The sequence below is a fragment of the Colwellia sp. E150_009 genome (genome assembly GCF_053543955.1).
The window spans coordinates 1-57671 of record NZ_JBHFOM010000004.1 but is presented as its reverse complement, the minus strand read 5'-3'; the positions used below and the strand labels follow the sequence as shown (position 1 = coordinate 57671).

Annotated in this window: 48 protein-coding genes and 1 pseudogene (1 of these 49 running past the window's edge); 28 read left to right on the top strand and 21 right to left on the bottom strand. The window is 37.9% G+C overall.

Features of this window, described 5'->3' with window-relative positions:
• On the bottom strand, nucleotides 1–370 hold the beginning of the coding sequence (locus tag ACE1OF_RS03075; RefSeq protein ID WP_448892696.1) for a D-2-hydroxyacid dehydrogenase. The gene continues 602 nt to the left of window position 1, outside the view; only the first 370 of its 972 coding nucleotides appear in the window; the start codon lies at nucleotides 368–370; its stop codon lies beyond the left edge, outside the window.
• A gap of 5 nt (nucleotides 371–375) precedes the next feature.
• The gene (locus ACE1OF_RS03070) at nucleotides 376–1581 is read right to left on the bottom strand and encodes an NnrS family protein (RefSeq protein ID WP_448892694.1); all 1206 of its coding nucleotides are present in this window, start codon (nucleotides 1579–1581) and stop codon (nucleotides 376–378) included.
• A 312-nt stretch (nucleotides 1582–1893) separates the two neighbouring features.
• On the opposite strand from ACE1OF_RS03070, the gene ACE1OF_RS03065 reads away from it, so the two are divergent.
• Nucleotides 1894–4080: a M3 family metallopeptidase gene (locus tag ACE1OF_RS03065; protein WP_448892692.1), complete on the top strand. Its 2187-nt coding sequence runs from the start codon at nucleotides 1894–1896 to the stop codon at nucleotides 4078–4080.
• A gap of 244 nt (nucleotides 4081–4324) precedes the next feature.
• Here ACE1OF_RS03065 and ACE1OF_RS03060 read toward each other — a convergent pair whose 3' ends face one another.
• From ACE1OF_RS03060 to ACE1OF_RS03045, 4 genes are all read right to left on the bottom strand, one after another.
• A complete protein-coding gene (locus tag ACE1OF_RS03060; RefSeq protein WP_448892690.1) occupies nucleotides 4325–5473 on the bottom strand; it encodes a lipase family protein in 1149 nt (382 codons plus the stop codon).
• Between the two features lie 12 nt (nucleotides 5474–5485).
• Nucleotides 5486–6118: a DUF6795 domain-containing protein gene (locus ACE1OF_RS03055; RefSeq protein ID WP_448892688.1), complete on the bottom strand. Its 633-nt coding sequence runs from the start codon at nucleotides 6116–6118 to the stop codon at nucleotides 5486–5488.
• A gap of 122 nt (nucleotides 6119–6240) precedes the next feature.
• Nucleotides 6241–6573, bottom strand: coding sequence for a hypothetical protein (locus tag ACE1OF_RS03050; RefSeq protein ID WP_448892686.1), 333 nt, complete (start codon nucleotides 6571–6573; stop codon nucleotides 6241–6243).
• Between the two features lie 289 nt (nucleotides 6574–6862).
• Entirely contained in the window at nucleotides 6863–7663 is an 801-nt protein-coding gene (locus ACE1OF_RS03045) for a hypothetical protein (protein WP_448892684.1), read from the bottom strand.
• Nucleotides 7664–7753: 90 nt separating this feature from the next.
• Between ACE1OF_RS03045 and ACE1OF_RS03040 the strand changes: the two genes are divergently transcribed.
• From ACE1OF_RS03040 to ACE1OF_RS03025, 4 genes are all read left to right on the top strand, one after another.
• Nucleotides 7754–8665: a bifunctional GNAT family N-acetyltransferase/hotdog fold thioesterase gene (locus ACE1OF_RS03040; protein WP_448892682.1), complete on the top strand. Its 912-nt coding sequence runs from the start codon at nucleotides 7754–7756 to the stop codon at nucleotides 8663–8665.
• 97 nt (nucleotides 8666–8762) lie between these two features.
• Nucleotides 8763–9635, top strand: coding sequence for an SDR family oxidoreductase (locus ACE1OF_RS03035; RefSeq protein WP_448892680.1), 873 nt, complete (start codon nucleotides 8763–8765; stop codon nucleotides 9633–9635).
• A gap of 109 nt (nucleotides 9636–9744) precedes the next feature.
• The gene (locus ACE1OF_RS03030) at nucleotides 9745–9936 is read left to right on the top strand and encodes a hypothetical protein (RefSeq protein WP_448892678.1); all 192 of its coding nucleotides are present in this window, start codon (nucleotides 9745–9747) and stop codon (nucleotides 9934–9936) included.
• Between the two features lie 2 nt (nucleotides 9937–9938).
• A complete protein-coding gene (locus tag ACE1OF_RS03025) occupies nucleotides 9939–10871 on the top strand; it encodes a tRNA-dihydrouridine synthase (protein ID WP_448892676.1) in 933 nt (310 codons plus the stop codon).
• A gap of 286 nt (nucleotides 10872–11157) precedes the next feature.
• Here the strand turns inward: ACE1OF_RS03025 and ACE1OF_RS03020 are convergent, their stop codons facing one another.
• The 5 genes from ACE1OF_RS03020 to hutC all read right to left on the bottom strand — a co-directional run bounded on the left by ACE1OF_RS03020 (nucleotide 11158) and on the right by hutC (nucleotide 17737).
• Entirely contained in the window at nucleotides 11158–12453 is a 1296-nt protein-coding gene (locus tag ACE1OF_RS03020; protein ID WP_448892674.1) for a GGDEF domain-containing protein, read from the bottom strand.
• 13 nt (nucleotides 12454–12466) lie between these two features.
• Nucleotides 12467–13393 carry an ABC transporter substrate-binding protein gene (locus tag ACE1OF_RS03015; RefSeq protein WP_448892672.1) on the bottom strand — a complete coding sequence of 309 codons (927 nt, stop codon included), beginning with the start codon at nucleotides 13391–13393 and terminating at the stop codon, nucleotides 12467–12469.
• Nucleotides 13394–13613: 220 nt separating this feature from the next.
• Nucleotides 13614–15158, bottom strand: coding sequence for a histidine ammonia-lyase (gene hutH / locus ACE1OF_RS03010; protein WP_448892670.1), 1545 nt, complete (start codon nucleotides 15156–15158; stop codon nucleotides 13614–13616).
• A gap of 45 nt (nucleotides 15159–15203) precedes the next feature.
• Nucleotides 15204–16874 carry a urocanate hydratase gene (gene hutU / locus ACE1OF_RS03005; protein ID WP_448892858.1) on the bottom strand — a complete coding sequence of 557 codons (1671 nt, stop codon included), beginning with the start codon at nucleotides 16872–16874 and terminating at the stop codon, nucleotides 15204–15206.
• A 128-nt stretch (nucleotides 16875–17002) separates the two neighbouring features.
• Nucleotides 17003–17737: a histidine utilization repressor gene (hutC, locus tag ACE1OF_RS03000; protein ID WP_448892668.1), complete on the bottom strand. Its 735-nt coding sequence runs from the start codon at nucleotides 17735–17737 to the stop codon at nucleotides 17003–17005.
• Between the two features lie 156 nt (nucleotides 17738–17893).
• On the opposite strand from hutC, the gene hutI reads away from it, so the two are divergent.
• The gene (hutI, locus tag ACE1OF_RS02995) at nucleotides 17894–19159 is read left to right on the top strand and encodes an imidazolonepropionase (RefSeq protein WP_448892667.1); all 1266 of its coding nucleotides are present in this window, start codon (nucleotides 17894–17896) and stop codon (nucleotides 19157–19159) included.
• Here the strand turns inward: hutI and ACE1OF_RS02990 are convergent.
• The gene (locus ACE1OF_RS02990; RefSeq protein ID WP_448892665.1) at nucleotides 19156–19887 is read right to left on the bottom strand and encodes a glycerophosphodiester phosphodiesterase; all 732 of its coding nucleotides are present in this window, start codon (nucleotides 19885–19887) and stop codon (nucleotides 19156–19158) included. The genes hutI and ACE1OF_RS02990 overlap by 4 nt on opposite strands.
• Nucleotides 19888–19966: 79 nt before the next feature.
• Here ACE1OF_RS02990 and rluF point away from each other — a divergent pair, with 79 nt between their 5' ends.
• Nucleotides 19967–20713 (top strand): 23S rRNA pseudouridine(2604) synthase RluF, encoded by a 747-nt coding sequence (rluF, locus tag ACE1OF_RS02985; RefSeq protein WP_448892664.1) that lies wholly within the window; start codon nucleotides 19967–19969, stop codon nucleotides 20711–20713.
• A 44-nt stretch (nucleotides 20714–20757) separates the two neighbouring features.
• On the opposite strand, the gene ACE1OF_RS02980 is transcribed toward rluF, so the two are convergent.
• From ACE1OF_RS02980 to uvrA, 5 genes are all read right to left on the bottom strand, one after another.
• Nucleotides 20758–22653 carry a propionyl-CoA synthetase gene (locus ACE1OF_RS02980; RefSeq protein ID WP_448892662.1) on the bottom strand — a complete coding sequence of 632 codons (1896 nt, stop codon included), beginning with the start codon at nucleotides 22651–22653 and terminating at the stop codon, nucleotides 20758–20760.
• 87 nt (nucleotides 22654–22740) lie between these two features.
• Nucleotides 22741–23637 (bottom strand): spermidine synthase, encoded by an 897-nt coding sequence (locus ACE1OF_RS02975; RefSeq protein WP_448892660.1) that lies wholly within the window; start codon nucleotides 23635–23637, stop codon nucleotides 22741–22743.
• Entirely contained in the window at nucleotides 23630–24241 is a 612-nt protein-coding gene (locus ACE1OF_RS02970; protein WP_448892659.1) for a fused MFS/spermidine synthase, read from the bottom strand. Before ACE1OF_RS02970 ends, ACE1OF_RS02975 begins: the two co-directional genes overlap by 8 nt.
• Before the next feature lie 83 nt (nucleotides 24242–24324).
• A complete protein-coding gene (locus tag ACE1OF_RS02965) occupies nucleotides 24325–24864 on the bottom strand; it encodes a GNAT family N-acetyltransferase (protein WP_448892657.1) in 540 nt (179 codons plus the stop codon).
• Between the two features lie 214 nt (nucleotides 24865–25078).
• Nucleotides 25079–27904, bottom strand: coding sequence for an excinuclease ABC subunit UvrA (uvrA, locus tag ACE1OF_RS02960; protein ID WP_448892656.1), 2826 nt, complete (start codon nucleotides 27902–27904; stop codon nucleotides 25079–25081).
• A gap of 161 nt (nucleotides 27905–28065) precedes the next feature.
• Here uvrA and ACE1OF_RS02955 point away from each other — a divergent pair, with 161 nt between their 5' ends.
• The 8 genes from ACE1OF_RS02955 to ACE1OF_RS02920 all read left to right on the top strand — a co-directional run bounded on the left by ACE1OF_RS02955 (nucleotide 28066) and on the right by ACE1OF_RS02920 (nucleotide 43119).
• A complete protein-coding gene (locus ACE1OF_RS02955) occupies nucleotides 28066–29403 on the top strand; it encodes an SLC13 family permease (RefSeq protein ID WP_448892654.1) in 1338 nt (445 codons plus the stop codon).
• A 116-nt stretch (nucleotides 29404–29519) separates the two neighbouring features.
• Nucleotides 29520–30914, top strand: coding sequence for an MFS transporter (locus tag ACE1OF_RS02950; RefSeq protein ID WP_448892652.1), 1395 nt, complete (start codon nucleotides 29520–29522; stop codon nucleotides 30912–30914).
• Nucleotides 30915–31197: 283 nt separating this feature from the next.
• Nucleotides 31198–32316, top strand: a complete 1119-nt coding sequence (locus ACE1OF_RS02945) for a sensor histidine kinase (protein WP_448892651.1) — start codon at nucleotides 31198–31200, stop codon at nucleotides 32314–32316.
• Nucleotides 32316–33152 carry a LytR/AlgR family response regulator transcription factor gene (locus ACE1OF_RS02940; protein ID WP_448892650.1) on the top strand — a complete coding sequence of 279 codons (837 nt, stop codon included), beginning with the start codon at nucleotides 32316–32318 and terminating at the stop codon, nucleotides 33150–33152. The genes ACE1OF_RS02945 and ACE1OF_RS02940 overlap by 1 nt, the downstream gene beginning before the upstream one ends.
• 308 nt (nucleotides 33153–33460) lie before the next feature.
• Nucleotides 33461–36115 carry a family 16 glycosylhydrolase gene (locus ACE1OF_RS02935; RefSeq protein ID WP_448892649.1) on the top strand — a complete coding sequence of 885 codons (2655 nt, stop codon included), beginning with the start codon at nucleotides 33461–33463 and terminating at the stop codon, nucleotides 36113–36115.
• Between the two features lie 87 nt (nucleotides 36116–36202).
• The gene (locus ACE1OF_RS02930; protein ID WP_448892648.1) at nucleotides 36203–39184 is read left to right on the top strand and encodes a TonB-dependent receptor; all 2982 of its coding nucleotides are present in this window, start codon (nucleotides 36203–36205) and stop codon (nucleotides 39182–39184) included.
• A gap of 85 nt (nucleotides 39185–39269) precedes the next feature.
• Entirely contained in the window at nucleotides 39270–40538 is a 1269-nt protein-coding gene (locus ACE1OF_RS02925) for a sugar MFS transporter (RefSeq protein ID WP_448892647.1), read from the top strand.
• 13 nt (nucleotides 40539–40551) lie between these two features.
• Nucleotides 40552–43119, top strand: a complete 2568-nt coding sequence (locus tag ACE1OF_RS02920) for a glycoside hydrolase family 3 protein (RefSeq protein WP_448892646.1) — start codon at nucleotides 40552–40554, stop codon at nucleotides 43117–43119.
• A gap of 132 nt (nucleotides 43120–43251) precedes the next feature.
• Here ACE1OF_RS02920 and ACE1OF_RS02915 read toward each other — a convergent pair whose 3' ends face one another.
• Complete coding sequence (locus ACE1OF_RS02915) at nucleotides 43252–44097, bottom strand: LysR family transcriptional regulator (RefSeq protein ID WP_448892645.1); 846 nt, start codon at nucleotides 44095–44097, stop codon at nucleotides 43252–43254.
• Nucleotides 44098–44210: 113 nt separating this feature from the next.
• On the opposite strand from ACE1OF_RS02915, the gene ACE1OF_RS02910 reads away from it, so the two are divergent.
• On the top strand, nucleotides 44211–44423 hold the full coding sequence (locus ACE1OF_RS02910) for a hypothetical protein (RefSeq protein ID WP_448892644.1): 213 nt from the start codon (nucleotides 44211–44213) through the stop codon (nucleotides 44421–44423).
• 37 nt (nucleotides 44424–44460) lie between these two features.
• On the opposite strand, the gene ACE1OF_RS02905 is transcribed toward ACE1OF_RS02910, so the two are convergent.
• Nucleotides 44461–44958: a hypothetical protein gene (locus ACE1OF_RS02905; RefSeq protein ID WP_448892642.1), complete on the bottom strand. Its 498-nt coding sequence runs from the start codon at nucleotides 44956–44958 to the stop codon at nucleotides 44461–44463.
• Nucleotides 44959–45170: 212 nt separating this feature from the next.
• On the opposite strand from ACE1OF_RS02905, the gene ACE1OF_RS02900 reads away from it, so the two are divergent.
• Nucleotides 45171–47237, top strand: a complete 2067-nt coding sequence (locus ACE1OF_RS02900; protein ID WP_448892640.1) for an oxidoreductase — start codon at nucleotides 45171–45173, stop codon at nucleotides 47235–47237.
• A 159-nt stretch (nucleotides 47238–47396) separates the two neighbouring features.
• Nucleotides 47397–48725 carry a CDP-diacylglycerol--serine O-phosphatidyltransferase gene (gene pssA, locus ACE1OF_RS02895; protein WP_448892638.1) on the top strand — a complete coding sequence of 443 codons (1329 nt, stop codon included), beginning with the start codon at nucleotides 47397–47399 and terminating at the stop codon, nucleotides 48723–48725.
• A 52-nt stretch (nucleotides 48726–48777) separates the two neighbouring features.
• Here pssA and ACE1OF_RS02890 read toward each other — a convergent pair whose 3' ends face one another.
• Nucleotides 48778–50424: a hypothetical protein gene (locus ACE1OF_RS02890; protein ID WP_448892636.1), complete on the bottom strand. Its 1647-nt coding sequence runs from the start codon at nucleotides 50422–50424 to the stop codon at nucleotides 48778–48780.
• A 361-nt stretch (nucleotides 50425–50785) separates the two neighbouring features.
• Here ACE1OF_RS02890 and ACE1OF_RS02885 point away from each other — a divergent pair, with 361 nt between their 5' ends.
• The 10 genes and pseudogenes from ACE1OF_RS02885 (at nucleotide 50786) to ACE1OF_RS02840 (ending at nucleotide 56761) form a co-directional block, all read left to right on the top strand.
• A complete protein-coding gene (locus ACE1OF_RS02885; RefSeq protein ID WP_448892634.1) occupies nucleotides 50786–51181 on the top strand; it encodes an acyl-CoA thioesterase in 396 nt (131 codons plus the stop codon).
• Nucleotides 51182–51313: 132 nt separating this feature from the next.
• Nucleotides 51314–52000 carry a single-stranded DNA-binding protein gene (gene ssb / locus ACE1OF_RS02880; protein ID WP_448892632.1) on the top strand — a complete coding sequence of 229 codons (687 nt, stop codon included), beginning with the start codon at nucleotides 51314–51316 and terminating at the stop codon, nucleotides 51998–52000.
• A 269-nt stretch (nucleotides 52001–52269) separates the two neighbouring features.
• Nucleotides 52270–52433: pseudogene (locus ACE1OF_RS02875) on the top strand (transposase); the annotation flags it as partial.
• Nucleotides 52434–52657: 224 nt separating this feature from the next.
• Entirely contained in the window at nucleotides 52658–53023 is a 366-nt protein-coding gene (locus ACE1OF_RS02870; RefSeq protein ID WP_448892630.1) for a cupin domain-containing protein, read from the top strand.
• Nucleotides 53024–53274: 251 nt separating this feature from the next.
• Nucleotides 53275–54201 (top strand): hypothetical protein, encoded by a 927-nt coding sequence (locus tag ACE1OF_RS02865; protein ID WP_448892628.1) that lies wholly within the window; start codon nucleotides 53275–53277, stop codon nucleotides 54199–54201.
• Nucleotides 54167–54406, top strand: a complete 240-nt coding sequence (locus ACE1OF_RS02860; protein WP_448892626.1) for a hypothetical protein — start codon at nucleotides 54167–54169, stop codon at nucleotides 54404–54406. Before ACE1OF_RS02865 ends, ACE1OF_RS02860 begins: the two co-directional genes overlap by 35 nt.
• Nucleotides 54407–54460: 54 nt before the next feature.
• On the top strand, nucleotides 54461–54679 hold the full coding sequence (locus ACE1OF_RS02855; protein ID WP_448892624.1) for a DUF6500 family protein: 219 nt from the start codon (nucleotides 54461–54463) through the stop codon (nucleotides 54677–54679).
• Between the two features lie 142 nt (nucleotides 54680–54821).
• A complete protein-coding gene (locus tag ACE1OF_RS02850; RefSeq protein ID WP_448892622.1) occupies nucleotides 54822–55259 on the top strand; it encodes a hypothetical protein in 438 nt (145 codons plus the stop codon).
• An 89-nt stretch (nucleotides 55260–55348) separates the two neighbouring features.
• The gene (locus tag ACE1OF_RS02845; protein WP_448892620.1) at nucleotides 55349–56179 is read left to right on the top strand and encodes a class I SAM-dependent methyltransferase; all 831 of its coding nucleotides are present in this window, start codon (nucleotides 55349–55351) and stop codon (nucleotides 56177–56179) included.
• Nucleotides 56180–56353: 174 nt separating this feature from the next.
• Nucleotides 56354–56761 (top strand): GFA family protein, encoded by a 408-nt coding sequence (locus tag ACE1OF_RS02840; RefSeq protein WP_448892618.1) that lies wholly within the window; start codon nucleotides 56354–56356, stop codon nucleotides 56759–56761.
• 72 nt (nucleotides 56762–56833) lie between these two features.
• On the opposite strand, the gene map is transcribed toward ACE1OF_RS02840, so the two are convergent.
• Nucleotides 56834–57586, bottom strand: coding sequence for a type I methionyl aminopeptidase (map, locus tag ACE1OF_RS02835; protein WP_448892616.1), 753 nt, complete (start codon nucleotides 57584–57586; stop codon nucleotides 56834–56836).
• Between the last annotated feature and the right edge of the window lie 85 nt (nucleotides 57587–57671).

Sequence of the window (57671 nt, the reverse complement as noted above, 5' to 3'; positions counted from 1 at the left end):
TATTGGTATTGTGATGACAAGTTTGTTGATAATATTCAAGTAGTTGTGCAAATACATACTGAGCAATAGCATTACCAGCATAGCCACTTACATTGGTTACAGCAATATTGTATTTTGAGGCAGCCTCAATATCTATATTATTGTAACCCGTTGCTGTGATAGCAATGAGCTTTAACTGAGGAAGTTGTGCCAATATTTCAGCGGTGATCACGACTTTATTGGTAATAATAACATCAGCCTTTTGGCAACGCTCAAGTATCTGTTCGGCAGAGGTGGTTGGGTAACAAGTTAGCATTGTAACTTGTTGCTCAATCGCCGAAAAAGAGATGTTCTCGCTAAATGTTTGGCTATCTAAAAAAACTGCTTTCATTATTGTTATCCTGGTCTGCCATCTTTTCGGGGACTCATTAGCATAGGGGCGTAAGTAACAGCAAAAATACCAAACGCTAATAACCAGAAAGCACCACTAATATCGATAAATATCATTGTTTTTTCAGGTAAAACCCACGGACCAAGGGCACGAATAAGTGCTGCTAATGTAATGCAGATGTAAGCTAAAGTCATGGCTTTTGGTGGTGACAATGGTCGACCAGTGTGACCAAGAGAAACCCTAGAAATCATCGCTAAAATTAATCCTCCCATACCGCCAACAGTTAATAAATGCCAGATATGATTACTGGGGATTTCGGCAATTAAATAGCTCAATCCCAAAACAATTAAACCATAGGCAATAAACTTAATAGACGCATGAATAGACCATAATAATGGTACCCCTAGCGTTATCCATGGTCGCCATCTTAACCAACGCATGGTTTGAAAAATACCTGCAACAATTAAAAGTATGCCAAAGAATGTTTCAGAAAACCCAACTACTGGCTCTAATAATAAATACAACATGGCTATACCTAAGCAGCCGTTTGTGACTTTGTCTAACCAAGGGAGCGGTGTTGCTTTTGGTGTTTGTGTACCATTAGCTGTAAACATTGGTACAACACGTCCTGCCATTACCGACATTAAAAAAGTGACTAACATTACTCCTGCGTATGCTGCGTATGTAATAGTAAAGGTATCAGAATTATAAATGGCAAGGTGCATTTCACTATTGGCAATGGTAAATAACAGCAGTAAAGGCACAAAAAATAAGTTACGGTATTGTTTTATTGCAATAATAGGCTTACCTAATACAAATGCTACCGCAGGTAAAAAACTTAAATCGATAATAGTTGTTAATTCTTCGCCTAACAAATCAGGAAAAAGAACAACAATTCGCCCTGCTAACCAAAGTATGAATAATACCAGTAATACAGAGCCCTGTGCACCACGAACCCCCGTCCAATTTTGGACAGCGGTAAGTAAAAAACCAGCAATGATGGCACAACCAAAACCAAAAATCATTTCATGTATATGCCACCAATAGCCACCACCTAAAGGCGAAAAGTTAACAGTTCCTTTGTACATTAATAACCAAAGTACGATGGCTACCACACTAAAAATAGCGCCGCTAAGAAAAAAAGGACGAAAGCCTAAACGCAGCAATGGCGTAATTTTTTGCTCTTTTTGCAAGTCAGTAATTTGCATCATGGGTGTACCTTGTAAAATGCTTGAGTAATTTGCTCGGGTATTATTGATATATTGTAATGAAATACTTTTCAATTTGCTTGTATTAGATCAATAAAATTCGACAGACAAAGGAATTTATTTGCAACGCGCAATATATGATGAGCTGATTACTATTTAGCTAGAATAAGCTTAACAGCTTACAATTTGCGTTGAATAGCCATACAAGGCATTTCTTTATCAATTGATTATTGTTAATGTAATGTTAACTCGATAGTGTTTTCTATTTTTGAGATAACGCATTGGAAAGATTTATACTTTAGATAGAGATTAATTATGACTAAAACATTATTACCTACCCTTTTATTATCAAGTATTTTAATGGCGTGTAGTGGTGGCAATAACACCGTTGAAAACTCAGCGATTGAAAAAAGTTCAGCCACAACTGACCAGTTAACAAATGAGGTTGAGCAATCTAAAGCCTTATTACTGGCTAAGTGGCAAGGCCCTTATCAAGGCGTACCAGCATTTGACAAAGTTTCTTTAGTCGGCTTAAGTGCTGCAATAGAAGAAGGTATGAAAATTAATTTGGCTGAAATTGAAGCGATTGCTAATAATGCAGAATCACCTACCTTTGAAAACACAATTGTTGCAATGGAAAAAACGGGTTATGCCTTAGATAGAGTGTTTACATATTATCGTATTTGGAGTTCAAACCAATCTTCGCCAGAATTTCGTGAAATTCAAGCAGAAATGGCACCAAAACTGTCGGCTTTTTTCTCAAAAATTAATCAAAACCAAGCATTGTTTGCTCGTGTGCAAGCGGTATATAACAGCGATGAAGTTAAAAGCTTAACCCCTGAACAGCAACGTTTAGTGTATTTAACTTATAATAGTTTTGCACGTAATGGCGCGACATTAAAGGGGGAGGCAAAAAAACGTTATGCTGATATTAACCAACGTTTGGCTCAGTTGCATACTAAGTTTGGTAACAATGTACTCGCTGACGAAGAAAGCTATGTTTTGTATTTAACAAAAGATCAACTAGGTGGGCTATCTGAGTCTATAATTAGTTCTGCTGCATCAGCCGCAGAATCACGCGGCCATCAAGGTGAATATGCTATTACTAATACCCGTTCATCAATGGATCCTTTTTTAACCTACTCAACCGAACGTGAACTGCGTAAGCAAGTATGGAATAGCTACTATAACCGTGGTAACAATGGAGATGAATTTGATAACAACGCCATTATTGCTGAAATTCTACAATTGCGTCATGAACGTGTTGGCTTGTTAGGTTATAAAAACTACGCCTCTTGGCGTTTAGAAGATCGTATGGCTAAATCACCAGAAAATGCCATTAACTTAATGGAAAGTGTATGGCCAGCAGCAATCGCACGTGTTGATGAAGAAGTAGCAGACATGCTAGCCATTGGCAAAGCACAAGACGGTATTGATAAAATTGAACCGTGGGATTACCGCTTTTACGCTGAAAAAGTTCGTCAAGATAAATACAATCTAGATTCAAATGAGGTTAAAGAATACCTGCAATTGAATAAATTACGAGAAGCTATGTTTTATGTAGCAGGCCGTTTATTTAATTTTGAATTTACTGAAGTGAAAGATGGTTCTGTTCCTGTATTTAATGAAGATGTTCGCGTGTGGGAAGTGACTGACAAAACCTCACATGAGCATATTGGTTTATGGTACCTAGACCCATTTGCTCGCAAAGGTAAACGTTCTGGCGCATGGGCCACCACTTACCGCAGTTACACAACGTTTGATGGCAAGAAGAATGTTTTGTCATCAAATAACTCTAATTTCAGCAAAGGTGTTGATGGCCAACCTACTTTAATTTCTTGGTCTGATGCAGAAACGTATTTTCATGAATTTGGTCATGCATTGCACTTTTTATCATCAAAAGTGGCATATCCTACGCTGAACGGTGGTGTTAGAGATTACACAGAATTTCAATCGCAGCTATTAGAACATTGGTTATCAACAGATGATGTTATCAATAATTACTTAGTGCATTATAAAACAGGTAAACCCATGCCAGCTGAATTAATTGCAAAAATTAAGCAAGCAGCTACCTTTAATCAAGGTTTTAAAACCACTGAATACTTAGCGTCTGCGTTAGTTGATATGAAGTTTCACACGGTAGATCCAACAGGTATTGATGTGCAAAAATTTGAACGTGATACCCTAGCTGACTTAAAAATGCCTGAAGCTATTGTGATGCGTCATCGTTCTACGCATTTTGGTCATGTGTTTAGTGGTGAAGGTTATTCAGCAAGTTACTACGGTTATATGTGGGCAGAAGTGTTAACAGCCGATGCGGCTGAGGCGTTTTCACAATCACCTGGCGGTTTTTACGATAAAGACCTTGCAGCTAAATTGGTTGAACATTTATTTAGTGTGCGTAATGCGGTAGACCCAGCCGATGCCTATCGCGCTTTTAGAGGGCGTGATGCAGATGTTAAAGCGTTAATGCGTGATCGTGGTTTCTCTGTTACTAAATAATCACCTTTTCACTGTATGAATTAATTTATACATTAAAAGTACTCATTGACTAGCGTCAACTCCGTGCTTTTTCTTTTAACTTGAACCATGCAGTTTTAAGGTAAATATTCACTAAAAGCTCGTTTCGACGAGCTTTTAGTTTTTACGAGGTTAAATGATAGTTAAGTAAAGGTATGAGATTAAGTAAAGGTATTAGATTTACTTAGGTATAAGGATAAAGGGCAGAAATCACCCTTTCTAACGTTTAAAAAATACGTTCAATTGCTTGTTTTGCGGTGGTATATAACGTTTTTATCATCAGGCCTAACACCCAACGAATAAACTTAACCGTCATTTCTTTAACCGCTTGTGTCCCTCTGCCTACAAATACTAGCATATGCCCTAATAGTCCCCTTAATGCTTCTTCTGCATCAGGAATTCTGACAATGGATTCATGTAAACAGCGCGCCAGTAAATCATAAAAGGACAAGCCAACACTCGCTGCGGCTTGCCCAGCAATAAGTGCATACTGACCGCTTTTCTTTAAGAGTGTGATTAACGCATCGGTAATAATTTGTTGCCAACGCTGAGAAAATGACGCGTTATGGCGCTGTTCGTATTTAAGCACCGTGTGTTTATAATGCAGTGTTTTAAGTGCGCTATCCATACTGCTGTAATCTTTATAGGCATTGACAGTGTTAACATAACCAGGTGCCGACTTCGCCATTGAGTGTGCAGAAAGAGCAAAAAAAGATCCTCCATTCATCGCGGTTTGATATTCACCTACGGTATGAGTAAACGGCCAAACAGGCACACAAGGCACAGGATCAGCGCCATGGGTTACCCGATAATGGTCAACATTAATCGCTGCACTGTGAATAGAATTTGAAAGCACCACGCGTGGTGCGCCAAAGGTATAAAGCTTAGTTTTAATACCACGTGCACTTGCCCAAATAGCAGTTAACTCAGCAATGGCGCCGCCTAAGCTATGACCTACTACATGCAAACAACTGGGGTTGTGCTTTGCTATATATTGATTAAATGCTGGGCGCATACTGCTGAAGGCTTTTTGAAAGCCTGAATGTACCTCAAGGTTTTTAGGGCCAAGGGTAACGGCTACATTGAGGTTAGTTAACCAATCAGCAAATGAAGAAAATTTAGTGCCACGAATACCGATAATATGGTGATTTAAAAATTGTGGGGAAACGCCCTCTGCCGTTAAAGCAAATCCCGTACTGCGGTTAAGTACTTGATTCACCAAACCGCCGCTGATTCCTTGTATTTGGCTATTGGTGATTTTAAAATTATCCCTAAATTCAGGGATAAAGCCTCTTGTGAAATTGTTTGATTTTCTAATATCATAGACTCTTTCTGCTACATTAGCCGCAGCGCTGGGTGATATGGTTCCTGTCATGTCTTTATTTCCTTATTTATTGCGTTCTTCTAACTTATTAAAATTTCCATTGTGTATACGGTATTCTTTTTCACCATCATAAAGCCAGAAAGGCATGTAATCGTCATCCCAACGGCAAATGCTAGAAGCCATATGCTCACGATTACTAGGGATATTATTTTTAAATTGAAAATCAGCTCGCTTATTGCTTAACTCACAATTTAAAAAAGCCAGTTTTTTAGTGAATTCAGGTATTTCCGTAATCCCCACATGAGTTGCTCCCCATAACAGAATAAGCGTGCCTTCGCGGTTAATAGTAATTTGTTGCGATACCCTATCTTCAGAAAACGGTTTACTGGGAATTGATGATCGAATGCTCTTTTGCGGGAAATGAAAATGACCAGTATCATCAGTAATGGCAACATCAATATGATCTTTTGCATCGATATACATTAATGAGCGCGTAATTTCTATATTGGCAACGGGTTTTCCATTTTCAGTTACCACGCCGTTGACTTCTGAACATAAAAATACGTCTTGTTTTTTAAACCAACCAAACATATCTACTCCTTGACTTATCATAGGGTAAGCAAGTAAGCACAAAATAAGAAATAACAATGTAAAATGAGGGCGAGAAAGTGACGAGATTTTTCTGCGTGTATTCATTGGCTATCCTTGCTGAATATTTTAAATGATTTTAGCTATTAGCACCTAAAAAGTAAATAATATCTAACTGCGATAGTATTTTATTTAGCTTAAAGTGGGTTATATATTTGTTTTTTCTAAAATTAAGGTTTATAAGGTTTAGGAGACTTTTTAATAAATTTAATATAGAACCCTACTAATATAGAGGTGGTAAAAACGACGGCAAAAGGAAAACCATGCCATAGTAGGTTATAAGTGTCTTTACTTGGAATGTAGGTGTTATAAATCATGTAAAAACCTATGAGCCAAGATAGTGGAAACGTAAAAATACCAACATTTAGAACAATATCGACAACAAAATATGATGTAAAATATTTACTTGTGAACATAATTATTAATACAAAAATAATAGCCGCACAAGGTGGCACTACTGCCAGTTGAATTATGAAACCTTGTACTAAATTATTGTATATCATAGTTTAACTTCCTTGTTTTTAAAACGATCCGTTAGTGTATTAAAATCCCCGTTTTCAACGATAAACCATTATATTCAATCAATGCCTAGCCTAAACTCGTTTCTAATTCCAGCTGAATCCCGCATCTTGAGCTGGTTTGGGTATAATATAGCCTCACTTATGCTGTTTTTACTGGCGGATAAAATTGTTTGGGTTATCGGTATTTTTGGGTTATCGGTATTTTAATGTGCACTGGCATGTTAATCAAGTATGTGGATTCAATGGGTTGGTTAGGCGTATAATGAATAATTTACCCTACTAGCGTTTTACCGTGCTGCCAAAACCTCTTCCACCTTGAAAAAGTATTATTGGGTAAATAACTGTGCTTATTTCGTTTTACTCGCTTATAAATTTGCCATTGCTTGGGAATTAAATGAATTACAATGTTTAAATAGTTTGGAATATGAAAATAAGTAATGTCGTGGTGTGGAGAGAGTTGTTTTAACAGTGTTAATAATAAATTCACTTCGTTGTCATCGGCATCAGGTAAATTAATAGATAAACATGTATTAGGGGTTAAGTTTGCGCCCAGGTGTTCTAGTTGGCTAACGGTGTTGTGATAGCTTTGAATATCATGCTGATAAATATCGCAAATATACCAATCGTAGCTTGTAGTATTTTGCTGTAACCACTGCATACTATTGTTAAATGTTATCTGAGTTTTATTATTCTGAGGATTAAAATAGTGGTTAAAACAATCAATAACCACACGACTATGTTCAATACTATGTATGGCGATTTTTTTAGAAACATAATGAATAAATCGTTGGATATTACCGCCACCTAAACCTAATTCAAGCATGTTATTTGGCTTAAAAAACAGCAAGGGTAGCATCATGGCCGTTTGATGAGGTAAAGTGAGCTTCCATGGCTTGCGCTTAAGCATTACACTTTGAATAACATGCTCGTTTGGGGTGTTTTTAGATGTGATTTCTTCAATACTACCAAAGGTTAGCCAACGGTAATGTTCGTTTTCACAAACTGATACTGATTCATCACCTTGACTTAAATAAGTTAATTTACCTTGTGCAACGTGCTTAGCTAATTGCATAATTCTCCAATTGATAAAATGTAATTGTAACTTTGCCTAACTAGCTACCAAGCTACCAAGCTACCAAGCTAGGCAATGAAAGGATAACCAATGAATACCTTAAAAGCACCTAAAACAGCTGAAGAATTTTCACAATACTATCAATTACGCTGGAAAATATTAAGACAACCTTGGCATCAACCACTTGGTAGTGAGCAAGACGATCAAGAGCAATACGCCATTCATCGTATGGTTGTTGATGAACATGACAATGTATTAGCGGTTGGTCGTATAGAAAAAGTTACTGAACAGCAAGGTCAAATTCGCTTTATGGCGGTAGATGATAACATGCAAGGACAGGGATTAGGTCAACAAATTGTTAATGCTTTAGAGCAACGAGCAAGTATTTTGGGAATCACTGAAATTTGTTTAAATGCACGCGAACAAGCCTTGGGGTTTTACCAAAAGCTTGGTTATAAAAAACAGGGCTATTCTCATACATTGTTTGGTGATGTAAAACACTACAGTATGACGAAAAATATACCAGTACATGCTCAGCATAAAGTATCAGAATCACAGGCATTGCAAAGTATTTGGCATAAAACTATTCCTTTAAGTAAGGCGATGAATTTACAAATTAGTTATTATGATACAACTCAATTAGTTACTCGATGTGATACTTATTTTAACCAAAACTTACACCACACCATGTTTGCAGGTAGTATTTATACTTTGGCAACATTAACGGGTTGGGGGTGGGTATATTTAATGTTACAAGAGCAACAAGCAAAGGGCGTTGAACTTGATGGAGATATTGTTCTAGCTGACGCTAACATTCGTTATCACTCACCTATTAAAGGTCTTGCCTATGCGCAGGTTGTGCAAGCAGGTGTTTCAGGAAATTTTGATAATTTATTACAAGGGAAAAATGCAAGAATAAAGTTAACCGCACACGTCTATTGTGGTGAAAATATTGCGGCGACCTTTAACGGAAGTTATTTTATTTTACCTAGCAGTCGGTAACAGATCTGTGGCTAAGTAAAGCGCTAATTTACGATATTTTATTTTCTCCTTCATCACGTTAAAGCGTAAGTTTATTTCACACTAAAGAGTTAAGACTATGAATAAAACACATCATCACGTTGAAAAGCCACTTTCCGTTGGTATTGTTGGATGTGGTTGGCTAGGTAAAGTGTTAGCGGCTAGTTTACAAGCGAAAAAAATACCTGTACTTGCCACAAGCAGTAAACCTGAGAATGTTGCCATATTGAATCAGCAGTCTATTATAGCCCAAAAATTAATGTTGCCAGCAGATATTGCTACGCTTGCTCAACACGATATTTTTACACAGCACAGTTTGGTGATTGCTATTACACCACAATTTAGGCAAGGCAGAACAGATTATGCAGATAAAATAGCGCAGCTTGTTTCTGCTGCACAGCAACGGGGTGTAGTAGAACGCATTATTTTATTATCAAGTACCGCTGTTTATGAAGGTTTGTCTGGCATTGTAGAAGAAAATAGTGAACTTGATTTTTCTACAGAAAAAGTAAAAGTATTACATGCCGCAGAACTGGCGGTAATAAATTTTTGTAAGCAAGGTATTGTGCTTAGACTGGCTGGTTTAGTCGGCCCTAATCGTCATCCAGGTAAATTTATACAAGCTAAGAAAACCCTCAGTAACTCATCTGCACCTGTTAATTTAATTCATCAGCAAGATGCTGTAGGGTTAATTGAGTCGCTGCTTCAGGTTAATTTATCGCAGCTTTCACTTGCTCAAGAAAATATGACAGGCACTATTTTTAATGGTGTAAGTGATACGCATGTTAGTAAGCGTGAATATTACCAAGCTGCGGCCAAGGCACTTAAAGTAGACGCACCTAATGTTGAAAAAGCGCGGACAAATGAGAATACAAGAGTTGTTAGTGGCGAAAAAGCGAAGCAACTATTAAGTTACAAGTTTGTTTACCCCGACTTGCTCACTTGGTTATAATGTTTGCCATTGCCCTATATTGGTCCATCGATTGAAGTTTTTTTCTAAAGCCTTTCTTAAACGTCATCAAATAAAATTATTTTTTTTAATAATTTGGTTGCATATTTCAATGCTGGATTTATTTTACATTACCTACCGAGGGCCTGTATTTATGTGGCATGAAAATGGTCAATGGCTTACCTTGCTTGTTCATTTTTGTATTGCATTGTTAACTACAGGCTTATATTGGTTAATGAATAAACGTGTAAAAGCCAAGCGTAAAAGCCAAGCCCAATCTAATGAAATGAATAAGGTTCAGTAATTATGCGAGTAGTGCTAGCGCCTATGGAAGGCGTACTAGACCATTTAATGCGCGATTTACTAACTAAAGTGGGCGGGTACGACTTGTGTGTAACTGAGTTTGTGCGAGTGGTGAATTTGCTCATTTCAGACAAAGCCTTTTTTCGTGCTTGCCCAGAATTAACAAACGCTGGCGCATACGGTTGTACCACGGAAGCTGGAACGCCAGTACGGGTGCAATTATTAGGTCAAAATCCAACATGTATGGCAGACAATGCTGCAAAAGCGATAGAGCTTGGTTCCCATGGTATTGATATCAATTTTGGTTGTCCTTCTAAAATGGTGAATAACAATCGTGGCGGTGCGATCTTATTGAAAGACCCGGAAGATCTTTATCAAATAGTGAGTGCTATAAAGCGGACGGTACCCAAAGAAACCATTGTAAGCGCTAAGATTCGCCTTGGTTATGAAGATAAAAGTCTTGCGATAGAAAATGCACAAGCCATTGAATCAGCAGGAGCAAATGAACTGACCGTGCATGCTCGCACAAAAATGGAAGGTTACAGACCACCAGCTCACTGGCAATGGATAGCTAAAATTAAACAGAATATAAGGATCCCAGTGATTGCCAATGGCGATATTTTTACGTTAGCTGACGCTAAAAACTGCCGAGAAGTTTCTACTTGTACAGATATTATGGTGGGGCGAGGCGCCTTAATGTTGCCAAATTTAGCACAAGTAATAAAACAACAATCACCTGTTATGCCGTGGCATGATGTGCAAGGTTTATTGCTCCAATATACGCGTTGTGAAACGTATGGCGATAAAAGTAAATATTATCCTAACCGTATTAAGCAATGGCTTAAATATTTAAAGCTTCACTATACAGAAGCCGATCAATTATTCCAAAAAATTCGTACACTAAAAACAGCAGAAGCGATCATTCAAGAACTTTAATTATTTTTTAAGTTTTTAGGTTAGGGTCTGTTGAACTTTGCTGATTATTTTTGCAGCAGTTTATTAGCCTTTTATACAAGGCAGAGCTTATGCTGTGTAGTTGTTCTACTCTAATAAGCGATAACGCAGTAGAAATAGCTAGTAAACGCTGTCCTACGGATTCGTTTAAATGCTTCTTGCTCTTTGTTGCAAGGAATTTACGTAGAAAAACTATGCTACATTCCTAGCGCCGCGATCAAAAAGCATTTAATTCGAACAAAATTTAAACATGAAAGGTCAACAGACCCTAAGCTTTTTTGATTATTGTGTTTGTTTCGTCTGCTATTTCAATTCTATTGCGGCCGTTAGTTTTGGCTTTGTACATGGCAATATCGGCATCTTTTATTAATTGTTCAAAATTTTCATGTTTACTAGTAACAGTGCTAATCCCCATACTTACTGTGAGAGGGACGTCTTTATCTTCAAATTTAAGACGCTGATCGGTTAACGATTGTTGAATACGTTTCGCGGTTTCTATTGCACCATTGAGATCACTGTCAGGCAAGATAATAATAAACTCTTCACCGCCATAACGCGCAAAAAAGTCAATATTTCGTATTTCTTTTGTGCATATTTCACTTAGGTGTTTTAGAACTTTATCACCAAAAACATGACCAAATTCATCATTGATGTCTTTAAATAAATCACAGTCGAGTAAAATAATCGTTAATTCATTTTTACTTCTTTGTATGCGAGAAAACTCAGCATTGCCTCGCTCAAAAAGAGCGCGACGATTAGCGACTTGGGTTAATGGGTCTGTATTTGAAAGTTGCTCTAACTTACATGTTCTTTCATGAACAATTTTTTTCATTGATTCTAAAGAGACCGTTGTAACACTTAATTTTTTGTTCATCGCATTGAATGCGTTGGCGATACTCTCAAATTCTTCTGTGTGATTAGAAAAGTGGATATTTTGGAAATTGCCACTGTGGTTATCTTTAAAGGCTTTTTTTACTTCGTTCAGAGATGTTTTAAATACTGTTGTTAACCTGAAAGCACCATAAACGAGTGCTAAAATGATTAGAATTAATACCAATAAAACAAAAATAATTTGGTTTTTAATCACGCTTTGGATGTCTTCATTTGCTATGGTTGACAGTTGAATTGAGTCAGTTCTTATAGCCTCTAGTTGTGTTATGAGCCTAATTTTTAAATGTTTTTTTATTGCTTGGTTGGCATTTTTTAATTTATTTTCATTAATAGCATTAAATAAACGTTGTACGCTTTTATTTTGGCTTACGATACTATTTTGAATGGTTTGTTGTTGGGGGGTTAAATTAGGTGCGAGTTGAAGCAGGTTATCAAATTTGTTTTCTAATGTAAGCCAATTATTAGTATTGTAGTTACTAGAGTAAATATCCTCACTGAGAATAAACTGTTTTAAAATATTAGTTCGATCTTCAACTTTATGTGCGTATTTTTCACGCTTTAAAGTAATATCTACAGCTTGAATTGACCATAAAATACTAAATACTAAAATAGTAAACAATAGGCAACTACCGAGCGTAAAAAAAAGAATTTGGTGTAGTAAGCTCAACTTCATAAAATATCCTAATTTAGTGCATTAGATTTACCGCACCGGGCTCTACTCGTAATAATGCCCTGGTATCAATAAATTTCTCTGATTTAGGTGGGGCACTGTACTCAGTTGTGTGTGTGTCAATGGCCCAAGAAGCTTGAGATTGAAGATTCAAAATTAACGACTGGTTTAAGCCTAATTTAAAAATATAATCAGGCCATACCCAGTCAATAAAAGAAGGATCTAAATTAAGTTGATTTATTACTATTTTTTTTGATTTCTGAGGGTGTGAAGCAATGTAATTAATGGCAATTTGCAGCCCCTTAATTATACAAACTGCTTTTTCAACCAGCAGGTTATTGGGCGTTAGAGAAATCAAATTAAAGCTTAAGGTACTTAAATTTTTCGTGTTATGGGTTGTAATTTTATTTCCGAGTAATTTTGATGCTTGAAAGGCGTAGGGCTCCCAAGGAATAATCGCATCAACTTCTAAATCACGCAAACTCTGTAGTAATAACTCTGGTGTATAATAATGAAGGTCAACATCTGCTATTGTTAACCCTTCAATTGCTAATAACGTACTTAATAAATATTCACTGGCAGATTTTTTAATAACACCAACCTTTTTTCCTTTTAGATCCCTTACTGATTTAATTTGATCTGAAGATCGAGTTATTAATTTGATATCATTGTCTGATTGACTAAACATTGTGTGAGTAACAAAATTATGATGAGTTAAACTTTGAAATGCAATTGCAGAATCAGAGCTTGTGCCAAAATCAACCTCACCACTCATCACTTTTTCAAAGGCAGCTATCCCACCATTTACCGCTATATATTCAACGTCAACGCAAGTTTTATCAAAAGCATTAATTGCTTTAGCAATATAGAAAGGACTAGACAAGGGGGTTTTTGAAACAGCAATGGTTACAGGGTAATGTTTTTGATGCCACAAACTTGGCATAACTAAGTAGAATAGTCCTATACTAATAATAACTATCGATATACAAGAAAAAAAAAGTGTTTTTTGTCTCAATGTAAGCGCTCATAACGTAAGAAGTATGGGTTTATTTGAGTATAGAAGTGATTGTTAGATTTGTCATAGTTTGCTTGTTTATAAACGTTAATAAAAAAGGGTGCGGTAGCGCACCCGTTATTATATTTGTAAAATTGTATGGTATTCTTTACATACTCGGTAAACACTGTTCTGGCATAAATTGGTTTAAATCACCATCACTTATTATGCCTGATGCTTCTACAATATCAGGAGCGAAGTATCTGTCTTTATCATAAAAACTGACGGTTTCGCGTAGCATTGCTCTGGCTTGTTCAATAATTGGTGAACCTTTTAGTGGTGCTCTAAAATCCAAGCCTTGAACCGCTGCTAAGTATTCTACGGCTAAAACACCATTAGTATTCTCGCTCATATCGGCTAATCTACGCCCTGCAAAACAGGCCATAGAAACATGATCTTCTTGATTAGCAGATGTTGGTAAACTGTCAACAGATGCAGGGTGTGCTAAGGTTTTATTCTCTGAAGCAAGTGCTGCAGAAGTGACTTGTGCAATCATAAAACCTGAATTAACGCCACCGTTATCTACTAAAAATGGAGGTAGTTTGCTTAAACTTGCATCAATAAGTAATGCCATTCTTCGTTCTGATAGTGAGCCAATTTCAGCAATAGCTAGCGCAAGATTGTCAGCTGCCATAGCAATAGGTTCAGCATGGAAGTTACCTGCAGAAATAAAATCACCTTCGTTAGCAAAAACTAGTGGGTTATCAGTAACGCCGTTGGCTTCTGCTAATAATACGACTGCGGCTTGGCGAATTTGTGTTAAACAAGCGCCCATTACTTGCGGTTGGCAACGTAGTGAGTAAGGGTCTTGCACTTTTTCACAGTTGGCATGTGATTTAGATATTTCTGAGCACTCAGTTAATACATGACGGTAAGCACTGGCAGCATCAATTTGACCTTGTTGACCACGTACAAAATGCACTCGGTGATCAAAGGGGGCACGAGAGCCCATGGCTGCTTCTACGGTAATAGAACCAATAACCGTGCCCGCAGCATATAAATCTTCAGCATAAAATAAGCCTTCTAAAGTGAAAGCCGTAGAAGCTTGCGTACCGTTAAGCAATGCTAAGCCTTCTTTTGCTGCGAACGTTATTGGTTCAAGTCCTGCTATTTTTAACCCTTCCATTGCAGGAATAACTTGGTCTTGATATGACATTTCGCCTTCACCTAACAATGGTAACACCATGTGTGAAAGTGGGGCTAAATCACCAGAAGCACCAACAGAGCCTTTTTTGGGTACACAAGGATACACTTGAGCGTTAAGTAGGGTGAGTAACGCTTGAATAACTTGTAAACGTATACCAGAAAAACCACGGGATAAAGAGTTAATTTTTAATACCATCATTAGGCGTACGGTTGCATCTTCCATGTACTCGCCAAAACCAGCAGAGTGTGACAATACAATAGAACGCTGCAAAAGCTCTAATTCATCATTTTTTATGCGTGTGCTAGCAAGTAAACCAAAACCAGTATTGATGCCGTAAACTACACGCCCATCTTTTATTACTTGTTGCACTGCTTCAGCACTTTTGTTTATGTTATCAAATGCACTTTCGTCTAAGCTGTATTTTATGCCGTCATAACGGTTAACATCTCGCAATTGTGCTAGGGTTAATTGCCCTGGTATAATGTTTAATTCTGTTATTTGATTCATTATAGTTTCTCTAATTTGTGTGAACTGATGTTAATAAATAGGGTGCTATTTAGTTATCATCGGTAAATCTAAATTTTGTTCTTTGGCACAGTTTATTGCTATGTCGTAGCCTGCATCGGCATGGCGCATTACACCTGTTGCGGGGTCATTCCATAATACTCGGCCCAAACGTGTGGCAGCTTCGTCAGTACCATCGGCTACTATTACCACGCCAGAATGCTGACTAAACCCCATACCAACGCCCCCGCCATGATGTAAGCTAACCCAAGTGGCGCCTCCAGACGTAGAAAGTAATGCGTTCAGTAATGGCCAGTCGGATACAGCATCAGAGCCATCTAGCATACTTTCAGTTTCACGATTAGGTGATGCAACTGAGCCTGAATCTAAATGATCGCGGCCGATAACTACAGGTGCTGAAAGTTCACCTGTTTTAACCATTTCGTTGAATGCTAAGGCTAAGCGAGCACGGTCTTTTAAACCAACCCAACAAATACGTGCAGGTAGACCTTGAAAGGCGATACGTTCACGCGCCATATCTAACCAATTATGTAGGTGCGGATTATCTGGTATAAGCTCTTTAACTTTTGCGTCGGTTTTATAAATATCTTCGGGGTCACCAGATAGGGCAACCCAACGAAATGGCCCAATACCTTCGCAGAATAAAGGGCGAACATATGCGGGTACAAAACCTGGAAAATCAAATGCGTTGCTTATTCCTTCATCTAAGGCCATTTGGCGTATGTTATTGCCATAATCTGTCGTTGCAGCGCCTGCAGCTTGTAAATCAAGCATGGCTTTAACTTGTACTGCCATTGATTTTTTAGCCGCTTTTACCACAGCAGCTTCATCTTTTAGACGCATTTTAGCGGCGTATTCCATACTCCAGCCCAGCGGTAAGTAACCATTTAAAGGGTCGTGAGCAGAGGTTTGGTCGGTAACAACATCTGGTGTAATACCGCGTTTAACTAATTCAGGAAAAACATCAGCAGCATTGCCTAATAGACCAACCGAAATCGCTTCACCTTTTTCATTAGCGGTGTTGATGATGGTTAATGCTTCGTCTAATGTTTTTGCTTTTTTATCAACATAGCGAGTGTTAATACGAAAATCTATTCGTGTTTCATCACATTCAACCACTAAAGCTGAGAAACCAGCCATGGTAGCTGCAAGTGGTTGTGCACCACCCATACCGCCTAACCCCCCCGTAAGCACCCATTTACCTTTTGCATCACCAGCAAAATGTTGCTTAGCCATGGCAACAAACGTTTCGTATGTGCCTTGTACAATACCTTGTGAACCTATGTAAATCCAAGAACCAGCTGTCATTTGGCCGTACATCATAAGGCCTTTTTTATCTAACTCATTAAAATGTTCCCAGTTAGCCCAGTTGGGTACTAGGTTTGAGTTAGCAATTAAGATACGAGGGGCGTTTTCGTGTGTTTTGAATACGCCAACGGGTTTACCTGATTGCACCATTAAGGTTTCATCATTTTCAAGGCGGTTAAGAACCTCAATAATTTTGTCGTAACAGGCCCAGTTTCGTGCTGCTCGACCAATACCACCATAAACAACTAGTGACTGCGGATGCTCGGCAACATCAGGATCTAGGTTGTTCATAAACATACGTTTTGCTGCTTCGGTTAACCAACTTTTTGTTGTTATTTTAGTACCCCGATCGGCACGAATAACTCTTGATGTATCAAGGCGAGGATCTATATTTTGGTTGGCATTTGTTACATGAGTTGTCATTGTGTTTCCTTTTTGTCGAACAATAGTTCAATCTACTTAGGATTGTTAGATATTGTAGTTTGAACTATTTGCAGTGTAATTTTGTAATACGAATATTATTTGTTAATTTTAAGATGAGTACCTAAACGGTATTTATTACCGGGGGCTGTTAAAATAGCTAAACTCACCACCCCCTTGCTTGACCACGTTCGGCGTTTAACTTGTAAACAAGGGGTATTGTGATTTATATCGAGCAATTGACAAACATCATCGGTAGCTAAAACTGCCTCAATTTCATGTGTCGCTTCGGTTAATGGTGCAACAGCAGATAAGTACTCGTGAGGGGTTATTTTAGTAAAATCTTGCAATAAATAGTCAGGAACCAAGGCTGCATTAACATATCGCTGTTCTAATTGAATAGGTTGATCATTTTCAAAATGCAGTACTTGTGAGTAAAAAGCATTTTTATGATTTTTTAAATTCAATAAAATGGCGACTTCTTCATTAACGACCATGGTTTCAAGGCTAATTTGCTGAGCATGATGTTTATGCCCACGTTCGTTAATCTCATCGCTAATATTACGAATTTCTAATAATGAAGATTGTGATTTAAATGTTGATACAAAAGTACCTGAGCCTTGTGCGCGTACAAGAATACCTTGTTCGGTTAATTCTTGTAGTGCCCGACGAGCCGTCATACGACTTACATCAAACTGTTGTGTTAGTTCATTTTCTGAAGGTACTTTATAATGTTGTGGCCATTGCCCCGATTCTATTTGTTGGCAAATATGCTTTTTAATAACACTATATTTAGCAGATTTCTTAGGAGGGGATAACATAGTCTCGGTCATGTTGTAGCCAATTTATTGTAAATAGAGATCAGATTGCATATACGTTCTCATAGTTTTATTCTGAATGCAATAGTTGTATATACAACTATTGATAAATCACCATTTCTCAGTTACAGTTATAGACAATCAATATTATAAAATTCTTGGTAAATGGTTATGATCTCCCAGCAAACTTTAGAACATCAGGCAGAACATTATTCACACCAATGGCAAACACTTTGGCTTAACGTCAATGTCGCCACCATGGGCAATAACAGTAAAAACTATGGTGAGATTTTGGATGCAGCATTAGCTATTTGTGATGGAAAAATTGCTTGGTTAGGCAAGGAAGTTGACTTGCCTAGCTATGATGAAAATGAAGTAGATATAATTGATGGACAGGGGAAATGGTTAACGCCTGGCTTGATTGATTGCCATACTCATCTTGTATACGGTGGCAATCGTGCTAATGAATTTGAAATGCGCTTACAAGGGAAAAGTTATCAAGAAATTGCCCTGGCTGGTGGTGGAATTGTATCTAGTGTCAATGCCACTAGATTAGCGACAGAAGAAGAATTGTTAGCTAGCGCCTTAACAAGATTAACGTCACTTCATCAACAGGGGGTAACTACGATTGAAATTAAATCAGGTTATGGTTTAGATCTTATTAACGAAGTGAAAATGCTGAAAGTAGCAGGTAAACTTGCTGATGAACTTCCTATAACGATAAAGCGAACTTTTCTTGGTGCTCATGCCTTACCAACAGAGTATAAAGACGACGCTGATGGTTATATAGATTTAGTGTGTAATGACATGATCCCCGTTATTGTTGAAGAGAATTTAGCAGATACGGTTGATGTGTTTTGTGAAAACGTGGGTTTTAATATTGAGCAAACTGAACGGGTATTTATTGCGGCTAAAAAACATGGCTTAGCAATAAAAGTACATGCAGAGCAGTTATCCGCTTTAGGAGGAACCGAGCTAGCAGCTAAATATCAAGCCTTATCGAGTGATCATATTGAGTTTTTAACCGAAGCTGGTGTTACAGCAATGAGTGATGCAGAGATGACAGCTGTATTGTTGCCAGGCGCTTTTTACTTTTTACGTGAAACGCAATTACCTCCTATAGAACAATTACGTAAAGCAGGCGTAGCAATGGCAATAGCAACAGATGTTAATCCGGGAACTTCGCCCATTTGTTCAATTCAACTCATGTTAAATATGGCGTGTACCTTGTTTAAATTAACCCCTAGTGAAGCCTTAGCAGGTGTCACGTGTAATGCTGCCAAAGCACTAGGTTTGTCTAAAACAAAAGGTCAACTAGCCGTTGGGTATGATGCTGATATGGCATTATGGAATATCAGCCAACCAGCAGAGCTTTGTTATCAGTTTGGTGTTAATCCGCTTAGTGCTTTAATACAAAAGGGTAAACAGGTGATCTAGTTTTCGCTATTGTTTGAAGATAAATGTGTTGGAGATAAATGCGCAATATGGCATTTAGCGGTGGTAGGGAAGTTAGTAAAAATACCATCTACCCCTAACGCTTTCATGGTTTTAATATCTTCTAGTTCATCCACAGTATAAACAAATACTTTTAGTCCGCGATGATGCGCATCTTCAACAAAATTCATACTGATAAAATTTACATCCAAATGAACAGAATAGGCATTGAGTTGTTCGGCAAATCTTGCATAATCTAAGGGGTAACATGAGGTGAGCGCACCAATGGCAAACTCGCTTCTTTGTTGTTTTATGTTATAAAGCAAACGATGATTAAATGAGGAAAGTAAAATGTCATTAACCGTTAATACTGATGTCTTGATAGCCTGATCAAGACAAGAAAATAATAAATCGAGATTGTTAATGCCTTTTAACTCTATATTGAGCATACATTTTCCTGCAATAAGCGCTAATACTTCATCAAGTGTTGGAATCGTTTCACCTAAGCCTGCATCTAGGCTACGCAAGTAGTCAACGTTATGCTGACTTATTTGGCCTATTCCTGAAGTAGTATGATGTAACCAGCGATCATGAATAACAAATAAGGTATTGTCGGCTTCATAAATATCTATCTCAATACCATCGACTTCGGTATTAATTGCTGATTGAATTGCGCGTAAAGTATTTTCTGGTTCAACACCACTGGCACCACGATGGGCAAAAATTAACATAATGTTCTACTATGGTTGATACATTAATCGTTGTTTTGAGTATAATGCTAAACAAACTAAATGCACTCATATTATTTTTATGACCAACAACCCAACTAGCACTAAACGTTTAAATAAATACATCAGTGAATCGGGCTTTTGCTCTCGCCGTGGCGCAGATAAATTAATTGAAGCGAATCGCGTAACGATTAATGATCAAGTGCCAGAATTAGGTACTAAGGTGCAAGCAGGCGATGTAGTTAAAGTGGACGGTAAAATAATAGCATCTATGCCAACCAATAAGTCTGATCGTATTTATATTGCATACAACAAACCGATAGGTATTACCTGTACTACTGAAAGCCATGTACGCGGTAATATTATTGATGCCATTGGTCATAAAGAACGCATATTTCCGATTGGGCGTTTAGATAAACCGTCTGAGGGGTTAATTTTTCTCACCAGTGATGGTGATATTGTGAATAAAATTTTGCGTGCAGAAAATTCACATGATAAAGAATATATTGTTACGGTAGATAAACCCATTAGTGAACGCTTTATTGAGCGTATGTCTCGCGGAGTTCCTATTTTGGGAACAATAACTAAGCCATGTATTGTTCGAGCAAAAAGCCGCTTTGTTTTTACCATTATTTTAACTCAAGGACTGAATCGACAAATTCGACGTATGTGTGAATACTTAGATTATGAGGTTAAAAAGCTTAAACGCTCACGTATCATGAATGTTGAGTTAGGTAATTTAAAACCAGGACAGTGGCGAGACCTAACACAAGCCGAAATGGATGAGATCAATGCCGCTGTGGCTGGTTCAAGCAAAACCGCGAGTTAAATCATTATCTCGCGGCTTACGCGGATTATTCTAGCTAAGACGTACTAGCTAGTGATACCCGTTAGTCTTGGGGTTAATTCCGCTAATACTTGTGGATCATCAATGGTTGATGGTATATCAATATGTTGACCATCGATCATTTGTCGTAACGTTTTACGTAATATTTTTCCTGAACGTGTTTTAGGTAAGCGTTCAACAATAATTAACCCTTTTAACGAAGCAATAGCGCCAATTTCTGCACGGACTTTACCTTTTAAATCTGCGATCAAACTTTCATCACTTTCAGTTATGCCATTTTTAATGACTACTAAACCAAAAGGCACTTGACCTTTTAATGTATCGTTAATACCAATAACAGCACATTCAGCAACAGCGCTATGGCCTGATAAGACTTCTTCCATCTCACCTGTGGATAAACGATGTCCTGCTACATTAATAACGTCATCAGTTCGACCCATAATGAATAAGTAACCAGCATCATCAATATAACCGCCATCACCTGTAACATAATAGCCAGGATGAGTTGATAAATAGCTAGATTTAAAACGCTCTTCATCTTGATAAATGGTTGCTAAACAACCTGGAGGCATTGGTAATTTAATAGCAACGGTTCCTTGATGGTTTGCTGGTAAAGCTTTACCGTAAGCATCTAATATTTCAACATTGAAACCGGGTACAGGGAAGCCAGCAGAGCCTGCTTTTGTCGGCATTAATTCAGTGCAATTTTCGTCAGTAAACGGTGTACTGGCAATTGCCCAACCCGTTTCTGTTTGCCACCAATGATCAATAACGGGTAGTTGTGATTTTTCGCTTAACCAATGGTAAGTTGCTGGGTCTAGACGCTCTCCAGCAAGGTATAAACGTTTCAAAGAAGATAAGTCATAATCTTTCATTAATAAGCCATCAGGATCTTCTTTGGCAATTGCACGAAATGCAGTAGGGGCACTAAACAGTGCGTTGACTTTGTACTCTTCACATGCTCGCCAAAATGCACCAGCATCAGGTGTTTTGATAGGTTTACCTTCATATAAAATAGTGCTACAACCTGCCATTAGTGGAGCATACACAATATAAGAGTGGCCTACTACCCAACCAACATCTGATGCTGCCCAGAATGTATCACCTGCTTTCATACCATAGATATTTTTCATACTGTAAAGCATGGCAACTGCATGACCGCCATTGTCTCTTACCACACCTTTGGGTTTACCTGTTGTGCCAGAAGTATATAGAATATAAAGTGGATCAGTACTTTTAAGTTTGACTGGTGCAATACCTTTGGCGCTATCCATTAATATTTGCCAATTATAGTCTCTATCACTATTCATTGGCGCACTTAATTGTTCTCTTTGGTAAATAATACAACTATTTGGTTTATGCTTTGCTAACTCGATTGCATCATCAAGTAAGGGTTTATAAGGAATAACTTTTTCAATTTCAATACCGCAACTTGCACTAACCACCACTTTGGGTTCAGCATCGTTGATACGAATAGCAAGCTCTTTTGCTGCAAAACCGCCGAAAACCACTGAGTGAATGGCGCCTATTCTTGCACATGCTAACATTGCTATTGCGGCTTGTGGGATCATGGGCATATAAATAAGTACACGATCGCCTTTTTCTACGTGTTGCTTTTGCAGCACATCGGCAAATTTTGCAACTAGCTCAGTTAATTCAATATAAGTGAATGTTTGTTTTGTATTAGTGACAGGAGAATCATAAATGAGTGCAACTTGTTCACCGCGCCCCTGCTCAATGTGATAATCAAGTGCAAGATAGCTAGTATTTAGTTCACCATCGGCAAACCAATCTGTCCAGCCATTATCATTTGTCGACAATGTTGTTTTGGGGTCTTTAAACCAAGAAACAAGCTTAGCTTGCTTGTTCCAGTAGGTTTTAGTTGAATTGACTGCCTCTTTTTGTTGGTCTGTAAAGCTCATGAGATGCCCTTAATAAGTTGTAATTCATACTGACACTATAAAAGTGTCGACAAAATAAACCAATTAGACCTTTGGCTAATTTTAGTGCTATTTTACATTTAATAAATTAGCGGGTGAAAATTGGTCGGTAAGTATACGTGTGCTTTCTGGCCAATCTTGTTTGTTTTTAGTGTTGACCATATTCTGATACAGCAATCTGATATCGACATTATAAAAAGAGAGTTTTTCATCAAGTTTGTCGACAATACTTTCAAAAATGGGGGCGTCGCTTAAACCATTTTTACTCGCTAGAATAATTCGATTTGAATTGGTTTTATTGGCAACTTGATAAAAATGACCAAATACCGACTTATAAGTAGCCGACTCATGAGCATATAATTTACTCAGTGAAAAAGTGTTTGCACTCAATATGCCGTTGTCTGTTAATAAGCCTTTTGCTTCGGTCAAAAATTCTTTGGTTATTAAATGCTCTGGAATATAATCACCATTAAAAGCGTCAAGAATTATCCAGTCATAGGTGTGTTTTTTCATTAAAGCGCGTTTGATAAAAATGCGACCATCTTGTGCATAGGTTTTTACCTTTTCATTTTCAAAAAATTCAAAATACTCTCGTGCGACTTTAATCACCGCAGGATCTATTTCAACATTATCTATTTCACTTTCTGGATAAAGTGAAGCTAACGTATTTGACATAGTGCCGCCGCCAAGACCAATAATTAAAATTCGTTGTGGTTCAGGGTTAACTAATAAGCTTGCCATGAGTAACTTAGTATAATTGAACACTAATTGCTGAGGTTGACTTTTAAGGTAACAACTTTGTTGAGTTTTATTACTTTTAACATTAAATTTTAGACAACGTAAATCGTCGTTATCTTCCACTAAAATATTGCGGTAAAGCGAACGTTCTTGATGGATAATATCAGCGTAAGCTAATGACATAGTTAGCAATATGCATGATAAAATGATAGCAAAAACTTTAAACATGGCTAGGCTCCAAGCTCGCTAATTGCTGTGACTTGTGAATAACAATAGCGCATATTCCTAAACAGGCAAGTAAACCGCTAAAGCTGAAAACAATAATATTAATATCAAACCATAAAATTAAATAGAAAGAAGTCATAATCGTACCTAATGCGCTGCCTAAGGTTGAGATAAAGTAAAGTTTACCTGCGACTTGTCCACTTTCTCTTGAGTTTTTAACCAATAAGCGAACAGAGTAGGGCGATAACATACCTAGAATGACGGTAGGAATAAAAAATAATATCATTGATGCGACTAAAGACCCATAACGAGAGTCTTCAATAGTGAGAAATACCGCTTCCATTAACCACTGACCAAACAAGGCTATAGGTAAAATAGTGATGGCGGCAAATAAGAAGATAAGTCCGTAAATTGCTAATGATGCTGAGCGCGTAGATAATTTTCCACCCAGTAAGTACCCTAAAGATAGGCTCAGCATGAAAACGGTAATAATACTGCCCCAGATATGCACAGAACTGCCAAAAAAAGGGGCGAGAATTCTACCACCTAATAACTCGATCCCCATAATACAAAAACCACTTGTAAAAGCGAGCAAGTATATAAACATATTGGGGTAGTTTTTTTGGGGGGTGTTATTTGTAGTCTTCAGAAGTTTAGTCCTTATTATTGTGTACCGGTCTGCAGAATAAGCTATTTAACCTTCATTTGGTAGTGTACGGCGACAAAGTCACCAATAGGGTCTTTATGATCGTATTTTTTAACAAACTGCATGCCCATTTTTTTCATGACAGCAATTGAACCAAGATTATCTTCTACTGCTAAAGCCGAAACATATTGGCTACCTGCTTGCGTAGCAATACCATCTTTTATCGCCATTGCTGCTTCCGTTGCATAACCTTTTCCCCAAGCTTTTTTGAAGAAGCGCCAACCTAGCTCTAAATCGTTAAAATCAGGTTCGTCGGTAAAAAAAGCCATTGGCCGAATTAATATCCAGCCAAGATATTCTGTTGTTTCTTTGTCAGAAACTTGCCAAATGCCAAAGCCTTTTACCGGATCTCTATAAGCTTGCATGCGCGGTAAAAAAACCTCATGAATACTTTCCATACTGCTGGGTGTTCCACCATTAAGAAAATGCATAACTTCAGGGTCTTGGTCTATAGACCATAACGCATGTGCATCTTCTTCGCCCATTAGGCGATAACTTAGTCGTTTTGAATTTTGAATCATCATTAGTAAACTCAGGTATTTTGATTTTTATTGTAATGCATTAAGATTCTAGTGATCAATGGCAAATGAGTTAACCGCTTATACATACCATAGAGGGTTTTTCAGTGAGTTACACGATAAAGCAATATAACAGCGTTGTATAAAATAAAAGAGAGGATAATTTCCTCTCTTTCATCGCTCTTAATATCAGTTTGTTTGTGTCTATTAGGCTGTTAGTTTACTTGAGTAAGGGTTTTAAAAAGCGGGCAGTATGTGAACTTTCATGTTGTGCCACTTGTTCAGGTGTGCCAGCGACCAGTATTTCTCCACCGCCTGAACCACCTTCTGGGCCTAAATCAATTATCCAATCAGCAGTTTTGATTACATCCAAGTTGTGCTCAATCACAACTAAGGTATTACCTTGATCACGTAAACGATGAATAACGTGTAATAATTGCTTAATATCATGAAAGTGTAACCCAGTGGTAGGTTCATCTAAAATATATAATGTTTTGCCCGTATCACGTTTTGACAGTTCTTTAGACAGTTTTACCCGTTGTGCTTCACCACCTGAAAGAGTTGTTGCTGACTGCCCTAGCTTTATATAACCTAAACCCACATCAAGTAACGTTTGCAGTTTGCGTTTTACCGCAGGAATGGCATTAAAGAATTCAAAAGCATCTTCTATTGTCATATCTAATGTTTCATGAATATTTTTGCCTTTGTATAATACTTCTAACGTTTCGCGGTTGTAGCGTTTACTTTTACATACATCGCAAGGTACATACACATCAGGTAAAAAGTGCATTTCTACTTTGATTAAGCCATCACCTTGACAGGCTTCACAACGACCGCCTTTTACATTAAAACTAAAACGTCCTGGTTTATAACCCCGTGACCGTGCTTCTTGTGTTGCTGCAAAAATATCGCGAATAGCAGTAAATATACCAGTATAAGTGGCAGGGTTAGAGCGCGGTGTTCTACCAATTGGGCTTTGATCAATATCGATTACTTTATCAAGATGCTCTAAACCTGAAATAGATTTATAAGGCGAAGGCTCATCAAGGGTCGCGCCATTAAGTTCGATGTGGGCGAGCTTATATAAGGTATCATTTATGAGCGTTGATTTACCTGAACCTGAAACACCCGTTATACAGGTCATTAAGCCGTTAGGAATAACTAAGTCTACATTTTTCAGATTATTACCGCTGGCACCAAGTAGCTCAACCACATTGTTTTTATCAAATGGATGACGTTTTTTGGGTATTTCGATAGACTCTACGCCAGACAGGTACTTTCCTGTAAGTGAGTCTTTACATGCTAGAATGTCATTTATGGTACCTTGAGCAATAATTTCACCACCATGCACCCCAGCACCAGGGCCAATATCAATAACAAAATCGGCTGCGCGAATAGCATCTTCATCGTGTTCAACCACAATAACTGTATTACCTAAATCACGTAAATGGATTAGCGTATTTAACAAACGTTCATTGTCGCGTTGATGTAAACCTATAGAGGGTTCATCTAATACGTACATTACACCAACTAAACCAGCACCAATTTGGCTTGCTAAACGAATACGCTGAGCTTCACCACCAGAGAGGGTATTTGCACCCCGAGATAAATTTAAATAATTCAAGCCAACATTGACCAAAAAGCCCAAACGTTCATTGATTTCTTTTAAAATCTTTTCGGCCACTTGGGCTTTTTGTCCCGTTAATTTTAATCCTTGGAAGAATTCAAGGGCATCTGCAATGGCAAGCTCAGCTACCGTTGTCAGTGGGGTGTCATCGATGAAAACATTACGTGCTTCTAAACGTAAACGGCTACCATTACAGTCAGGACAATGTTGACTATTTAAGTACTTGGCAAGCTCGTCTCGTACAGCATTTGATTCCGTTTCTTTGTAACGGCGCTGCATATTATTAATGATGCCTTCGAATGGGTGTTTACGTAGTACAACATCCCCTCGGTCATTCATGTATTTGAATTCAATTTCTTTTTTCCCACTGCCATAAAGTACGACTTTACGTGCTTCTTCACTTAAATCTTTAAATGGCATATCCACAGCAAATTTATAATGTTCAGCAAGGGCTTGTAGCATTTGGAAATAATAAAAGTTTCGTTTGTCCCAACCGCGAATTGCGCCGCCGGCAAGGCTAAGCTCGTCGTTAGCAATAATACGGTTACTATCAAAAAATTGTTCTATGCCTAAGCCATCACAGGTTTGACAAGCACCGGCAGGGTTGTTAAATGAAAAAAGTCGAGGCTCTAATTCTTGCATACTATAACCACAATGCGGGCAAGCAAAGTTAGCAGAAAAAATTAACTCTTCTCTATTGGGCTCATCCATAAAAGCAATTTTTGCTGTGCCAGCGGTTAATCCTAGCGTAGTTTCGAATGATTCAGATAAACGTAATTGAATATCAGGGCGTACTTTTAAACGATCAACAACAACCTCTATGGTATGTTTTTTATGCAATTCTAACGGTGGTGGATCAGATAAATCACATACTTCACCGTCAATACGAGCGCGAATAAAGCCTTGTGCGGCTAAGTTGTCGAGCAATTTCACGTGTTCGCCTTTACGATCTTGCAGTACTGGCGCTAACAACATGACTTTAGTGCCTTCTTCAAGGGCTAGTACGTTATCAACCATTTGAGAGATTGTTTGGGCGGCTAACGGTTGATGATGGGTAGGGCAACGAGGTTCGCCTACACGTGCATATAACAACCGTAAATAATCGTAAATTTCGGTAATAGTACCCACGGTTGAACGTGGATTATGAGACGTCGATTTTTGTTCAATAGAGATAGCTGGTGACAACCCTTCAATGTGGTCAACATCAGGTTTTTCCATTAATGATAAGAATTGGCGTGCGTAAGCAGATAACGATTCAACGTAGCGACGTTGCCCTTCTGCATATAAGGTATCAAAAGCCAGTGATGACTTTCCTGAGCCTGAAAGGCCAGTTATCACCACTAGTTTATCGCGAGGGATCGTTAAACTAATATTTTTTAAGTTATGGGTACGTGCCCCTCTGACGTCAATATTTTTCATTTTTTGTCTATTAATCCATTGGCAAAACCACAGCCGCGTATTATGCCATAAAGAAAAAATGATGTTCAGTTATTAAACTCTTTTATTTATAATATAATCAATTAACTTTTTATTTTTACTCAAATATTAATGAGTAAATTATTGTTTCTAAAGGCGTCAACTTGCTTACAAAAAATATAATTAACTTATTGTTGGCGGCTATATTTTTTGCTGCTGCTCTTTTATTTATTGATGCAGAGCCTCAAGTGCAGCAAGGTATGGCTATATTTGTGACAGTTGCCTGGTTATGGATATCTCAAGCACTACCTATTAGTACTACCGCTTTGTTAATTCCAGTCATGGCTTTAGGTAGTGGCTTATTACCTGCGTCAGAGGCTTTTGAGAATTTTGCTAGCCCTGTTATTTTTCTGTTTATGGGAGGTTTTGCACTGGCTGCAAGTTTACAAAAGTATGGCTTAGATCAGCTGTTTGCCTTGAAAATGTTATCGTTAGCAGGCGGGCGCCCCTTAATTGCTATTTTATTATTATTTTTAGCAACGGCCATACTTTCTATGTGGATCAGTAACACGGCTACCATTGCGTTAATGTTGCCAATTGCCTTGGGGTTGTTATCAAGGCAGAGCGTGACTGAAAATCCAAAATTATATATTTTTGTTTTATTAGGTTTAGCGTATTCAGGAAATTTAGGCGGTATGGTAACACTTATTGGAAGCCCGCCTAATGCCATAGCGGCTTCGGCAGTAGGGTTAAGTTTTTCTGATTGGTTACGTTGGGGTATCCCCATGTTTGCTATATTATTTCCATTAATGATTATTCTTTTATACTTTACCATTAGACCTACCTTTTCTCGTTCCATTACTTTTACACTCAATACTATTGATTACCACTGGCAACGAAATGCCGTGATTATTATTTTTGTTTTTACTGCTTTAGGCTGGATATTCAGCTCGCCTTTATCTGAGGCCTTCGGTATTAGCTCTGGGTTTGATTCAATGCTGGCTGTTTTAGCCATTGTCATGTTAACAGGCTCAAAATGTTTACCCTTTGATGATTTTGTTGAAAAAACGAATTGGGGAATTTTACTATTATTTGGTGGCGGCTTAACTTTAAGTGCTGTGCTAAAAGCCTCTGGTGCCAGTATGTGGTTGGCTAATCTCATTAGTAGTAATTTGCCTGTTAATCATACGTGGTTGTTATTAATAATTGTTTGCTTATTTGTGATATTTTTAACTGAGCTTGTCAGTAATACTGCTAGTGCCGCATTACTGGTACCGTTATTTATGTCTGTAGCGGTTGATTTAAACTTACCACCCGTAGTTATTGTGGTTGTCATTGCGTTTTGTGCATCTTGTGCTTTTATGTTGCCAGTAGCAACACCGCCTAATGCTATTGTTTTCTCTTCTGGTTTTATTCCACAAAAAGAGATGATGCGTGCAGGTTTCTTGCTTAATATCATATTCTCTGTCGTTATTGCGAGTATTGCTGCCATATTAATTTAGCTTGTTTGAGCTTTGATGTTTCGGGATGTTTTTTTTGTTGATAATAGCGTGCTAAACTACACCCGAATTCTACCCGTTTTCAATTTCTCCATTATTTCTATTAGGTAAATGTTTTCATGAGTGTTTCAGGTTTAAATCGTATTGAGAAAAAAGCGGCATTCTCACTGGCCAGTGTTTTTGGTGTGCGTATGTTAGGGTTATTTATGATTTTGCCTGTGTTTGCTCTTTATGGTGAACAATTAGCGGGTTATAGCCCTTTATGGTTGGGTCTTGCCATTGGTGCGTACGGTTTAACACAAGCATTATTACAAATACCAATGGGAATATTATCTGATAGATATGGACGAAAACCTGTGATATTAGCAGGGTTAGTGGTTTTTCTTATTGGTAGTGTGGTTGCTGCCCTTTCTACCAGTATTTATGGTGTTGTTATTGGTCGAGCTATTCAAGGTATGGGCGCTATTGCCAGTGCTATTTTAGCATTAGCAGCCGATTTAAGCCGCGAAGAGCAAAGGCCAAAAGTAATGGCAACCATAGGAATGTTCATTGGTTTATCTTTTACCTTGGCTATGATTTTAGGACCGATTGTTGCCGATGCATTTGGTTTAAGTGGACTCTTTTGGTTTACTGCTTTATTAACCATTATTGCAATGCTGTTAATTCAATTCGTTGTTCCTTATTCAGTTAGTAAAGCGCCTCGTGGTGATAACGTGGCTTTGCCAAAGCAAGTCGTTAAGCTTATTCGTCATCCGCAATTAGCGCGCTTAAACGCGGGTGTATTTGTTTTACATATGGCATTAACGGCTTGTTTTATTACCTTGCCAAAACAGTTTGTTGCCAGTGGGTTAGCGTTAGAAAACCATTGGCAGTTGTACTTACCTACTTTATTGGGATCATTCTTTTTGATGGTACCTTTTATGATCATTGCCATGAAAAAACAGCAAGAAAAGCCGATGTTTAGTGGTGCTGTGGCATTATTGAGTTTAGCTTTGTTTTTTTTATGGTTATTGCCGACAGGCTTGGGCAGTTTGATATTTTCGGTGGTGTTGTTTTTTACAGCATTTAACTATTTAGAAGCAACAATGCCGTCTATTTTATCACGCATTGCGCCTGCTGGGGTAAAAGGAAGTGTGATGGGGATTTATTCAACGAGTCAATTCTTAGGTGCGTTTGCTGGTGGTATTATTGGTGGCTTTGTTGCTAGTCGTTTGGGTGAGCACAGTATCTTTTTAGTGATGGCATTCATAAGCTTAATGTGGCTGATACTAAGTTTTGGCATGCAAAAGTTAAAAAAATCGAAAAGTTTTAGTTTTAGCACTAATATCCATACAGCAGAACGAGTTGAAGAAGTGTCTGAACTGCTGATTAATATGCCTGGTATTATAGAAGCAACTCTGGTTCAAGAAGATACAAGTAATAACGAGTTAGAAAATAACCATGTTGTTGCTTATCTAAAAGTTGATGAAAAAAATGTAGATTTACAGTCTATTAAAGCTTTATTACATACTTGATGGAGTAATGGTTTTGTAAACTATCATATTGATAATATCTTTTGAAAAGGCTTGGTGAATTTGGGTTGACGTTATTTATCAGACTAATTGCCTTAGAGATTTTTCTACCTTTTCAAAAAATACTCTTCACTTAATACTCATCCCATACTGTTGTATGAGTTATCTCAAAATAGGCACGCTTTGGCGCAAAATCAGCCGTGATTTAATCATTTAATATATAGTCAATAGATTTGAATTTACTCAAGGTTATGGCAATATTACTAACCTATGTGGGATTAATACGATGAATGGTATGGATGGCGCTAACGTAGAAAGCTCTCTTTTAATAGAATCACACGCGTTTTCAAAACAAAGTCATCAATTTTGGACCTTGCAAATAGCTGGTTGGCTTGGTTATGCTTTTATTGTTTTCTTAGCCATTATCCAGCCGCAATTCGATGATCCAAATTTTAATCTTTCTGGACAAATAATAAACCTTATTGTAGAAACAATGAGTGGTTTCTTCTTATCTTATTTACAGTGGCGACTTATTCAACGCATTGTTCATTTACCTTTGAATAAAACGCTTTTCTTCAGTTTTTTTTCAGCCGCGATACTTGGCTTACTATATAACACGATCAAAATGAGCTCGTTTAAAGTCATTGTGCATCATCAACATTGGAATGAGTCATGGAATATGTTGGAGTTTGGCGGCTGGTTGTTATTTTCACTCACTACTATGTTTGTTTGGACAGCAATTTTTTTCATCATGTTGTACAACATGAAACTACAAAAAGAACATGAAATGTTATTGAGAGCGCAAACGTTGGCGAAAGATGCTCAGTTGCAAATGCTCAGATATCAATTAAATCCACATTTTATGTTTAATACCATGAACGCTATTTCAACGCTGATTTATAAAAATGAGAATGATAAAGCCAATGAAATGCTAGATAAACTATGTGAGTTCTTTCGTTATTCCTTAGACAATAATGCTAAAAGTAAAACAAGTTTTAAGAAAGAACTTGAGTTACTTGAGCTTTATCTTTCCATTGAAAAAGTGAGATTTGCTAATAGGCTAAACGTACAGATGAACATTAATGATGAAGTCCTCAATTGTCAGGTGCCGAGCATGTTGTTGCAACCTTTAGTGGAAAACTCGATTAAATATGCCATAGAACCCAGAAAAGAGGCTGGCAATATTACTATCACTGCGCAAAAAAAATTAAATCGACTCATTTTACATGTTATTGACAATGGTGACGGGCAAAGTAATACCGTTAGCACTGGTTTTGGTATTGGCATGAGCAATACTAAAGCCCGATTAGATGCTATGTTTAATGGAGATTATGAAATTAGTATTAGCGATAACGAACAACAAGGAACCACTGTGACCATCTCTGTACCTTTTGAGAATTTATAATGAGTGAACAAATTTTAACTGCCATTATTGTTGATGATGAGCCCCTTGCGCTTGAAGGTTTACGATTACGCCTTGAAAAAATACCTGAAATTAATGTGATTGCAGAGGCCAGTGATGGTGATCAAGCCATCGCGTTATGCCACGAGTTGTGTCCTGATGTTTTGTTTCTTGATCTACGTTTGCCCGGATTAAATGGTATTGAAGTTGTACAAGCGCTGCAGTCAGACATTCTGCCTATGATCGTTTTTGTTAGTGCTTATGGAGAGTATGCGCTTGATGCGTTTGAATTAAATGCCATTGATTACGTATTGAAACCCGCTAATTTAGGGCGTTTAAAAAAAACGGTTGAACGACTTTTAGAAAAACATACTCCTGAAAACCCAATGAATGACAAAGAAAAATGTAAACTGCTGCAAGCATTGGGAGAATCGTCAGGTATTGCCATTTCAGAATTAGAAAATTGGCTTGAAACTGATTCTCCATTACCTATGTCTTATTGCCAAGAACTGGTTATTAAAAACAGTGATAATGAAAAGGTATTTTTACCTGTTAACAATATCCGCTGGATTGATGCTGCCGGTGATTACATGTGTGTTCATACCGACAAAGAAACCCACATCGTACGTATAACCATGAAAAAGCTAGCTACTCAGTTAGATGAACGTGTGTTTATTCGTATTCACAAATCGACCTTAGTCAATATCAACTGTATTAACAGTATTCGCGCCCTTCGAAATAGTGAAAGTATTTTAACGTTGGGCGATGATATTCAGTTAAAAGTGAGCCGTAATTTTAGTTCTGCCATTCAAAAGTTAATCGAATCAAAACAGTTATAGTAACAATTAATTTTATTACTAAATTGTGACTTAAAACACTGATAATTCGGGTTGGCGCGTTTTTGTCTCGCTTTGTCGTGTTATCTGGGTAAAAAACACCCATGCCGCGTTAATGACACCTGATGCCGCATTTGCGTTGTAACGCTTTCATCCTTGTCACAAGATGATACTAGGGGATAGCTTATACAGTTTGCAAACAGCTAACGTATATCTATTTAACTATCGTTCGAATCATTGATTGTTATAACAATTACAAAGTAACAATGAATCGAAATACCGATAATAGTTAGAGACTTGGAAATCAAATTATGATGAAAGTTGCAAAAAATATTACACAGTTTTGTGTGTTAGTTTCAGCGGTGTCATTGCTAGGGTGTGGGGGAGGTGCTGAAACAAACACTGACCCAAGTAAAATAGATCCACAACTACCCGTTAGTGATTGGCAGTTGATCTGGAGTGATGAATTTGATGGGACGGTAATTGATGCCAGAAAATGGGCTCATGAAGTCAATTGTGACGGTGGTGGTAATCAAGAGAAGCAATGTTATACCGACAGTACTGAAAACTCTTATGTACAAGACGGTATGTTAAATATTGTTGCTTTACCTGCCGAAGAAGGCGCTGCACTACCTTACACATCAGCCCGAATGGTAACTCGATATAAAGCTGATTTTAAATACGGTCGTATAGAAATGCGAGCGAAAGTTCCCTCTGGACAAGGCAGTTGGCCAGCATTTTGGATGATGCCAACAGATGAAGAATATGGAGAATGGCCACGTTCTGGTGAAATAGATATTTTTGAATCGGTAAACTTAGGTGCTGCTAGGGAAGATGGTACATCAGAAAACAATATTTACGGCACGCTTCATTACGGCAAAAGCTGGCCTGACAATGCTCATTCTGGCAAAGCTTATCACCACGCAAGTGGCGCTAACCCTGCTGATGATTTTCATACTTACGCTATAGAGTGGCAAGAGGGTGAAATACGTTGGTATATGGATAACTATTTATATGCAACACAACGTCAATCAGAAGTGCGTTACAACAGTAAAGAACAAGCTGTTGGTTTAGCACATCAAGGTTGGTTCACTGAATATTATGACCAATTTACTGGTGAACTCACAACGCATTGGGATAATGCCCCATATGACAAAGAATTTTACTTAATTCTAAACTTTGCTGTTGGCGGAGATTGGCCAGAAAACACTAATGAATTAGGCGTTGATGCTGCTGTTTTTAATGCGGACAACAAATTTGAAGTTGACTACGTGCGTGTTTATCAATGTCAGCAAAATCTAGAGACAGGTAAAGGTTGTGAAACGGTAAGAGCCGGTTACGACAGTTTAGAAGATGCGCTTGTCGAGGGGCAGGCACCAGTGCCAGCTCCACCTAGTGATGGTATCGCTAAAAACTTATCAATATTTGACGGAGCGTTAAATGCTAGTTGGACTGCATGGGATTGTTGTGGTGGCACTTCACCTGCAATAATTGACGATGCGGATAAAGGTGATGTTGTTGCATTTAATATTAATGACAATAATGGCACTGTGTTAGGTTTTAGTACCAGAAGTGCCCACTTTCCTGATGAATTTACTGGTGCATCAACACCATTTGATGCATCGCCTTTAGTAGATCTTAACGGTACATTATCATTTGAAATGAAAGTTGTCACTGCTCCACCTGCTGCAAGTGCATGGATACTTAAAGTAGAAGCTGGCGAAGGGGGAACTAATACTGGTGATGTAAATTTATCTTCGAGCTTAGAAGGTGTTGAACCCGTTGCTGGTGAATGGCAAACCTATACATTTCCACTATCAGTTCTACAAGAAGCAGGCTTAGACTTAAGTGCTATTGATGTTGTGATGATATTTCCTGCTTGGGGTACTGGTGAAGGTGCACAATATTTAATAGCGAATATAACGATTGCGGGTGACGTTGGTGGTTCTCCTGAATTAGTCGTCTTTACTGATGATGAAAACTCAAGTTGGCCAATGTGGGATTGTTGTGGTGACTCTACTCCAACAGTTGAATTAGATGATGATGGACATGGCAATGTCGCTGAATTTTCAATTGGTGATAACCCAACCGTTATGGGCTTTATCTCTCGTGAAGCGAACACGGAAACCCCTACGCCATTTGATGCATCTGCAATACTGTCTAATGGTGTTATTCAGTTTGACATGAAAGTAACGGCAATGCCTGGCGATGCGGCGTGGGTATTTAAAGTTGAAGCCGATGATGCAGCAAGCTTTGCGGAACTTCCTTTAACTGACAGTGTAGAAGGTATGACACCTGCAGTTGACCAATGGCAAACATACACCTTTAATTTATCTGATTTAGCCAATGCCGGTTTAGATGTAAGTGCAATTGATGTCTTGATGATTTTCCCTGCTTGGGGGGCTGGCGATGGCGCAATTTATCGTGTAGACAACGTGAAAATTTATGATCCAACCGCCTCATCAGTAGATAATGATGTGCTATTGGCCGATGCACCGGCTACAGGTTGGTCAATGTGGGACTGTTGTGCTGGTTCAACACCAACCCTTGAAAATGATGATACTGATCATGGCATGACTGCTGAATATATTATTGGTGCACAGCCGACAGTAGTGGGACTTTTTGCTGAAGATGGTGTATTTGTTGATGCTTCAGCCATTTTAGTTAACGGTGTAGTGAAATTTGACCTTAAAGTTATTACCCCTCCAAACGATGCCTCAGCTGCATGGTTATTTAAAATAGAAGCAAATGACGCAAGTACTTTTGCAGAGCTTGCCTTAAATAAAAGTATAGAAGGTGTAGACCCTGTTGTTGGTGAATGGCAAACATACACATTTCCACTACAAACACTATTTGATGCAGGGTTAGATATCAGCGGCATAGATGTATTAATGTTTTTCCCTGCTTGGGGAACGGGTGAAGGTGCTGTCTATCGTATTGATAATGTTGCGATAACAGCTCAATAATCTCGTCGATTAAAATGTTGTGCGGTACAAAATATAAATAATACGTACCGCAGTTTTTAACACTAATTTTAAGAAAGTAGGGTAACCATGAAACAATCAAAATTTGCTAAAAAACGCTTAGCCGTTTATATATCAGCAGCACTAATTGCTGGTTTGAATACTAATGTAATGGCAGAAGAAGCTGCTTTAACAGAAACAAAAGACAAAGAAGTCGAAGTTATTGAAGTTACTGGCATTATGAGCAGCTTAACGCGTTCAATGTTGGTAAAAAGGAATACTTCTGGTGTTGTCGATGTTATATCAGCTGAAGATATGGGGAAATTTCCCGACACCAATTTAGCTGAGTCATTACAACGTATTACCGGCGTTACCGTGAGTCGAAATAATGGTGAAGGTAGCGAAATTACCGTGCGAGGCTTTGGTCCTGACTTTAACTTGATTACGTTAAATGGGCGTCAAATGCCAGGAACAGGTAACTCTCGTTCATACAGTTTAGAGAATTTATCTTCTGATGGGGTGAGTGAGCTTATCGTTAACAAAACAGCGCGTGCAGAAAATCCAAGTGGTGGTTTAGGTGCGACTGTTAATATTGTTACCATGAAACCTTTTAGTAGCCCCGGCGAGAAAATGGTGATCTCTGCTAAAGGCATCTATGACTCATCAAATGTAAAAGGGGATGATATTACCCCTGAGTTCTCAGGTTTATACAGTAACACCTTTGCTGATGATACCTTTGGTGTTGCATTCTCGTTCTCTCATCAACAACGTGATTTTCAACAACAAGCAGCAAACATTCAAGGCTGGCAGTACCAGCCCGATGCGCAACTTCCTAGCTTAGATGCTGATAAAGTGATTGATAATCGTGATGCCAATGCCGCAGCAGGCGCATTCTTTCCACGTGATATGAATTACGGTATTGCTAATGTAGAACGTGAAAGAACTAACGCGAATATTACGTTTCAATACGCACCGATTGAAAGTGTAATATTAACGCTCGATTACACCATGGGGGAATCTATTACCGGCACTAATGCTATTGGCTGGGGACAATGGCACGATTATGGTGGCAGTATTAAAGCTTATGAATTAGATGAAAACGGTACGGTTATATTCGCTGATATGTCTGGTAATGATGGCTCTTATACTGCAAATCGTGATACAACCGAAACGAACGAAAGCTCACTAGGTTTTAATATCGAATGGCAAGCGACGGATGATTTAATCTTATCAGTCGATTACCACAATTCAGAAAACAAAATAGACAATGGTAAAGATAAGGGGATGAATGGTACTGGTTCATTGGTTTTTGGTTCAGATCAGTTAGTGACTAAACATTATGATTTTAGAACGGGTGATATTCCACAAGGTACAATCTTTTGGAATAATGGTTCAACAACGCTGGCACCAAGTGAAATGGACTCACATTTTAGTCAATTTATACACAGTCCAGGTAAAGCTGAAGTTGCTCAATTACAAATTGATGGTTCATGGGAAAATCCTAATGACTCAGCATTAATGTCGGTTAAATTTGGATTTGCTCGCACTGAACAAACAATGAGCGGCTCAAATGCGTGGAGTGGCCTCATTGGTGGTTTCTTGTTTAATCCAAATTATTCAGCAGCGTTTCCAGATGGTATGTTTGAGTACAATACTACTGATGATTTTTTAGATGAATTTTCAAATGGTGACAACCCCATAGGTGCTGGATATTACTATAGTTTTGATTTTGATGAGGCCGTTGCACGTTCTGCTGCCTTCTTAAATCGTGATCTATTAGGCGATGATTATTTTAGTACAGACCCTTACCGCGAAGGAACTGTTAAAGGGCAAGGCTCAGTAGAAGAAAATACCAACAGTATTTATGTTTCATCTTTATTTGAATTTGAACTAGCTGAATTTCCTGTACAAATGAGCGTTGGCTTACGTTATGAAGAAACCGCAGTGGAAAGTAATGTTTTACAAGATGTTCCAACGGATGTTTGGTGGCTAAAAAATACTGAGTGGCACACCCAATATACTTCAGGTGAAAATACCTTTTACACGGAAGAGGGGGATTATGACGTACTTCTGCCGATGCTTGATATTAGAGTTGACTTGACTGATGATATTGTTGCTCGTGCATCTTGGGGGAAAACGATTTCTAGAGCACCATTAGGCAATTTAGCCGGTGGTTTATCCTTAAGTTCTAGCCCCGGTTTGGAAGGACGTACTGGTGGACAAGGTGATACTGACCTAGATCCTTATGAATCTACCAACCTTGATCTTTCTTTAGAATATTACTACGCAGAAGGTAGTTATGCTTCAGTAGGTTACTTTAGAAAAGATGTTAAAAACTTCATCAGTACGCGTCGTATTTCAAGTCAATATGAAGGTATACGCGACATCGCTGCAGGACCTCGTTATGCACAAGCACTTGCTGACCTTAATGCCGCAGGACTTCCGACAACGGGTGAAGATATTCGCTTACAAATGATAGCCAATGGCGCAACCGTAAATGCGCAAGGTTACCTTACTCCTAATGCTGATGATCCGCTAATGACTTGGAATATCACTCAGCCATTTAACACCTCTGATAACAAAACGGTTGATGGTATTGAAGTTGCGGTGCAGCACTTTTTTGGAGACAGTGGTTTTGGTTTTGGTGCTAATGCAACCTTTGTTGACGGTGATGTTGAGTTTGATGTAGATGATATCACTAAAGTTGACAGTGTTGCAGACTTAGAGCCGCAAACGCCGTTAACAGGGTTAGGTGATTCGGCTAACTTTCAAGTGTTCTATGAAAAAGATGATTTATCTGTGAAAGTAACTTACGCATGGCGTGATGAGTACCTTATTGGTGTAGGCCAAGATCAAGGCTCTGCTGATGCGCCTCCACAATTTGCTAAAGAGTTTGGTCAAGTTGATATGAGTGTTAACTATGATATAGACGAAAACTTCACGGTATTTTTCGAAGGCCTCAACTTAAATAACGAAACAGAACAAGGTTATGGACGTTATGAAGAGCAATTCCTATTTGCTCGTCAATATGGTTCAAGATATACCTTGGGTGTTCGCTATAGCTTTAAGTAAGCTAATTGAACCATAACGCGGGATTAATTCCCGCGTTATGCGGCTTTCAATCCACTTTTCAAATTTAAGAAAGAGAGGTCTCCTTATGGCAGGCACTTCGTTTATTGTAGATCAGCAAAATAGCCAAACTAACGATTCAAATGAGGCAAATAGCACTAATCAGTTTGCTCTTGTGTCGTTAACCACCTTGTTTTTTATGTGGGGGTTCATTACCTGTTTAAATGACATATTAATTCCGCATTTAAAAGCGATTTTCGACTTGAGTTACACTCAGTCGATGTTGGTACAATTTTGCTTTTTTGGCGCGTATTTTCTCGTGTCATTACCGGCGGGACGTTTAGTTAAAAAAGTAGGTTATCAAAAAGGTATCGTTTTCGGCTTAGTCATTGCCGCTATTGGATGTCTTATGTTTTATCCCTCTGCTGAATACCACAGTTACAACTTGTTTTTATCAGCACTCTTTGTGTTAGCAAGCGGTATTACGGTGTTACAAGTTTCTGCTAATCCGTATGTTACTTTATTGGGGCCTGCTGCGTCGGCATCATCACGGTTAACCATGACACAAGCCTTTAACTCATTAGGTACAACGGTTGCACCGTATTTAGGTGCGCTGTTTATCCTTAGTGAAGCGGCAAGCTCGATGACAACAGCCGCATCAGCTGACTCAGTTAAAATACCGTACTTATTTTTAACGGCTATTTTATTGTTATTAGCGGCCATATTTTCGTATCTAAAACTCCCTAAAATAGACAGTGCAGTTGTATTCGAGGATGAAAAGGTTATGGGCTCTGCATGGCAATATCGTCATTTGGTGTTAGGCGCGCTTGGCATCTTTGTATACGTTGGTGCCGAAGTGTCAATAGGTAGCTTTTTGGTTAATTTCTTGGGCGAAACTAACATTGCCGGTTTGGCCGAAACTGAAGCAGCAAAGTACCTCACCTATTATTGGGGAGGGGCAATGGCTGGACGTTTTATCGGTGCGGCGGTAATGCAAAAATTAGATGCTGGTAAAGTACTTGGTTTTAATGCCTTGTTGGCGGTATTGCTGATTGCCCTGGCTATGCTTAGCTCTGGCGCTTTAGCTATGTGGGCACTTTTGTTGGTAGGGCTATGTAACTCCATCATGTTTCCTACAATTTTTAGTTTAGCGTTAAATGGCTTAGGTAAACACACGAGTCAAGGCGCAGGTATTCTGTGTTTAGCCATTGTTGGTGGTGCCATTTTACCATTATTACAAGGCGTATTGGCGGATAACTTAGGCATTCAATTGGCCTTCGTTTTACCTTTACTTTGTTACCTTTACATTGCGTTTTATGGCGTAAGTGGTAGCAAATCAACACACAAAACACAGTAAGTGAGACATAAAAATGTATTGTAAATTTACCCCTAAAGCATTATTTATCCTGCTTTCCCCAATGTTTATTTTTGGCTGTAGCCAGGCGGGCAATTCGGTTGATAAAGAAACAACACATGAAGTAGAAGTTAATAAAACCATTTGGCCTAAGCTTGAGGTTGAGGTAAGGCAAGATGCAGCAATTGAGTCAAAAATTGTTGAAATATTGTCTACGATGACATTAGCGCAGAAAGTTGCGCAAATGATCCAACCAGAGATCAGAGATATAACCCCAGAAGATATGCGTAAATATGGCTTTGGCTCTTATTTAAATGGTGGAGGTGCTTTTCCTGATAACAACAAACATGCAACGCCACAGGACTGGATAAATTTAGCAGAACAAATGTATCAAGCGTCTATAGATGATTCACTCGATGGTAGCACTATTCCTACAATGTGGGGCACAGATGCTGTGCATGGTCACAATAATGTTATTGGCGCTACCTTGTTTCCGCACAATATTGGTTTAGGCGCGGCGAATAATCCTGAACTATTAGAAAAAATAGCACAGGTTACCGCTACAGAGGTAATGGTTACAGGTATCGATTGGGTCTTTGCGCCAACGGTAGCAACCGTTAGGGATGATCGCTGGGGCAGAGCCTACGAAGGCTATTCTGAAGATCCTGACATTGTAAAAAACTATGCATCAGCCATTGTTCATGGTTTGCAAGGTACTGTGGGTAAGGACTTTTTAGGTAATGATCGTGTTATTAGTACGGTGAAACACTTCATTGGTGATGGCGGTACTGAAGGTGGCGTTGATCAAGGAAATAATATAGCGAATGAGCAAACCTTGTTTGATATTCATGCCCAAGGTTATCTGGGTGGTTTAACTGCAGGAGCGCAATCAGTAATGGCCTCATTCAATAGTTGGCAAGGGGAAAAAATTCACGGTAATCACTATTTGTTAACCACAGTTTTGAAAGAAAAAATGGGTTTTGACGGTTTTGTAGTTGGAGATTGGAATGGTCACGGACAAGTCAAAGGTTGTAGTAATGAAAGCTGTCCGCAATCAGTGAATGCCGGTTTAGATATATTTATGGTGCCAACCGATGCGTGGAAACCACTTTATGAAAATACCATTGCCCAAGTCAACAGAGGTGAAATTTCACAAGCACGTATTGATGATGCTGTAAGCCGTATATTACGGGTAAAACTTAGAGCAGGACTTTTTGAAAAACCTAGTCCAGCTAAACGCCAATTTTCGGGTAAAACAGAGCTTATTGGTAGTGAAGCTCATCGTGATATAGCAAGACAAGCGGTGCGTGAATCCTTAGTGTTATTAAAAAATAATCAAGGATTATTGCCCCTTTCTCCCAAAATGAATATTCTCGTTGCGGGTGATGCGGCAAATAATATTGGTAAGCAATCTGGTGGGTGGACTATTACGTGGCAAGGTACGAATAATCAAAACAGTGATTTTCCGGGAGGAAGTTCAATTTATGATGGTCTTGCACAGCAAGTCAAGGCTGCTGGTGGAAAAATCACATTAAGTGAAGAAGGAATATTTACCGAAAAGCCAGATGTTGCCGTGGTTGTTTTTGGTGAAGAGCCGTATGCTGAAGGACAGGGGGATAGAGAAAATTTAGCCTATCAAGCGGAGAATAAATCAGATTTAGCTTTATTAAAACGTTTAAAGTCACAAGGAATTCCCGTGGTGTCACTATTTATTAGTGGTCGTCCACTGTGGGTAAATGCAGAACTGAATGCCAGTGATGCTTTTGTTGCCGCGTGGTTGCCTGGCTCTGAAGGTAATGCAGTTGCAGATGTGTTGTTAACGGATATTCATGAACAAGTGCAGCATGACTTTATCGGAAAATTATCTTTCTCGTGGCCTAATTCGCCGACACAAATAGTTAATCGCTTTGATGAAGATTATCAGCCGTTATTACCCTATGGTTTTGGTTTGCATTATGGTGAAGCAAGTACTTTACCGAGTGATTTACCTGAAGAATATCAATTAGTAAAAAGCAGCAAAAAGAATATGAGAATTTTTGCGGGCAAAGCAATAAAACCATGGTACTTGTTGTTAACATCGGGCGAAAAAGTGAGCAGGATTGAGTCAAACAGTGCATTATTGCCGGGGATTTCATACCGCACGGTTGATAAAAACGTACAAGAAGATGCTTTTCGAATTCAGTTAACGGGCGATAATGAAGGCGGAGTTAAGTTCTCAACGCTTGATGGGCAAATTGCTGATCTTGCTATGACACCTATCATTTCGACAGCGCTGGTGTTCACAGTTAAAAGAGAGAGTGATATAGCTACCGCGGTTATGTTGTCTATGTTTTGTGGTAAAACAACAGCAGAGCAGCAACATTGTCAGGCAAGTGTGGATATTACTAAACAACTTTTAGCATTGCCCAAAGATGAATGGCATGAATTGTCTGTCGGGCTAAGTTGTTTTGATAAGGCAGGTGTTCAGTTTGATAAACTTACAACGGCTTTCTCTCTAACAACCACTAGTGATATGGCATTGTCAATTAGTGATATTTATTTTTCAACCAATGCTGCTAATACGGCAACAATACAGTGTAATTAGATATTGTACTTGGGAGGTGGTTAATCTGATTTTACTCTCATGAATAACCTACTAATAAATAGCGGGTTATTCATATATCAATTGATGGCTATATTAAACCTAGCTCAGGTTAAGTTACCTTTTATGGTGCAATCAAATTTCCCATGAACTTGTATTATTAAAGCTCTGGTTTAAGCAGGTAATAATGCGGGGTAAAATCTCTTTATTATTATCGGCACGATAGATGACAAAAATTGGATAAGCAAATTCAGGTGAGCCTGTTACTCTTTCTAATTGTCCTGAGTTGATATGTTGCTCTATTACACGCGTTCTAAAGTAACCATTCCCACCTTTTTTTAGTATGTATTTTAATGCTAACGGCCCTAGGTTAAAACTCAGTGTTGCTTGACGCGATAAAGGGAACACAGCCTCTAATTGGCTTTTAAATTCACTGCCCCAATCGATAAGTAAGTAAGGTGATGCGGATGTGGTTGAGCGAACATGGACGAGTTTTTCTTCAACCACCTGTTCCACTACCAAGCCAGAAAAATAATTTGGCTGATGCACTACAACTGCATCGAGCTTATTGGCTTTCAATTGCTTAACTAACCCCTCGGTATGATCGATTTCCACATGAATATTTATATTAGGTAGTGCTTGGGTAATTTGCTCTAACCATTCAACCATGATCGGATTCCACAGCGTGATGTCAGCACCAATGTGTATCGATTCAGTTAAATTCATCGGAAATTTCAATTGGGCTTGTGCTTTTTGCCATGTTTGAACAAGTGTTAGCGCGTAGGTTGAAAACACTTCGCCTTCACGTGTCAGTTGAGCACCAGATCGGTTGCGAACGAATAATTTGCAATTTAGTTGGTTTTCTAAGTTTTTTACTCTTGTCGTTACGGCTGTTTGAGTGATGTTTAATTTGCGAGCCGCTTCCATAAAAGTGCCTGTGCTCATTATTTCTAAAAATGTTTTCGCTAGAACGATATCCATCGATACAAACCTTTATATCAAAATAAATGAAGTTAAATGCAGTTATTATTCATTATACATAAAATCAGGGTTTGATTATCCTAATATCAGGTTTTTAATTCAGGGATTTATTTATGTATAAATTAGGTGTTACTGCAATGGTTTTAACATTTTGTATACTACTGTCAGCTATTTACATTCTGTTTGTTTCAGATATACATATGAGCCTTCAGTGGACAATGTTTTGGCATTTCACACTTATGTTAACGGGGTTAGCGTTCAAAATTTCGTATGTATTAGTGTTAACGGCTGAACACAGAGCTAAAGATTCATGTCTTGAAGTATAAGAGAGGTTATTTTGCTCTGATGTTTAACAGCGTTTTCTCAGATAACCTGTGAGAAGTAATCATTTAATTGCTTATTGCCCAGTTTGATATCTATCTCATCTTCTTGATATTTACCTATTAACGCCATTCCCATGGGAGATTGCGGTGTGATAACAGTAACTTGCTGGCCTGATATTGCACAACGTAAGCCGCCTGCTGCTGGACCAATAAAAAACCAATGTTGACTTGATTTGTCATTTGACAGTTGAACCAGTGCTGTTAATGCAATGGGTTTGTTTTCATCAAAATCTATTAAATTTAATGATTGATACTTTCTGATGGCAGTTTGCAATTCTTGCACACGCCTTGATTGCCCTTCCGCTAAGTAGCTAGCTTCAATGGCTAGTGTGTCATATTGTGTTTCTGCAATGCTTTGATCGTCCACTGCTGCTGCATGCGCTTCGTTTGCAGCATTAATTGCTTGTGCAAGTGCTTGTTCAAGTTGGTTAATAATTAACGTAGTTAGGGTACGTTTTTTAATAATTGGCTGTTTCATTGATGTTTTATATGGTTGCTTTACCAATACCCGATGAGTACGTTTTGAGAGGTGTAGATGAAATAAGATTATAAGCTATTCTACAGGTATTAAGTATTTGTTGGTAATTTTTTCATTTAATCTGACAGGTGTCAAAATTAACTTGTGTTTTAAAAAAAACAGAGGTAAATTAACCTATATTAAGGTACCTGGTTAGACCAATAGGAATTATTATGACAACACTAAGCACAACGAAAACTTCATCTGAAGACAAGCCATTTGAGCATTTATTAGCGCCTTTAGATTTAGGTTTTACCCAATTGGCTAATCGTACATTAATGGGGTCAATGCATACTGGACTTGAAGAAGAAAAGGGTGGTTTTACCAAATTAGCTGCGTTTTATGAAGAACGAGCAAAAGGTGGTGTTGGTTTGATTGTTACAGGTGGTGTTAGTCCTAATAAACGCGGCAGAATAGCCCCTTTTGGGAGTGAGTTAAGTCATTTTTGGCATGTAAATAAACACAAAGAAGTGACTGCTGCTGTTCATAAATACCCAACTAAAATTTGTTTACAATTATTACATACGGGTCGATACGCTTTTCATCCATTTAGTGTTGCCCCCAGTAAAGTTAAGTCACCTATTACTCCTTTTACGCCAAAAGCCATGTCAGAAAGACAGATTTTAGGCACGATAAAAGATTATGCCCATGCTTCCGCTTTAGCAGCTAAAGCTGGTTATGATGGTGTTGAAATTATGGGGAGTGAAGGGTATTTAATTAATCAATTCGCTTGCCTTCGTACCAATCAACGTACTGATAATTGGGGGGGCAGTATTGAAAACCGTATGCGCTTAGCAATTGAAACTATCAAAGCAGTGCGTGCTAAAGTGGGTGAAAAATTTATTATTATATTCCGATTATCCATGTTGGACTTAGTCGAAGGTGGTAACACTTGGGATGAAGTGGTAACGATGGCAAAAGCGGTAGAAAGGGCTGGGGCTACGTTAATCAATACGGGTATTGGCTGGCATGAGGCACGTGTGCCTACCATAGTAACGTCAGTACCAAGAGCTGCCTTTACTTGGATTACCGAGCGAATGAAAAAAGAAGTCTCTATTCCGCTTGTAACCACTAACCGTATTAATACCCCCGAAGTGGCAGAAGAAGTATTGGCATCAGGACAAGCTGATATGGTGTCAATGGCACGACCATTTTTGGCAGATGCCGATTTTGTAAATAAAGCAGCGGCGAATAAGTCAGATGAAATTAATACCTGTATTGGCTGTAATCAAGCCTGCTTAGATCATGTATTTCAACAAAAAAGAGCTTCTTGTTTAGTAAACCCAAGAGCGTGTTATGAAACTGAACTTAATTTCGAGCAAACGAAGCAAGCTAAAAAAATAGCGGTTATTGGCGCTGGACCTGCGGGCCTTGCTTTTAGTGTGTATGCTAAAGAGCGCGGTCATCAAGTCGAGTTATTTGATAAAATAAGTGAAATTGGCGGTCAATTCAATGTTGCTAAACAAATACCAGGCAAAGAAGAATTTTATGAAACCTTACGCTACTTTAATAAGCAGCTGACGTTACATAAAATTCCAGTACATTTAAATAGTGAACAAAGTGCTGAAAGCCTATTAGCGGCAGGTTTTGACGATGTTGTGTTAGCGACTGGCATTAAACCTAGAAAATTAGATATTAAAGGTTTTGAACATCCTAAGGTGTTGAGTTATTTGCAAGTATTACGTGACAAAGTGTCAGTTGGCAAAAAAGTCGCTATTATTGGGGCTGGTGGTATTGGTTTTGATGTTGCTTCTTACTTGGCTGAGTCTGGTGAATCGTTGACTACAAATCTCAATGCTTGGTTAAAAAATTGGGGTGTAGATAAAGCATACCAAGGCTCAGGCGCATTACTTGAACACAGTGCTGACGGTCATCAACCACCAGAACGAGAAATAACTTTATTACAACGTAAAACAACGAAAGTGGGCAAAGGTTTAGGCAAAACGTCTGGATGGGTGCATCGTGCAAATTTAGTCAAACATGGCGTAAAAATGGTGCCTGGCGTAACTTATAAAGCCATTACTGATGCAGGATTATTGATAGACGTTAATGGTAAAGAGCAATTACTTGAAGTAGACAATGTTATTATTTGTGCTGGACAAGAACCTAACCGAGATTTGCAGCAAGCACTTGAGCAAGGTGGTATGAAGGTGCATTTAATTGGTGGTGCAAATGTGGCTGCTGAACTTGATGCTAAACGTGCAATTAGACAAGCCGCCGAATTGGCAATGGTAATTTAATTAGAAGTAAATAAGAATGAAAAACATCTATAGAAAAACAGCAATTTTTAAGAATAAACGTTATAAGTGACAATATTTTGCCTTGGTGAATACTTAATAACTGACGTATACTGCTGAAAATATATTTTTAGTTAAGTTCTTTTACCTTTGACGTTTGAAATGAAAAATCTTGTAATTAGTAGTACTGATATTGAAATATTTTCTGAGGCTAAACAGTATAAACAACAATTATTAGCATTAATTGCTAATGCTCGCCAACGCATTTATATAACAGCATTGTATTTGCAGGACGATGAAGCAGGTAGAGAAATACTGCATGCTTTATATAAAGCAAAAGAAATTACACCTACATTAGATGTAAGTATTTTTGTTGATTTTCATCGAGCCCAACGAGGCCTGATTGGTGAAAAAGCAAGTTTAGGTAATAGAGCCTTATATCTTGACTTAGCGCAGCAATATGGCCAAAAAATACCAATTTATGGTATTGCTGTTAAACGCAAAGAGTTATTTGGTGTACTACATTTAAAAGGGATGGTTTTTGATGATGATCTTTTTTATACGGGCGCCAGTATTAATGACGTATATATGCATGAAGGCAGGCGCTATCGTTTAGATAGATATTATCAAATTGATAGCGCAGCATTAACCAACCGCTTTTGCCAATATTTACGAAAAATCTTTGTTGATTCAGGTTTGGCTCCGTTACTTAATGAACATGATTTACCAAGCCCTGTACAGCAAAAACAAAACATTTTAGCATTAAAAGTTTTATTAAAAAAATCAACTTACCCACTGTGCTCAGTGAGCAGCAATACACATTCAAATGTAATTACCAACCCTATAATAATTACGCCATTAATTGGCTTTGGACGACGAAAAAACCATTTAAATAAGGTGATACGTCAAACCATAAAAAAAGCTAAGCAAAATTTAACTATTTTTACACCTTATTTTAATTTACCGCCAGTGTTGGCAAAAGATGTGATTAATGCAATGAAACGAGGTGTCAATATTACTTTGATTGTTGGTGATAAAACGGCCAATGATTTTTATATTGCTGACGAAACCGCTTTTAGTACCATTGGTATTGTGCCTTATATTTATGAAGTGTTATTGAAGCGATTTGTAAAACGCTATCAAAACTTTGTCGATAAAGGTTTGCTGAACATACACCTGTGGCAGCATGAAGATAATAGTTTTCATTTAAAAGGTATTATTAGTGACGAACGTTATCATTTACTAACTGGCAGTAATTTAAACCCACGGGCTTGGGCGTTAGATTTAGAAAATGGTTTATTGCTTGATGACGCTTCACACGGGTTAATGACCAAAGTAACGTCTGAAATTAATGGTATTATGGAACACACGAAGAAAATAAATCACTTTAGTGAAATTGAGACACTGAATGATTACCCGATAAAGCCGAAGAAGTTATTAAATAAAATACGTTTTTCTCAAATAGACAGAATTTTAAAACGTTTTCTATAATGGCACAGTCGCAATAAACAATGTTGAATGACGCTTATTTGGCAAAGCGCTATTAAAATGACTGTTTAGCTTCTAGTCTTATTTCAAAATTATCAATATCAGGATTATCACTTTGCGGAAAGGCAAAATCGATATGAACAACATGATTATTTCCTCCAGCATGGGGAGAATACAACCTTATTCCCATGCCGACAGAATATAACCAACCTGTTTCAATATTTTCGTTCATTGTGGAGGTCGCGCTTACTTGATTGGCTGTTAGTGGCATATCAAGCTTACCAAAAGTTCGTGCGGTATCAAAAAAAGCAGCACCAGCAACATCAAATAATTTCAAAATATTTAAATGAGGATAATAGCGAATTTCAGCAGTAAACTTGGTACTGTGCTTACCGTGTTGATATTGCAGCGGAAAGCCTCTTAGGCCAGAATCACCACCCATAGTCACGGGGTTATCAAGATATTGATTTTTACTGATTACATTAATGTTATTTAAGTAGAAACTCCAATCAGAGCTAATATTGTAAAAGTATTCTGTATTCATATTGAGTAGAAAGTGATGCTCGCTTTGATCATAAATATCACTATTCAATGCAATGTTCAGCAATACTAAGGCATTGGTATGAATTTCAAACCCTTTACTCACTTCAGTTTGTAATAAAACCCACGCACTGTTTTCTCTATTACCGTCACTAACCCCAAGCCGAGAGTTAAACTGCCAACCATGGTTAAAATCTTCTATCTGAGTAATTAAATGAATATTAGTCAGTTTTCTAAAATCTTTTTCTATGTACTCAAATCCTACCCAGGGATAAATAAAGTCACGGTTTTGCGGTAATAAGAAAGAATACTCATTATCTTGAATATTGTTTAAAGAAGAAAATTCGTGAAGATCTTGTGTTATACCAACACTATATCGAAGGAGAGAAGCGCTATTATTGAAGTTTAACCAAGCATATTCTGCATTTGTATAACTAATATCATGAGCAAATATTGCTAACTTATGGTTGTTTTGATAAATAGTGTCGTTTCGTGTGCCTTTATCAAACCCTACCAAATAAGCATTATCAGTATAAAAACTAGCAAAGTGTTTTTGTAAAAATAAAGACTGATGAGTTCCGTCATCATTATCGGCAAAGCGTAGTTTTAAATCGATGTTTTTTTGATTAAAGAGTGGTATTGTTGTTTTAACTTTGTACCCTTTACGTTGTGAATTCTTATAGGTTTCAATTTCTGCGTCTATTCCTAATCCCAGCAAATTTCGCTCTTTAACACCTAAACTGTAAGAACTTTCACCACCTTGGCGGCCATAATTAATGGTTGGCATTAATGACCAGTTATCCCAAGTTTTGACTGTGATATTTTTGACCATTTGATCACTACTCACTTGAGCATCACGCAAATATCTTCTGCTACGTAAATGTCTTTCTAACTCAGCCATGTCGGCAAAGGTTTTTGAACATTTATTGAGAAAAAAAGCAGATTCATTTTTAAGGGTAAGCTGTTTGGTATTAATGTGAATAGCATTTGCCCAACGATGTAGAAAAGTAATGCCTTTTTCACTTTCGTCAAAAATAGTTAAGGGTTCAAAAATAATATTTGGTTGTTTTTGAAGACAACCATTTGGTTCGGTTGGAGTACTTTGGTTTTGAACATCTTGTGCGTATGCCTTAGCGACTGTAACGCCTATACAAATGAACATTATGAGAGCCGTTATAATACATTTAACGAGCATACAATTAATACTAATAGGAATGATAACACCCTTATGCAAACACTGCTGTTGTAAGCCAATGAAAAGACTATAAAGCTATTTGAGTATACCTTAACTATAGTCTTTAATTGAGGAGTTATTTTATTTTTTGTTGATCTTTAGCTGTTTTTATTAAAAAAATCACATCACTTAAAAACGCTTCTGCATGATAAATAATAACCTCTTTGATTGTGTTTAATAATTTCAATCATGGTGCATAGACCCTAGGTTATTTTAAATAACTAAGCTGATATTTCTATAAGTTAAGGTTACTATAGTTTATATACATAAAAATAGAGATTTATAAACTATGTTTACAGAAAAATTAATGCCCCGTTTTAGTGATACAGATGCCCTTGGTCATATCAACAACACAACAATTCCTGTTTGGTTTGAAGGCGGAAGAGAGCCTGTTTTTAAACTATTTATTCCAGATTTAGATTTAAAAAATTGGCAGCTTATTATTGCTAAAATTGAAGTGTCTTATCATGGACAGTTATTTTACGGGCAAGAAGTTGAAATGCGTACTTATATTAGTCGAATTGGTGGTGCATCATTCGATGTATATCAAGAGATATGGCAGCACGGAGAAAAATGCGTGTCGGGTACAGCATCACTGGTTTATTTTGATTATCAAGCACAGGCTTCTAAGAAAATATCTGAGGATATTCGGTCTGAGTTATCTAAACATTTATATAAATGTTAGCCGCTTGAATTTGATCTGTTCTCACTATAGAATTACGCCCTTAACTAAATTTTTTAACCTCTAGAATAAATGCGCATTAAGTGTACTGTTTTTGTTTTAGAGGTACACAATTAATAGGCAATAGGATTTTTCATGGCTGGTGTAAACAAAGTAATTATTGTAGGTAACTTAGGTAAAGATCCTGAAGTACGTTTTATGCCAAATGGCGGAGCAGTAGCAAATATAACTGTAGCAACGTCAGATACATGGAAAGATAAACAAACGGGCGAACAAAAAGAAAAAACTGAATGGCACCGTGTAGTGATGTTTGGTAAGTTAGCTGAAATTGCTGGCGAATACTTAAAGAAAGGCTCAAAAGTTTATCTTGAAGGTTCTCTACAAACACGTAAATGGACTAACCCACAAGGGCAAGACCAATACACTACAGAAATTGTATTACAAGGTTTTAATGGTGTAATGCAAATGTTAGACAGCAAAGGGGCTGGTCAACAAGGTGGATTTGCGCCGCAAAATCAGCAAACACAACAGCAAGGCCATACACAAAATACTGGTTTTCAACAACAAGCGCCTCAACAACAAGCTCCCCAACAAGGTGGTTATGCACCACAAGGGCAGCAATCAGTACCACAGCAGGCTTACAATAAACCACCTCAACAAAGTGGTTATGCACAAGCACCACAACAGCAAGCCCCTCAACAAGGTGGTTATGCACAGCAAAATCAACAACAAGGTGGATTCTCTCAGCCAGCACAACAACAGGCACCTAAAGTAAACCCACAAGAGCCATCAATTGATTTTGATGATGACATCCCCTTCTAACCAGAATCAAAATAAATAATGTAGATTTTAATTTCATAAGCCGTATTTTTTACGGCTTTTTTAATTCTAATAGAAAATTAATGTTGATTTCTATTAGATATATACTACATTTGGGTGTAACAAAATAATTAATAATGTGTTTGAAGAGTGGCGTTATGTATATGAGAAAGGGGAATTTAATTTTGATCCTACCTTAATATTCAAATTAGGAGATGCATGTCAGAAGCTTACATCAGAAACTATAAGTTAAAATCAACAATACATACAATTTTTGTGGTTACTTAAAAGATTGTAAGATATGACTACTACAACAGCAATGCATGCGTAAATTGCCAATAAAAACAGGACGACAAGTTCAATTTAAACAGGATAAATTACGTAAACAGCTAAACTACATTGAAGAATGAAGGTTAGAATAGACAGTACATTAGGGCTAAATGCCCAACATCTACTCAATTAAATAACTTTAATGCTAAGCTATCGCTTCAATCAGCAATAGTTCATATCACAATAAAGTAAAAACTAAATTTGGCAAAAAAATAAAGATTTTTGATTGTTAAGAGAAAATAATCCCGTTAAAGTAATTCCATTAAAAAACAATATAAAAACGAGTAATTCTACAGGCTCGTTAGCGGTACACGAATCTATGGAGTCAAAATGAAGTTTGATGCTATAAACTTGAAAGATAAGTTCTCAAAATTTACTGAACACTGGTCGCCTCGTGTTGTTGCAGAAATGAATGATTATCAATTTAAGTTAGTAAAAGTTGAAGGTGAGTTTATTTGGCACGAACACCCTGATACAGATGAGGTTTTCATTGTTATTGAAGGCACGCTTAAAATTGAATTCCGTGATGGTGTTGTTAGTCTAGATTCAGGTGAAATGTTTGTAATTCCTAAAAGTGTAGAGCACAAACCTATAGCTCATAGTGAGTGTAAGATTATGATTGTTGAGCCAAAAGGTGTTGTTAATACCGGCGATTCTAATAGTGTTCTTACAGCTCAAAATGACGTGTGGGTGTAATGTACGGCTAATAAACACGAATTTAAAACGGGACTGCTAACAGTTTGCTCAGTTTAAGTGATATTGACTTATAACAAAGCATTTATTAGTGATTCTCAACGCTTCTTAGCATTTTCAGGTGTTGCGCTTTTCGTGCGTTACTAAATCCACAAAACCCTTATTCATGTATTTGAAAAAAGGTTGTGTTTGTCATTGATATTTATGACCATGGTTTTTATTATGTGAGCAATAAAAATGAGGAGGGATATCATATGGCAAATTTTTCTAAGAACGTGATAGGGCTATTGCTATTATTTATCTGTACTTTTGCGCCATTAAGCGCCAACGCAGTGCGTAATATTGAGAATGATCTGGTAAAACAAGCAAACTTTATGGGGATTAAGCCCGGCATGAGTTTGGCGCAAGTTAAAGAAATTGTTGCGGCACAGGGCGGCAGGGTTAAATCATCTGCGCGCGGAACAGGTAAAGTTAAAAAAACAGTAGATGATCTTATAAGGTCATCGCGCGAAAATTATTTTACATTCGTAGTTGAGCCTCCCGCTGGTGCGCAGGACGCAAAAGTCATGACTAAACCGTACAACACACAATTTTATGTTTATCCAAAAGACAAGGCAGCCATTCATCAAGATGAAAATTTGATTGTATATCACATTTGGAGCTCTCAACGTGCAGGGAGCTCAAGTCGGCGCAGAAATGTTGAGGGATCAGAGTTTTTCTTTATGTCTTTGGCGAAAAAACTACAGGCGAAGTTTGGTTCTATACGTGAATATGCGGTAACATCTATGTTTAAAACTATGGTGTTTCAGCCAAATAGTAAATCCGTTCAAAGTTTTGAAGCGGCAACTGTTCTAGGCGCGACAGGAACAAGACGTTTGCAGGATCAAAGCTGCGCCCATATTAGTACTACGGTTTTAAAGTTTGCAATTGGCAATGGTGGTGCCAAAATTTCACTCAATGGTCCTTTTACAGCGGTTGATTTTAAAAAATATATTGATGCCCACGAAAAAAATATTGGCCGCTATGCGCGTTGGAGTAAGTGTGGTGATGTATTAAACGTTCGAACAACTCACTATGGGCAAACGGATGATAAATTGAGTCAAGTGGGTTTTTCTCTAACAAACTTTGAGCAATTTGAAAATGCATATGTGGGTTTTAGCAAAGCCTTGGCCACTAAATAATTATTCGGCTGATGGGCTGTTTTTACCCTTATTAAGTTCATTACGAACACGGCGGCGATTGGCGGATGCTCCCAAAATACTGAGTAAAAACAGTGAGTTTGCTGTATGGAATGTACTGCTGGCTTGGACACCATTTTACGGTGTTCCACTCACTTTATCGCCAGTATTTTTAAGACGCATCGCTTTACCAGCTGCATTAAATTGATAACTCGATCAAGGGTATTCAGATGCGTGCCCAATCTAGTGTAGGAATACTATTTTGCGAAAAGAACTTAGAAAGAAAATTGTAGAAGTATGCGATTGCAAAATAGCTCAGAAAGGTGAAGGCGTCGGCCTTTCCTTTTATGCATTCTTCAAAAATAAAAATGATCAGCCAGAGGTTCTTATGGAGGCTGCTCAGTGGTGGATAGAAACCCACAAACTGGATCACTTCGAAAAAGCATTGAAAATCAAAGATATGGTCATATCTGGTGTTTAAATGTAATTCAGTGATAGTTTGTATTATTTTTTGTAAAACAATCTATTGGCTCGGGTGAGGTAACACTAACTCAGTTAACCCACAATATGTAGGTTAGCCTCGTGTGGAGCCATTATGTGAATGAAATACTTGAGTATTTTCCATGAATATTGATCTACTTATCATCGCTGGCTCATTTAGTTTTTTGGCAGCTTTCCTACATATTTGTGTGGTCATTGGCGGGCCACGTTGGTATCGATTTTTTGGTGCAGGAGATTCAATGGCCTTGATGGCTGAAAAGGGCTCTTTAAAACCAACGGTTATTACACTTTCTATAGCTACAGTGTTATTTTTATGGGCTTTCTATGCTTGGTCTGGTGCCGGTGTTTTTCCACGTATGCCATTTCTAAAAGCTGCTTTATCAGCAATTACATCTATCTATTTAATTCGTGGTCTAGGTGGAATAATTGCTCCATTTATATCTGATCACCCTCAAGTAAAACAAAATAGTCTGACGTTTTGGGTTTGGAGTTCAGTTATTTGTTTAGTCATTGGTGTATTCCACTTGATGGGGCTAATTGCTATATGGCAAAATTTATAAAATGGCGTAAGTTGTTAAAGCAGAATAAATAACAGTTGGCTTTTTCTACAGCCTTGCTATATTTCATAATTAGTAAATCTGGAGTTTTTATGTCGTATGATAAATCCGTGTCAGCCCACTATTTACATGGCAGTTTGCTTGAAGCTATTGAAGCAGCACTTCTGGCTCTTGGAAAAACAACTGATAGTGTGACAATTGAGGATCTTGCGCCAGTCGATGAGTTTCATATCGGAGGACGATTGGCAACAGACCATCTATTTGAACAGCTTAACTTTTCTGAACAGGGTGATATATTAGATGTTGGTTGTGGTTTAGGTGGTGCCGCTAGATATCTCGCATCTAGATACAAAAACCGCGTTACTGGTATCGACCTAACACCTGAGTATATTGAGACAGGGAAGGTGCTTTGTAGCTGGTTAAATCTTGATGAATATATAACACTTGAGCAGGGGAGTGCGTTGTTGATGCCTTTTCAAGATAGTTCTTTTGATGGCGGTTATATGCTTCACGTAGGCATGAATATTGATGATAAAGAGTCGTTATTTGCTGAAATATTTCGAGTGCTAAAGCCTGGGTCTACCTTCGGTGTTTATGATGTTATGCGACAAAATGATGGTGCGTTGATTTACCCAGTTCCATGGGCGACCGAAAGCAGTACCAGCAAACTATCTACTCCCGCTCAATATAAACAAGCGATAAGCGATGCTGGGTTTGAAATCACCAAGGAGAACAATCGCCGTGATTTTTCGCTGGCACTCTTTAAACAGTTAGGTGCAAAAACAGAGGCTAATGAAGGTTCGTCCCCTCTGGGTCTTCATACTCTGATGCAAGAAGGCACTTCCAACAAAATTAAGAATATGGTTAAGAATATAGCTAATGGATTAATTGCTCCGATTGAAATTATTATCCAAAAAGTATGAATGAATATAATAAGTGCATGCAGCTAGGTCACCAAGCCGCTGATGCGGGGCATTGAGGCTGTATGATTGCTCTTCAAAAGAGATTTATTTGTAGTTGTAATGTTAAATATTGAATTTGTTAAAAGCTATTTTTTTTAGTTATAGTGTCTATGTAATCAAACATAAGGAATTTTTGTGATAAATCAATATTTTGGTTCATGCCTCTGCGGCAAAGTTAAGTTTGAGCTATCAGGAGAATTTCAATCGTTCTTTTTGTGTCACTGTACTCGCTGTCAAAAAGATTCAGGCTCATCACATGCGGCCAACTTGTTTGCAAAAGGTGGCTTGTTAACTTGGTTGCAGGGTGAAAGTAACGTGAAAATTTATCAGCATCCTAATTCATTACATACAAAAAGCTTTTGTCAAAATTGTGGATCAGCTCTTCCTGTATTTTCTGAGAGTATCAATTGTGTAGTTGTGCCAGCGGGTAGTATGGATAGCGCAGTACCCATTTCGCCTACTGCGAAAATTTTTGTTGCTAATACGGCTAGTTGGTCTAAAAATATAACCTGTGTACCTAGCTTTGATGAGTTGCCAAAGTAAACTGTTGTTAGTAAAACATAATTTTACTAAAGATATGCCCTTATAATTTATAAATAAAAATATACGAGTTTGTTAGACATTTTTCAGTACTGATTCTTCATTGCGTAATGTAAGTACTTCAAAACCCGATTGAGTAACAAGAATAGTGTGTTCCCATTGTGCTGATAGTTTTTTATCTTTTGTAATAACAGTCCAACCGTCTTTTTTCTGCTTAGTTTTGTATGTACCTTGATTGATCATTGGCTCAATGGTAAATATCATACCTTCTTGCAGGGTAATGCCTGTGTTAGGTTTTCCAACATGAAGTATTTGAGGGGCTTCGTGCATATCCCGCCCTATGCCATGGCCACAATAATCACGAACAACGCTAAAACCATGCATTTCAGCGTGGGTTTGAATAGCGTGACCAATATCACCCGTTGTATTACCCGGCTTTACATTTGCTATGCCTTTCCACATAGCTTGATAAGTAACGTCAACTAATTTCTTAGCGATTGGTAGAACGTCACCAATCATATACATTTTACTACTATCAGCAATGTACCCATTTTGCTCTAACGTTATATCTATATTAATAATATCTTTATTTCTTAGTTTTTTACCAACGGAAGGCATACCATGGCAAACAACTTCGTTAATTGACGAATTTAGAACGTATTGATAACCATATTGCCCTTTACTTGCGGGTCTAGCCTTTAGGTTGTTGACAATATAATTCTCAACTTGGTCGTTAATTTCCATTGTTGAAACACCTGCTGAGACAAAATCGTCTAGCATTTTAAAAACACTTGCATATTCTCTCCAGCTTTGATCACCCAATTGCATTAACTTTGATCGCTTATTCTCATTAAGCTTTGATCACTAGTATCACTTGTAAATGATCACTTTTGTGCTCTTAATGATTTTGCCG

Coding starts and splice junctions, on each gene's coding strand:
- rluF (WP_448892664.1), top strand. CDS start 19,967: ATGACCAACAACCCAACTAGCACTAAACGTTTAAATAAATACATCAGT.
- ACE1OF_RS03025 (WP_448892676.1), top strand. CDS start 9,939: ATGCGAGTAGTGCTAGCGCCTATGGAAGGCGTACTAGACCATTTAATG.
- ACE1OF_RS02930 (WP_448892648.1), top strand. CDS start 36,203: ATGAAACAATCAAAATTTGCTAAAAAACGCTTAGCCGTTTATATATCA.
- hutI (WP_448892667.1), top strand. CDS start 17,894: ATGATCTCCCAGCAAACTTTAGAACATCAGGCAGAACATTATTCACAC.
- map (WP_448892616.1), bottom strand. CDS start 57,586: ATGCAATTGGGTGATCAAAGCTGGAGAGAATATGCAAGTGTTTTTAAA.
- ACE1OF_RS02970 (WP_448892659.1), bottom strand. CDS start 24,241: ATGTTTATATACTTGCTCGCTTTTACAAGTGGTTTTTGTATTATGGGG.
- ACE1OF_RS03030 (WP_448892678.1), top strand. CDS start 9,745: ATGCTGGATTTATTTTACATTACCTACCGAGGGCCTGTATTTATGTGG.
- ACE1OF_RS02975 (WP_448892660.1), bottom strand. CDS start 23,637: ATGTTTAAAGTTTTTGCTATCATTTTATCATGCATATTGCTAACTATG.
- ACE1OF_RS02885 (WP_448892634.1), top strand. CDS start 50,786: ATGTTTACAGAAAAATTAATGCCCCGTTTTAGTGATACAGATGCCCTT.
- ACE1OF_RS03065 (WP_448892692.1), top strand. CDS start 1,894: ATGACTAAAACATTATTACCTACCCTTTTATTATCAAGTATTTTAATG.
- ACE1OF_RS02935 (WP_448892649.1), top strand. CDS start 33,461: ATGATGAAAGTTGCAAAAAATATTACACAGTTTTGTGTGTTAGTTTCA.
- ACE1OF_RS02845 (WP_448892620.1), top strand. CDS start 55,349: ATGTCGTATGATAAATCCGTGTCAGCCCACTATTTACATGGCAGTTTG.
- hutC (WP_448892668.1), bottom strand. CDS start 17,737: ATGACCGAGACTATGTTATCCCCTCCTAAGAAATCTGCTAAATATAGT.
- ACE1OF_RS03045 (WP_448892684.1), bottom strand. CDS start 7,663: ATGCAATTAGCTAAGCACGTTGCACAAGGTAAATTAACTTATTTAAGT.
- ACE1OF_RS02920 (WP_448892646.1), top strand. CDS start 40,552: ATGTATTGTAAATTTACCCCTAAAGCATTATTTATCCTGCTTTCCCCA.
- ACE1OF_RS02910 (WP_448892644.1), top strand. CDS start 44,211: ATGTATAAATTAGGTGTTACTGCAATGGTTTTAACATTTTGTATACTA.
- ACE1OF_RS02950 (WP_448892652.1), top strand. CDS start 29,520: ATGAGTGTTTCAGGTTTAAATCGTATTGAGAAAAAAGCGGCATTCTCA.
- ACE1OF_RS03040 (WP_448892682.1), top strand. CDS start 7,754: ATGAATACCTTAAAAGCACCTAAAACAGCTGAAGAATTTTCACAATAC.
- ACE1OF_RS02915 (WP_448892645.1), bottom strand. CDS start 44,097: ATGGATATCGTTCTAGCGAAAACATTTTTAGAAATAATGAGCACAGGC.
- ACE1OF_RS02990 (WP_448892665.1), bottom strand. CDS start 19,887: ATGTTAATTTTTGCCCATCGTGGTGCCAGTGGTGTTGAACCAGAAAAT.
- pssA (WP_448892638.1), top strand. CDS start 47,397: ATGAAAAATCTTGTAATTAGTAGTACTGATATTGAAATATTTTCTGAG.
- ACE1OF_RS02905 (WP_448892642.1), bottom strand. CDS start 44,958: ATGAAACAGCCAATTATTAAAAAACGTACCCTAACTACGTTAATTATT.
- ACE1OF_RS02925 (WP_448892647.1), top strand. CDS start 39,270: ATGGCAGGCACTTCGTTTATTGTAGATCAGCAAAATAGCCAAACTAAC.
- ACE1OF_RS03070 (WP_448892694.1), bottom strand. CDS start 1,581: ATGATGCAAATTACTGACTTGCAAAAAGAGCAAAAAATTACGCCATTG.
- ACE1OF_RS02860 (WP_448892626.1), top strand. CDS start 54,167: ATGTGGGTTTTAGCAAAGCCTTGGCCACTAAATAATTATTCGGCTGAT.
- ACE1OF_RS03060 (WP_448892690.1), bottom strand. CDS start 5,473: ATGACAGGAACCATATCACCCAGCGCTGCGGCTAATGTAGCAGAAAGA.
- ACE1OF_RS03055 (WP_448892688.1), bottom strand. CDS start 6,118: ATGAATACACGCAGAAAAATCTCGTCACTTTCTCGCCCTCATTTTACA.
- ACE1OF_RS02850 (WP_448892622.1), top strand. CDS start 54,822: ATGAATATTGATCTACTTATCATCGCTGGCTCATTTAGTTTTTTGGCA.
- ACE1OF_RS02900 (WP_448892640.1), top strand. CDS start 45,171: ATGACAACACTAAGCACAACGAAAACTTCATCTGAAGACAAGCCATTT.
- hutH (WP_448892670.1), bottom strand. CDS start 15,158: ATGAATCAAATAACAGAATTAAACATTATACCAGGGCAATTAACCCTA.
- ACE1OF_RS02940 (WP_448892650.1), top strand. CDS start 32,316: ATGAGTGAACAAATTTTAACTGCCATTATTGTTGATGATGAGCCCCTT.
- ACE1OF_RS03020 (WP_448892674.1), bottom strand. CDS start 12,453: ATGAAGTTGAGCTTACTACACCAAATTCTTTTTTTTACGCTCGGTAGT.
- uvrA (WP_448892656.1), bottom strand. CDS start 27,904: ATGAAAAATATTGACGTCAGAGGGGCACGTACCCATAACTTAAAAAAT.
- ACE1OF_RS02965 (WP_448892657.1), bottom strand. CDS start 24,864: ATGATGATTCAAAATTCAAAACGACTAAGTTATCGCCTAATGGGCGAA.
- ACE1OF_RS03015 (WP_448892672.1), bottom strand. CDS start 13,393: ATGCCAAGTTTGTGGCATCAAAAACATTACCCTGTAACCATTGCTGTT.
- ACE1OF_RS02870 (WP_448892630.1), top strand. CDS start 52,658: ATGAAGTTTGATGCTATAAACTTGAAAGATAAGTTCTCAAAATTTACT.
- ssb (WP_448892632.1), top strand. CDS start 51,314: ATGGCTGGTGTAAACAAAGTAATTATTGTAGGTAACTTAGGTAAAGAT.
- ACE1OF_RS02890 (WP_448892636.1), bottom strand. CDS start 50,424: ATGTTCATTTGTATAGGCGTTACAGTCGCTAAGGCATACGCACAAGAT.
- ACE1OF_RS03035 (WP_448892680.1), top strand. CDS start 8,763: ATGAATAAAACACATCATCACGTTGAAAAGCCACTTTCCGTTGGTATT.
- ACE1OF_RS03050 (WP_448892686.1), bottom strand. CDS start 6,573: ATGATATACAATAATTTAGTACAAGGTTTCATAATTCAACTGGCAGTA.
- ACE1OF_RS02980 (WP_448892662.1), bottom strand. CDS start 22,653: ATGAGCTTTACAGACCAACAAAAAGAGGCAGTCAATTCAACTAAAACC.
- ACE1OF_RS02945 (WP_448892651.1), top strand. CDS start 31,198: ATGAATGGTATGGATGGCGCTAACGTAGAAAGCTCTCTTTTAATAGAA.
- ACE1OF_RS02865 (WP_448892628.1), top strand. CDS start 53,275: ATGGCAAATTTTTCTAAGAACGTGATAGGGCTATTGCTATTATTTATC.